Here is a 57,671-nt window from a genome sequence, read left to right as displayed (position 1 = left end):
GGCGCGGTGGCTATCACCGATCGCGAGCGGCTGCTGGCCTTTACCGGCACCGGGGACGATCACCATCTGCCGGGTAAACCCATCTCCTCAGCCTACACGCTGCGCGCCATTGAAACCGGTGAGGTGGTGTACGCCGACGGTAACGAGGTGCCTTATCGCTGTTCGCTGCATCCGCAGTGCAAGCTGGGCTCCACGCTGGTGATTCCGCTGCGCGGCGAGAATCAGCGGGTGATGGGCACCATCAAGCTGTATGAGGCGAAAAACCGTCTGTTCAGCTCCATCAACCGCACGCTGGGGGAGGGGATCGCCCAGCTGCTGTCCGCGCAAATTCTGGCCGGGCAGTATGAACGGCAGAAAGCGCTGCTGACGCAGTCCGAAATTAAGCTGCTGCATGCCCAGGTCAATCCGCATTTCCTGTTCAACGCCCTCAACACGCTCAAAGCGGTGATCCGCCGCGACAGCGATCAGGCCGCGCAGCTGGTGCAGTTTCTGTCGACCTTCTTCCGCAAGAACCTGAAACGGCCGTCTGAGATTGTGACCCTCGCCGATGAGATTGAGCACGTGAATGCCTATCTGCAGATTGAGCAGGCGCGTTTCCAGTCGCGCCTGCAGGTGTCGCTCTCCGTGCCGGATGAGCTGGCGTATCAGCATCTTCCGGCCTTTACCCTGCAGCCGATTGTGGAAAACGCCATTAAGCACGGCACGTCGCAGCTGCTGGGAACGGGGGAGATAACCATTACCGCCAGCCGTTTTAATCACCATCTGGTGCTGGATATTGAAGACAATGCCGGGCTTTACCAGCCTTCCGCCTCCGGCGGTCTGGGGATGAGCCTGGTGGATAAACGCCTGCGCGCCCATTTTGGCGACGACTGTGGCATTACCGTCGCCTGTGAGCCAGACCGATTTACCCGTATTACCGTACGACTGCCGCTGGAGGAAAACGCATGTTAAGAGTGCTGATTGTGGATGACGAGCCGCTGGCACGGGAAAACCTGCGCGTTCTGCTGCAGGAGCAACCGGATATTGAGATTGTGGGGGAGTGCGCGAACGCCATTGAGGCCATCGGCGCGGTGCACAAACTGCGCCCGGACGTGCTGTTCCTCGATATTCAGATGCCCCGCATCAGCGGACTGGAGATGGTCGGCATGCTCGACCCGGAACATCGTCCCTACATCGTGTTTCTGACGGCGTTTGATGAATATGCCGTTAAGGCTTTTGAGGAGCACGCGTTTGACTATCTGCTCAAGCCGATTGAAGAGAAGCGGCTGGAAAAAACGCTCACCCGTTTACGTCAGGAGCGCATCGTACAGGACGTCACGCTGCTGCCGGAAAACCAGCAGCCGCTGAAGTTCATCCCCTGCACCGGGCACAGCCGGATCTATCTTCTTCAGATGGATGATGTGGCCTTTGTCAGCAGCCGCCTGAGCGGGGTGTTTGTCACCAGCGCGGAAGGGAATGAAGGGTTTACCGAGCTGACCCTGCGCACGCTGGAGAGCCGCACGCCGCTGATTCGCTGCCACCGCCAGTATCTGGTGAACATGGCGCACCTGAAGGAGATCCGCCTGGAAGATAACGGCCAGGCCGAGCTGGTGCTGCGTGCCGGGCAAACGGTGCCCGTCAGCCGTCGCTACCTGAAGAGTTTGAAAGAGGCGATTGGGCTGTAAAGCTGGTACACTGCGCGCCATTGCATCATCGACATTCGAAGGCTCTATGCTAAGTAACGATATTCTTCGTAGCCTGCGCTACACCCTGAAAGCGAACAATAACGACATGGTGCGCATTCTTGCGCTGTCCGACATGGAATCCACGTCTGCGAGTTTTGACACGTGGATGACCAAAGAAGACGAAGAGGGATTTGTCCGCTGCCCTGACATCATTCTGTCGGGTTTCCTGAACGGCCTGATTTACGATAAGCGTGGCAAAGATCCGGCCGCGCCAGAGCTGGCGCTTGAGCGTCGCGTGAACAATAACACGGTGCTGAAAAAGCTGCGCATCGCCTTCTCGCTGAAAACGGACGATATCGTGGCGATCATGACTGAGCAAAAATTCCGCGTATCCGTGCCGGAAGTCACCGCCATGATGCGCGCGCCGGATCATAAAAACTACCGCGAGTGCGGCGATCAGTTTCTGCGTAATTTCCTGCGCGGGTTAACTCACCGGGTGCATCACCCGAAGGCGTGATTGCAGAATGGGTGTGGCCTGATGCCCTCACCCCGACCCTCTCCCACAGGGAGAGGGAGAAAACAAAATGCCATAAAAAAGCCGGAGATTATCTCCGGCTTTTTTGTTATTTCACCTGCTGACCCGGCTTCGCGCCTTCGTCAGGGCTTAACAGGAAGATATCTTTCCCGCCAGGGCCTGCGGCCATCACCATCCCCTCAGAGATGCCGAAGCGCATTTTGCGCGGCGCCAGGTTCGCCACCATCACGGTTTGACGGCCGATCAGCACCTGCGGGTCCGGATAGGCAGAACGGATGCCGGAGAAGACGTTGCGCTTCTCGCCGCCCAGATCCAGCGTCAGGCGCAGCAGCTTGTCAGAACCGTCCACGAATTCCGCGTTTTCAATCAGCGCCACGCGCAGGTCGACTTTGGCGAAATCATCGAAGGTAATGGTTTCCTGAATCGGATCGTCCGCCAGCGGGCCGGTGACCGGTGCCGCAGCAGCCTTCACCTCTTCTTTAGACGCTTCCACCAGAGCTTCAACCTGCTTCATCTCGATGCGGTTGTACAGCGCCTTGAAGGTGTTCACCTTGTGGCCGAGCAGCGGCTGCTGGATTGCATCCCAGGTCAGTTCGGTGTTCAGGAACGCTTCAGCACGGGCTGCCAGCTGCGGCAGAACCGGCTTCAGCCAGGTCATCAGCACGCGGAACATGTTCAGACCCATGGTGCAGATCGCCTGCAGGTCGGCGTCACGGCCTTCCTGTTTCGCGACCACCCACGGGGCCTGCTCGTCCACATAGCGGTTGGCAACATCGGCCAGCGCCATGATTTCACGAATCGCTTTACCGAATTCACGGCTTTCCCAGGCTTCACCAACCGCAGCGGCGGCATCGGTGAAGGTTTTATACAGCTCAGGATCGGCCAGTTCGGCAGAAAGCACGCCGTCAAAACGCTTCGCGATAAAGCCCGCGTTACGGGACGCCAGGTTGACGACCTTGTTGACGATGTCCGCGTTCACGCGCTGCACGAAATCTTCCAGGTTCAGGTCGATATCGTCGATGCGGGAAGAGAGCTTCGCGGTGTAGTAGTAGCGCAGGCTGTCCGCGTCGAAGTGGTTCAGCCAGGTGCTGGCCTTGATGAACGTCCCGCGGGACTTGGACATCTTGGCGCCGTTCACCGTTACGTAGCCGTGTACGAACAGGTTGGTTGGCTTGCGGAAGTTGCTGCCTTCCAGCATCGCCGGCCAGAACAGGCTGTGGAAGTAAACGATGTCTTTACCGATGAAGTGGTACAGCTCGGCAGTGGAATCTTTCTTCCAGTATTCGTCGAAGCTTACGGTATCGCCACGCTTGTCGCACAGGTTCTTAAAGGAGCCCATGTAGCCGATTGGCGCGTCCAGCCAGACGTAGAAGTATTTACCCGGTGCGTTCGGGATTTCGAAGCCGAAATACGGCGCATCGCGGGAGATATCCCACTGCTGCAGACCGGATTCGAACCACTCCTGCATCTTGTTCGCCACCTGCTCCTGCAGCGCGCCGCTGCGGGTCCACGCCTGCAGCATTTCGCTGAAGGACGGCAGGTCGAAGAAGAAGTGCTCGGAGTCACGCATCACAGGCGTGGCGCCGGAAACCACGGATTTCGGCTCGATAAGCTCGGTCGGGCTGTAGGTTGCGCCGCACACTTCGCAGTTATCGCCGTACTGATCCGGGGATTTACATTTCGGACAGGTGCCTTTGACGAAACGGTCCGGCAGGAACATGCCTTTTTCCGGATCGTACAGCTGCGAGATGGTGCGGTTTTTAATAAAACCGTTCTCTTTCAGACGGGTGTAGATCAGCTCCGACAGCTCGCGGTTTTCGTCGCTGTGCGTGGAGTGATAGTTGTCATAGCTGATGTCAAAGCCAGCAAAATCGGTCTGATGCTCCTGACTCATTTCGGCAATCATCTGCTCCGGGGAGATCCCCAGCTGCTGCGCTTTCAGCATGATCGGCGTGCCGTGGGCATCGTCCGCACAGATGAAGTTAACCTCGTGGCCGCGCATTCGCTGGTAACGGACCCAGACATCAGCCTGGATATGCTCCAGCATGTGGCCGAGGTGGATTGAGCCGTTGGCGTACGGCAGTGCGCACGTTACCAGAATTTTCTTCGCGACTTGAGTCATAGTAGGCATTACTTCTTTTAACTGTGAAAAGGGTTTTTGATATTACCAAAAGGGGCATTATTAAGTAAGCACAAACCACGGCCTTTCAGGTAAACTTGTTCATCTAAGGTCTTATTCACAAGAACAAAGGAGTCGGGATGAGTTCTCAATCCCAGGCCAAATCACCGGAAGCCTTACGAGCAATGGTCGCCGGGACGCTGGCTAACTTTCAGCATCCAACCCTGAAGCATAATCTCACTACGCTGAAAGCGTTACACCACGTTGCCTGGCTGGATGATACGCTGCACATTGAGCTGCAGATGCCGTTCGTCTGGACCAGCGCCTTTGACGCGCTGAAAGAGCAGACCAGCTCTGAGCTGCTGCGCATGACCGGCGCGAAGGCGATCGACTGGAAGCTGAGCCACAGCATTGCCACGCTGAAACGCGTGAAAAACCAGCCTGGCGTGAACGGCGTGAAAAACATCATTGCCGTCAGCTCGGGTAAGGGCGGGGTGGGGAAATCTTCTACCGCCGTAAACCTGGCGCTGGCACTGGCAGCGGAAGGGGCAAAGGTCGGTATTCTGGATGCCGACATCTACGGTCCGTCTATTCCAAATATGCTGGGCGCGGAAAACCAGCGTCCAACCTCACCGGACGGCACCCACATGGCACCGATCATGGCGCACGGTCTGGCGACCAACTCCATCGGTTACCTGGTGACTGACGATAACGCCATGGTCTGGCGCGGCCCGATGGCCAGCAAAGCGCTGCTGCAGATGCTGCAGGAGACGATGTGGCCGGATCTGGATTATCTGGTTCTGGACATGCCGCCGGGCACCGGTGATATTCAGCTCACGCTGGCGCAAAACATTCCGGTGACGGGAGCCGTTGTGGTGACCACGCCGCAGGATATCGCGCTGATCGACGCCAAAAAAGGCATCGTGATGTTCGAGAAGGTGGAAGTGCCGGTGCTCGGTATCGTCGAGAACATGAGCATGCACATCTGCAGCAACTGCGGTCACCACGAACCTATCTTCGGCACGGGTGGCGCAGAAAAACTGGCCGCGAAGTATCACACCCAACTGCTGGGACAGATGCCGCTTCACATTACCCTGCGCGAAGATCTGGATAGCGGCAAGCCGACGGTGGTCAGCCGTCCGGACAGCGAATTTGCAGAAATGTATCGCCAGCTGGCGGGACGCGTTGCGGCGCAGCTTTACTGGCAGGGCGAAGTCATCCCAGGGGAAATCGCGTTCCGCGCGGTGTAATTCCTCTTCGCTTAGTGCCGGGTGGCGGCTTCGCCTTACCCGGCCTACGAAATACGGTTTTGTAGGTCAGGTAAGCGAAGCGCCACCTGACTTTACCCAAGCCGATAATGCATCAGATAGTATTCTCCCTCCGGAGAATCCCCCGTCGCCTCAATGTGCCAGCCGTGCCGCTGGTAAAACGCGACAGCCCGCGCATTCTTCACCAGACACTTAAGCGAACCCGTACTGGTAAACGTCTTCTGAACCTGTTCCAGGAGCATACGCCCGACCCCATGGCTTTGATACTGCGGGTCGACAAACAGGTTGTGCAGGAAATTATCGTTCGTCCAGACGGAGGCAAAACCCAGGCGATGGCCGTTCTGCGTGGCAACCCAAATCACTTCGTCACGGGTGGCCGCGTCAAAGTCTTCAAGCTGCCAGTCTGAACTGTCCAGCCATGACCAGGCCTCACGCCGGGCGTGGAGGAAGAGCGTGCGCAGGAAAGGGCGATCGCTTTCCTGCCAGGGGCGGATCAGGATGGTATTAGCGGTGATAGAAAATATCTCCGTTATAGGCTTTGTAGATTTTGCCATCCGCATCGCCAATCAGCACGTAGTTCTCGCCCATGTAGGTCCAGTGGGTTCCGGCATCCGGAGCCGGCAGGTTACGCAGCTGGTACTGTTTGATGGTGTACTCCGGCGTTTGATACTGCGCCGGCGCCGTGTCGCCAATCTTGAATTTCGTGAAGTCAGCGATGAACTCTTGTTCTTCATAGGCCTTGATGCCGGATGCCGCTTGTGGTGCTGCATTCGCCGCGCTTGCCAGAGACATCACGACCCCGAGAAGCAGCCATTTACACTTAGCCATTTTTTCTCCAGTTGAACGGTTTTTAAGTTTGATTTTGCCTGCCAACAATACGGCAACCTGCCTATTTTAAATATCAGACTATGGCTTGTTCGAAAAAAAATGTAACAAAAATGAACCTACCTGATAATCGTTTTCCTTTTGGTATACCTCATCGATGACGCGATCTTTACCAGCTTACAGGCCCGACACTTCTTTACAGCGTGATGGCGTATTGCCCGTTAAGATGACCTTCGTTAAAACATGAGGTCACAATGGATAACCGCAAAATCAGTCGACTGCGCCGCTGGGCGCGGGAAGGGATCATACTCGTTCTGCTGACGCTGGCCGTGGTATGGGGTGTTGATCAATACCGAAAACCGACGCTCCCCGCCAGTTTTAGTGCAACGCCGATGACGAGCATCGACGGCAACGTTCACGATATTGCGGCGCTCAGCCAGGATCGTCCGCTGCTGATCTACGTCTGGGCGACCTGGTGCAGCATTTGCCGCTACACGACGCCTGCGGTTAATCAACTGGCAGAAGAGGGCGGGAACGTGGTGAGTATCGCCATGCGTTCTGGTGACAACGCAAAGCTTGAGCGCTGGGTTGATAAGAAACAGCTAAAAATGCCGGTGATTAACGATGCAAACGGTGCTTTGTCGCAGCAGTGGCAGGTGAGCGTCACGCCAACGCTGGTGGTTGTGTCGAAGGGGAACGTGGTCAGTACCACGACGGGCTGGACGAGCTATTGGGGATTAAAATTAAGGATGTGGTGGGCAGGCGTATAAAAATAACCCCTCTCCCGGCGGAAGAGGGGTGTTGTATTACTTAGCCAGAACTTCCTGCGCGGTGCGCTCAACCAGAGACAGCAGGATTTTAATATCTTCCAGCGTCACGGTTGGGTTCAGCAGCGTCAGCTTCAGGCAGGTGACGCCGTTATGCTCGGTCACACCGACGTTCGCACGGCCGGATTCCAGCAGCGCGTCACCAATTTTCTGGTTCAGCAGGGCGATACCCGCTTCATCCGTCTGCACCTGTCCGCGGAAGCGGAACAGAACGCTTGCCAGCTGCGGCTGCATAACCAGCTCCAGCGCAGGCTGCGCTTTCACGTAGGCCGCAACCTGCTGTGCCAGGGTCACGCCGTGATCGATGATCGCCGCGTATTGCTCCTGACCCAGCGCTTCCAGGCTCATCCACAGCTTCAGCGCGTCAAAACGACGGGTGGTCTGCAGAGATTTGGAAACCAGGTTAGGCACGCCGGCCTCTTCGTCGAACTCAGAGTTCAGGTAAGCCGCCTGATAGCGCATCAGCTCATAGTGACGTGCTTCTTTCAGCAGGAACGCGCCGCAGCTGATGGTCTGGAAGAACTGCTTGTGGAAGTCCAGGGTGACGGAATCTACCAGCTCGATGCCGTCCAGGTAGTGACGATACTGCTCAGACATCAGCAGCGCGCCGCCCCAGGCCGCATCAACGTGTACCCAGATGTTCTGCTTCGCCGCCAGCTCTGCAATCGCACGCAGCGGGTCGATAGCACCGGCATCGGTGGTACCTGCCGTCGCGACGATGGCCAGAATCTGCTCGCCGTTCGCATTGCACTGTTCGATTTTCGCCGCCAGATCGGTCAGATCCATGCGGGAGAATTCGTCCGTTTTCACCTGCACCACGGACTGGTAGCCCAGGCCCATCAGCGCCATGTTTTTCTGCACGGAGAAGTGCGCGTTTTCGGAGCACAGCACGCGAATTTTGCGCAGATCGCCAACCAGACCGTCCTGCTGAACGGAATGACCCTGACGCGCGAAAAACGCATCGCGAGCCAGCATCAGGCCCATCAGGTTGCTCTGAGTCCCGCCGCTGGTGAAAACACCTGCGTCGCCGGCCTGATAACCCACGCGGGTACGCAGCCACTCGATCAGTTTGATCTCAATGATGGTTGCGGACGGGCTTTGATCCCAGGAGTCCATACTCTGGTTAGTGGCGTTGATCAGCACTTCCGCCGCCTGGCTTACGACCAGGCTTGGGCAGTGCAGGTGCGCCACACACTGCGGGTGATGAACGGACAGGCTGTCTTTCAGGAAGAACTCGACGGCGCGTTCAATCGCCGCTTCGTTGCCCAGCCCTTTCGGGTTGAAATCCAGCTTAATACGGTCGCGCAGTTCTGCGACCGTTTTGCCCTGGTACATCTCAGGCTGTTTCAGCCACTGCATCACAGCCTGAGTGCTTTGTTCAATCGCCTGCTGGTAAGCTTCAATGCTCTGCGCAGAGGAGAACAAAATTGGGTTTGAATCAGACATCGTAATCAACAACTCCGGTTACGCCGGGCGAACGCCCGCAGCAAGCAGTGCCTGCTCAAATTTATCCAGGAAGATTTTCAGCTCTTCGTCGCTGATCAGCAGAGACGGCAGCAGACGCAGAACGATACCGTTACGGCCACCGCGCTCCAGAATCAGACCGGCTTCGAAGCACTTCTTCTGAATCAGTGCAGACAGCTCGCCGTCGCCAGGGAAGCAGCCCATGTGGTCAGCCGCTTCGTGTGGCTTAACGATCTCAATACCGATCATCATGCCCAGACCGCGAACGTGACCAATCACCGGGTAGCGCTTCGCCATTTCTTTCAGCTGGCCTTTCAGCCATTCGCCCTGTGCAGCCACTTTGCCTGCGATGTTCTGGTCTTTCAGGATTTTCAGCGTCGTCAGACCGGTTGCCATCGCCAGCTGGTTGCCGCGGAAGGTACCGGTGTGGTGACCTGGTGCCCATGCATCGAACTGCTTTTTGATACCGAGCACGGCCAGCGGCAGACCGCCACCGACGGCTTTAGACATCACGATGATGTCTGGCTCAATGCCAGCGTGTTCGAAGGCGAAGAATTTACCGGTACGGGCAAAGCCAGCCTGAACTTCGTCGAGGATCAGCAGAATGCCGTGTTCCTGAGTCACTTTACGGATGCGCTGCAGCCACTCAGCCGGAGCCGGGTTCACGCCGCCTTCGCCCTGAACCGCTTCCAGGATCACCGCAGCAGGCTTACGCACGCCGCTTTCAACGTCGTTGATAAGGTTATCGAAGTAGTACGTCAGCGCTTTCACGCCCGCTTCACCACCGATACCCAGCGGGCAGCGGTATTCGTGTGGGTAAGGCATGAACTGCACTTCTGGCATCATACCGTCAACCGCTTCTTTCGGAGACAGGTTGCCGGTCACGGACAGCGCGCCGTGGGTCATACCGTGGTAACCACCAGAGAAGCTGATGATACCGCTACGACCGGTCACTTTTTTCGCCAGCTTCAGCGCCGCTTCAACGGCGTCAGCACCGGATGGACCGGTGAACTGCAGGCAGTACTCTTTGCCCTGACCAGGCAGCAGAGAGAGCAGGTATTCAGAAAACGCGTCTTTCAGAGGCGTCGTCAGATCCAGAGTATGTAACGGCAAGCCGCTGGTAATGACATTTTGGATGCTTTTCAGCACATCAGGATGGTTATGGCCAAGCGCAAGGGTCCCTGCGCCTGCTAAACAGTCAAGGTATTCTTTATTATCTGCATCGGTGATCCACACGCCTTCTGCTTTAGTGATGGCTAAAGGCAGTTTGCGCGGATAACTCCTGACGTTAGATTCAAACTCGGCCTGACGGGCCAGATAGGTTTCGTTGCTTTTGTGGGCATCTACGGTGTCAATACGGACTTTATCCGTCATCATATCACTCCTACAACCGCCGCTTCGTTATGAGCCACGATTGAATAAAAAGTTAAAAAACAGATGGGGGCCTGAAAAAAACGCCGCCAATATAGAGCCTTTTGCCACGGGGCTCAATGGTTAATTTGTTTACTGTTTTGTGACACGGGGCTGTGGGGAGAAAATATCCCCATTTTTAAAATGAAAATTGCATTTTATGCCAAATAAAAACAGCCTGTTACAGGCTGTTTGTCCGGCGTGTACGGTCGCAGAAAAGAGTGTGACAAAACGTGCCATCGAATGGCAAAAAGGAGGCTGGCTGTCTCTATTCCTGCGTCATGTGCAAAAAGCGGTGCTCATGATGCATGCACAACGGAATCACGCATCAAAAAAGGACTTTCAACGCGCATGGTGTTCTGATGCTCTTCACCGTTAATAATATGCATGGCGCTCAGGCGACCAATTTCATAGTGTGGCAGTTGAACCGTCGTGAGAGGAGGCAGGAACAGCTCCCCAATACCCACCATATTGTCATAGCCGATTACCGCGACATCTTCCGGTATGCGAAGCCCTTGCGCCAGCAGCGTCTGATAGACCATAAACGCGATACGGTCGTTGCCGCAGATAACGGAGTCGAACCGGGGAATGCCATTCTGCATGTGCGCCAGCAATACTGACGGAATGTCACGATAGTGCTCATCGCCGAGCGCCATATAGCTGTGCGCCAGGCTGTGCGGGTCGAGTCCCGCTTCACGGCATGCACGTTCCAGCCCCTGACGACGTCGGGTTGTGGCCAGATGCCCCTCAGGCAAATGCAGGCAGAGAGGGCGTCGATAACCCTCCGCGAGTAACGCCCGTACGGCGGTATACTGCCCCTGTTCATCATCGGGAATATAGCTGGCGACCTTTTCGCCGTCACTTTCGCAGTTGGCCAGCACGCAGGGAAGGGTGAGGAGTTTGGCCGGGAGAGGAACCTGACGTAACCCCATGGTGGTGTAGATAATTCCGTCAGGCCGATGAGAAAGGAGAAGGTCGACAATGGCGTCCGGGTTGTCATCGGTAAACATATTCATCACGAAGCTGTTCCAGCCGTGCATTCTGGCCGTCTCTTCAATCGACAGCGTGATCTCCACCGAGAAAGGCGTCGTCACCGTATCGAGCGCCAGTACGCCTATGGTTTTAGGCGAGGCATGCGCGCCGCGAATTTTCTTGGCGGAAAGATCGGGCACGTAGCTGGTTTGCTCGATAGCCAGCTGAACGCGCGCCAGCGTTTCCGGCTTAAGGCGCTCCGGGCTGTTCAGCGCACGGGAGACCGTCATCAGCGATACGTTAGCCAGCTTTGCGACGTCCTTCAGGGAAGCCATTTTCTTACTCCGTTAATGCTCTGTGTGAAAGGGTATACAACTAAGTCGCTGATGTAAAAGGAAGGCTGATGCACATGCCAGGTCAGGCTTACCTCCGTGATGAATATTTGATCGCGATCTCATTCTCTTGATGTTAACGTTAACTTTCGTGATTAACATCTTAAATCTTCACCAAACAGCATGAGAAAAAATCAATGTTAACGTTACCATTGTGTCATTACTCCAACATGAGAATGTCATGATGAAAACGCATCGCTCTCACAGCTACCCTTTACTGAGCGCATTACTGTTTTTCTTTTTTGTCACCTGGTCATCTTCCGGCTCGCTACTCTCCATCTGGCTTCATCAGGAAGTGGGCTTAAAAGCGGGGGATACCGGCGTTATCTATGCCGTGCTTTCCGTCTCCGCGCTTTTTGCTCAAATCTGCTATGGATTCATTCAGGACAAGCTCGGTCTGCGCAAAAACCTGCTCTGGTTTCTGACCAGCCTGCTCATTCTTTCCGGTCCGGCCTTCCTGCTGTTTGGTTATCTGCTGCAAATTAACGTATTACTCGGCAGTATTTTCGGCGGGGTTTATATCGGGCTGACGTTTAACGGCGGAATAGGTGTTCTGGAGTCCTACACCGAGCGCGTGGCCCGCCAGAGCCAGTTCGAGTTTGGCAAGGCGAGGATGTGGGGATCGCTGGGCTGGGCGGCGGCAACCTTTTTTGCAGGGCTCCTGTTCAACATTAATCCGAAGCTGAACTTCGCGGTGGCGAGCTGCGCCGGGCTGGCGTTTTTTGTGTTGCTGGCGCGCCTCAGGGTCTCTTCCGCTCCGCACGCCATGCAGGAGGCGGTGTCCGGCGGTAAGGTTACGCTGGAGGATGCTTTGCGCCTGCTGACGCTGCCGCGCTTCTGGGCGCTGGTGTTTTTCGTTATCGGCACCTGTATTTATGGCGTTTATGACCAGCAGTTCCCTGTCTATTTCTCCTCACAGTTTCCGACGTTACAGGAAGGGAACGCCATGTACGGCTATCTCAACTCCTTCCAGGTTTTCCTGGAGGCGGCGGGCATGTTTTGCGCCCCGTGGCTGGTGAATCGCCTCGGTGCGAAAAACGGCCTGATTTTCGCCGGAATGGTGATGGCGATGCGTATGGTGGCATCGGGTCTGGTTGAGGGGCCGGTATTGATCTCCATTACCAAGCTATTGCACGCGGTTGAACTGCCCGTTTTGCTGGTCTCCATCTTTAAATACAACAGCCTGCATTTTGATAAGCGGCTCTCTTCCACCCTCTATCTGGTGGGCTTTGCCTGTACAAGCTCGGTGATTGCCTCGGTACTGTCGCCGCTGGCCGGCTACAGCTATGAGAAATACGGCTTTGCCCAGTCCTATCTCATCATGGGGTTGTTAGTTTTCAGCACCACGTTTATCTCCATCTTCCTGTTGCGCTCGGGTAAGTCCTCTTCTGACCCGCTCATGCCGCAACCTTCCACTATCTGATTAAAGAGTAGAGAAATGACGTATTCCATTACAAAAGCAGAACAGGAACTGCAGTCCGGACGCGAAGGGCTTAACCTGCGCTGGTATCCGCGTTACCACCTCGCCGCGCGTGCCGGCTGGATGAACGATCCGAATGGCCTGGTCTGGTTTGGCGGCTGGTATCACGCCTTTTATCAGCATCATCCGTATTCGACCCAGTGGGGGCCGATGCACTGGGGCCATGCGCGCAGCAAAGATTTAGTTCACTGGGAACACCTCCCGGTTGCGCTGGCACCGGAAGGACCAGACGACAAGGACGGCTGTTTTTCTGGCTCAGCGGTGGTGGATGGCGACACGCTGGCGCTGATCTACACCGGCCACAAATTCCACGGCGATCCCGGCGATGAGGCTAATCTCTACCAGGTTCAGTGCCTGGCAACCAGCCGTGACGGCATCCACTTTGTGCGGCACGGGACCGTCATTGACACACCGCCTGGACTGCATCACTTCCGCGATCCGAAAGTATGGCGTGAAGGGGAGTGGTGGTACATGGTCGTTGGCGCGCGAGAGGGTGATACGGGCCAGGTGCGTGCGTACCGGTCTGCCGATCTGCGAGAGTGGCAGGACAGGGGCGTGCTCGCGGTGGCTGAAAAAGAGATGGGTTATATGTGGGAATGTCCGGACTTTTTCACCCTTAATGGTAAACGCGTGCTGATGTTCTCTCCTCAGGGGCTGGCGGCGGACGGATTCAAAAACCGTAATCTTTTCCAGAGCGGGTATCTGGTAGGTGAATGGCAGCCCGGCCAGCCCTTTGTGCGTGAAGGTGAATTTGTAGAGATGGATTACGGGCATGATTTCTATGCGCCGCAAAGCTTCCTGACGCCCGATGGCCGCCGCATTGTTATCGGCTGGCTGGACATGTGGGAATCACCTCTGCCGGAACAGGAGGATGGCTGGGCAGGCATGCTCTCCTTACCTCGCGAGCTGACGCTGAGTGCGGATAATCATCTGCAAATGCGGCCGGCCAGAGAAGTTGAAACCCTGCGCGGGGCGTGGTTCCCCTGGCCGATAACTACGCTTAATAACCAGCAGATGACGCTGGTGGAATACTGCGATGCGATGGAGGTCACTCTGCAATGGGATTGCGCGAACAGCAGCGCGGAGCAATACGGCATTCGTCTCGGCGACGGGCTACGCATCTATGTTGATGTCCAGATGCAGCGCCTGGTGCTGGAGCGTCACTATCCGCAGTATGGCTTGTGCGGTACCCGAAGCGTCGCGCTTAACCTGAACGACATGCTGAACCTGCGCCTGTTCTTTGACTGCTCTTCCGTTGAAGTGTTTGTTAACGAGGGTGAGGCGTGCCTCAGCTGCCGTATTTATCCTGATGCAGACGGCCGCGAGCTGGCGTTGTTTGCCTGGGCGGGGGGAGCGTCGCTTATCCATGGCGGGGCCTGGCAGTTAGAGTAAATTTATATTTAGGCACGAGCTAAAATAAAGCCCCATACAAATGGGGCTACGTAAATCTTATCAGGTGGTAGGGTTGTGCTAAGATCACATTTTTGATAATTGTGCGTTTACAACTCTCTCTTTTTCGACAACCAGCTGCATAATATAGCCACCCTTGTGCCATGAACCCTTATTTGGCTTCCAGCCTTTCGAAAGCAGATATTCAGCAGCATCAGAGATTGGCTTATTCATAATGCGATCCGCTTCACCTGAAAACTGTTTAAAATCGCCGCTTGCTTTGGCAGGCTTGCTCTCACAACGACCCGCAGCATCCTTAACCTGAGTGCAGCCTTCAGGAAGATGCTTATGTGCTGATTGTGCAAGTTGAGCAGCATTCTCCAAAGCCTGTTTTTCAGCAGCAGCGTTAATGGCTGTAGTGCGGTTTTGCTCTGCTATATAACAAGCATCTTTACTAACTCCCTTGCTTTGACAATCCGCCATCCGTTGAGCAGGTGAGGAACACGCAGCAAGAGATAATACAGCCGCTATCATCATTAACTTTTTCATTATTGCCTCAGTAATTACAATTATAAATATAAGTGCCTAACATCAATCCAATCCATATCCCTAATAAAATAAAAGTGAGATATAGAACAGCGGAAATAAAAATGTACTTTGTCATTTTCTTTGCGAGCAGCATTGTATAGAGTTATAGCCAGCTAATTAAAACTCATGTGCGAGTTTTTTTAGCTTACTGGCGGTTCGCTGGCATTTTATTTTAATTCTGTAACATCACCATCCGTAAGATGCGGACGCCGCAACAATTTCATCACCGTTGGATGTACCTGATGTAGAGAGGGTAGCGGCTACATTCTCAGCGAACTTATGACGGTAGCCGATTGCATAACCTTGCGCATCTTTGAAGTTGGCAGCGCCGACGGCAACCGCGTTATCTGTATCAACGTAATGCAAACCAGCAAGAGAAGCAGCGCCAGCGATACCAGCACGATATTCCTTGCGATCCTCATTCTGCTGATTCTCCAGAGAAGAGAACTTAGCGTTATTTTGATTCTCTAACGACGTAATACGTGATTCATGATTCGCTAATTGTGCGCTGTGATTCTGAATCGTCGCTTCTTGTGTTTGCTGGCGTGACTAGACGTTAGCAACAGCAGCTTTATTCGCTGCGGCTACCGTTTGTGCATCTACAGCTAAAGATTGCGCATAAGCGCCCGTATTAAATGCCTGAGTCGCTTTGTCAGAGGCGTCCTGGAGGGCGTGATCTTGTCTATCCTGATCGGCTTTGAAAATGCTTTTATCGACCTTACTTGCAAGCGCTTGTGTATTAGCATCTGCTTTGTTGTTCGCATTGGTGGCGGTGATTTCAGCATGATCAGCAGCGGCTTTAGCCGATGTCGCTATAGTATTAGCAGTAGTAGCTTTTGCATCAGCAGCAAGAGCATTAGTGTTAGCAGTTTGAGCATCAGTTTTAGCACTACCAGCAAGGTTATCAGCGGCGCTAATTGCATTCCATTGATCAGTATTTTCAGTTTTTAAACCTGTGATATCGTTTTGATTCGTAATAACCTTGTTGGCCATTAAATCCAGATCATAACCGGCACCTTGTGTACCAATAATCGTAATGTTGTCTTGATCAGAAGTAACATTAAATGCAGCAGCATTATCTGTATTAGCAAACACAACACCAAATACAACAGCGATAGTTGATTTATTTAAAAATCTCATTTGAAAGCTCTCATCATCAATGCAAAAAATAAAGTTAGGGCGCTATCCTGGCGGGAAGATACAACGTCTTGTTATATCTGAATTAATTCACGATTTACGTTGAAAATTTTGGTTTGATAACTTATTTCGTAACGTGTAGTAACTATCTATGAATGTGTAATTTTGATTATTGATCTGGATCATAAACAGCAGGAATAGCTAAACGAGTCGATTAAGAAGGGTTGGGATAGATAATTATATATTACAACGAGTTAGATATTTGTAATGAATGGAGGAGAAATGAGAAATAAAATATCTATACATTAAATATGTTTAAGTGTTTGGGTGAGAAATCATTAAAAATACAGATAACAGTTTATGTAAATTTATATATTATTGCCGATTATTTATTATCGAATATCCATTCTGCTTCGAATGAAAATGAAATGAGGTCATTTTTGTTCCGGGATATACCAGGAAAAAATATTTATGTTGAAGAGACTAGCGAAAAAGTGTTTAGGGAGATTCATCACGCGATCGCTGCCTTGATAAATCGAAACCTCTTGCGCCTGGCCTGTGGCCCCGGTTACACTAAATTACGACATAGATTTTCAATAAATCATTGTTTTAAAAGTACTTTGACTCGGGGTGCCCTTCTTTGTGAAGGCTGAGAAATACCCGTATTACCTGATCTGGATAATGCCAGCGTAGGGAAGTCAGATGCCTTCCCGGTCATCGCTTCTTCACGCAAGGCAGGAGCGAACCCATGCAGCCTGACCTGCTCGATTTACACGTTTTACACCACTTCCGAACCCGTTCTCCACTGACCCATTGTATGACCAACGATGTTGTACAGACCTTTACGGCCAACGTTTTGCTGGCGCTTGGCGCATCACCGGCGATGGTGATCGAGGCCGAAGAGGCCGAGCAGTTTGCCGCGATAGCCGATGCGCTGCTGGTTAACGTTGGCACGCTGACCGCGCCGCGCGCCCAGTCGATGCGTCGGGCAATAGAAAGCGCGGTGGCGGCAGGCAAACCCTGGACGCTGGACCCGGTTGCCGTTGGCGCGCTCGCGTTCCGTACCCGTTTTTGCCATCAAATTCTTGCCCTGAAACCGGCGGCCATTCGCGGCAATGCCTCAGAAATCCTTGCTCTTGCCGGAATGAGCGCAGGCGGGCGCGGCGTCGATACGACCGATACCGCCGCCAGCGCGGTGCCCGCTGCTCAGGCGCTGGCCCGCCAGACCAATGCCGTTGTGGTCGTCACCGGTGAGGTGGATTACATCACTGACGGACAACGCACCCGAACGGTAACCGGTGGTGACCCGCTTATGACGCGCGTGGTGGGCACCGGGTGCGCTCTCTCCGCCGTCGTCGCGGCGAGCTGCTCGCTGCCGGGCGACCGTCTGGATAATATCGCTGCTGCCTGCGGATGGATGAAGCGGGCTGGAACGGTGGCCGTTGCGCAGTCGCGTGGCCCGGGCAGTTTTGCCAGCGCGTTCCTCGACGCGCTCTACACGCTGGAGGAGCAAGCATGAAGCGGATTAATGCCCTGACCATTGCCGGCACCGATCCCAGCGGCGGCGCGGGCATCCAGGCTGACCTGAAAACCTTCTCGGCCCTTGGCGCGTACGGCTGCTCGGTCATTACCGCGCTGGTGGCGCAAAACACGCGCGGTGTACAGTCGGTCTACCGTATTGAGCCGGATTTTGTTGCCGCACAGTTGGATTCGGTATTCAGCGACGTGCGCATTGATACCACTAAAATCGGCATGCTGGCCGAGACGGACATTGTTGAAGCGGTGGCCGAGCGGCTTAAGCGTTATGCGGTGCAAAACGTGGTGCTGGATACCGTCATGCTGGCAAAAAGCGGCGACCCGCTGCTCTCTGCCTCTGCCGTGGAAACCCTGCGTAAAAAGCTGCTGCCGCAGGTGGCGCTTATCACCCCCAATCTGCCGGAAGCCGCCGCGCTGTTAGGCACATCGCACGCGCAAACGGAACGTGAGATGAAAGCGCAGGGGAACGCGCTGCTGGCAATGGGCTGCGGTGCGGTGCTGATGAAGGGCGGGCATCTGGATGACGCGGAAAGCCCGGACTGGCTTTTCACCCGCGACGGCGAAGTGCGCTTTACCGCGCCGCGCGTGCAGACCAAAAATACCCACGGCACGGGCTGTACGCTTTCGGCCGCGCTGGCGGCGCTGCGTCCACGGCATGACGGCTGGGCCGATACGGTGCGCGAAGCGAAAACCTGGCTCTCGGCGGCGCTGGCGAAAGCCGATACTCTGGAAGTGGGTCACGGTATTGGGCCGGTTCATCATTTTCATGCATGGTGGTAACCCAGTATACTTGCAGGAAACACCACGCCTGAGAAAACAGAGATGGAACAAGCGCATACCCGGTTAATCGCTCAACTGAATGAACGGATCGCCGCGCCCGATAACACGCCGCTGTACCTGAAATTTGCCGAAACGGTAAAAAACGCGGTGCGCAGCGGCATGCTGGAGCACGGGAATATTTTGCCCGGCGAGCGCGATCTGAGCCAGTTAACCGGGGTGTCGCGCATTACCGTGCGAAAAGCGATGCAGGCGCTGGAGGAAGAGGGCGTGGTGACGCGTTCCCGTGGCTATGGCACGCAAATCAACAACATCTTTGAATATTCGCTTAAAGAGGCGCGCGGCTTTTCCCAGCAGGTGGTGCTTCGCGGTCAAAAGCCCAATACGTTATGGGTCAATAAGCGGGTGGTGAAGTGCCCTGAAGAGGTGGCGGACCACCTGTCGATCTCCCCGGACAGCGAGGTCTTTTTGCTCAAGCGCATTCGCTATGTGGATGACGATGCGGTGTCCATTGAAGAGTCCTGGGTCCCGGTCGGGTTAATTCCCGACCCGGATGCGATTGGCATTTCGCTCTACGACTACTTCCGCAGCCAGAATATCTTCCCGCAGCGCACCCGCTCAAGGGTGAGCGCCCGCATGCCGGACAGCGAGTTTCAGGCGCACATTAAGATGGACGAAAAAATACCGGTGCTGGTGATCAAGCAGGTCGCGCTTGACCAGCAGCACCGGCCGATTGAGTACAGCATCAGCTACTGTCGCAGCGATCTATACGTCTTTGTGTGCGAGGAGTAATTCGTCGCGAGTCGGGGCGCAATCTCCGCCTCGGTGGCTGACTACCCAGGACGCCACGGCATTCCCCAGCAGAACGGCGTCTGCCAGTGACCATCCCGCCGCCAGCCCGGCAAGCGTGCCGCCCGCGTGGCTGTCGCCAGCGCCAATGGTGTCCACAACCGTCGCCGGGAACGCCGGAACAACGCCCGAGGTCTTACCGTCATACCACGCGGCGCCGTCTTTATCATGCCGCACAATCAGCGCGGCACCGAAACGCAGCGGCCACTCCGCACCCAGATCTTCAGCCGTGACACCCAGTCGCTCGGCTGCGATCTCCGCTTCCTGACGATTAAGCGACACAATCGGCCTGCAGGCCATAATTCGCGTCATCAGCGCGTCAGGAATATCCGCGATGCGGGGACCGAAATCGATAAAGGCCGTCACGTCCGGCAACCTCTCCAGCCAGCCTGTCAGCAGCTCGCCGCTGGGCGATGCCAACTGATAGCCGGACAAATAGACCAGGCTGTTCGACGGGATATTAAGCACATCAAGCCAGCGCTGCTGCCACTGGTTCTCCACGCCGCTAAAGGACATAAAGGTGCGCTCGCCGTCTGGCTCCACCAGCGCGAGGCACCAGCCGTTATCGCCGTTTTCGGCCTCAATGGCGCTGTGCAGATCCTGCTTCGCCATGGCGTTGCGAATGATGTCCGCCCACACGCCGTGGCCGACGGGCAGGGCGTTTTGCGCCGTAATGCCGAGCCGTTTCAGGGCGATGGCAATGTTCAGCGCGCAGCCGCCGATATTCACCCCCTGCTGTTTGAGCTCGATATCGCACCCGCGCCAGGGCAGGGCGTAGGCGTCGGCGATGACGTCAATCACCGCTGCGCCCAGCACCGTCACCGGGCGCGTGGCGTGCAGATTGTCGAGACGTTGGGCAAATGCATTCATACGCCCTCCCTTTGCTCCCTGAAGTGCAGCAGTTTCTCGCAATAGTGGCCGAAATCGAGCCGGTTGACGGCGTCGAGTTCGGCTTTGAGCGCCGGGTCAATCGCCTGCACGCCGTGGAGCGCGCCGCAGATGGCTGTCGCCATTGCGCCAATGGTGTCGGTATCGCCGCCCAGATTGGCGCATAAAATGGCGCAGCGGTTCGGGTCGGTTCCCGCCAGTTCGACCATCGCAATGGCTGCCGGAACGGACTCAATGGTGCTGGTTCCGGCCCCCACGAGCTGGTACACCTGCTCGCTGGCAGACTCAATCCCGTTGGCTTCCCGCACGGTCTTAAGGGCCAGCTCAATACGCGCCGCCAGCGACGCGCTGAAGGTGGTGGTTTTCGCCTCCTGCGCATAGCGGGCAATACCCGGCAGGGCATCGACGATGTTCTGCCAGCTTTCGCCGTCGACGGCGCGCGAAATAGCCCAGGCAATCACCACCGCGCCGGCAATGGCGAGATCGGATTTATGGGTCGGGCTGGAGGCCTGCGCCACCTGCTCAACAAAGTGTTCCAGACGCGTGGCCGGAAGCAGGCAGCCCAGCGGGGAGGCGCGCATCGCCGCCCCGTTGGTCACGCCGTTGTTTTCCAGTTCGCTGACCGGCTTCCCGTCGCGAATCGCGTTAAGCGCAATTTTGGAGGTCGGGCCGAGCACGTTCTTATTGAACGCGTCGAAGTCGAGCGCCCATTTCAGGATATGCTTGCCGATAACGTCCGGGTTAATCTCCCCGTCGCACTCGACGATCGCGTCCGCCAGGCACAGCGCCATTGAGGTATCGTCGGTGAACTCTGCCTGTTTGAAATAGCAGGCCGCATTATTCTCTGCCGGGCCGGGTAAAAAGCGGTCGATCCAGCCAAAGTGGGCCTTGACGCGCTTTCTCGGCCACAGCTCCGACGGCATGCCCATCGCATCCCCTAACGCCTGCCCGTAAAGGGCCCCGAGAACACGTTCTTGTTTCATTTAACTTCCCCTTGTGTCAGCGCGGCATCGCCATCAACCACCTCAATTGCGGTGATCTCTTTATCCGATTCGCGGAAAAACAGCATAAACAGCACGGCAATCACGGCAATCATGATTGCACCAAACGCCCACATTCCGGCCCAGTTGAAGGTCGGCCCATTCACCGGCTCTTTGTATGCGAACATTTTTTCCATCATCACGCCGCCCAGGCGATAACCCAGCAGGCTACCAAAGCCCTGGCAGCACAGCGTAATCAGGCCCTGCGCGGCGGTGCGCATGTGCACCGGCGCTTTTTTATCCACGTAGATATACGCGGTAACGTAGTAGAAGTCGTAGCTCACGCCGTGCAGCAGAATGCCGAGGAACAGCAGGGCGTAGGTAAAGTACTGTTCTGCACCGCCGTAAACGAAGAATCCGTAGCGGATAGCGGCCGTGATCAGACCCAGCAGTAAGACCTTCTTAATACCAAAGCGTTTGGTAAAGAACGGCAGCGCCAGCATAAAGAAGATTTCGGAGAACTGGCCGAGCGTCATCCAGCCGGTGGCGTTTTTCATCCCCACTTCGGTGAGATAGCCGTTAGCGAAGATGTAGTAGAAGGCCAGCGGCATGGCGAACAGGAACGAGCAGAAGAAGAACACCAGGAAGTTTTTGTCGCGCAGCAGGATCAGCGCGTCCAGCCCCAGCATCACCTTGAAGTCCAGCTTGCCGGTGCTCTTCGGCGGGGTGTTCGGCAGGAACAGGGCAAACACGCCGAGCAGGGCTGAGCTGGCTGCGGTCATCAGCAGCGGAATATTGGTATCGGAAATATCGCTATAGCCCAGCATCTGCGGCAGGAATCCGCACGCCAGCCCGGAGGCGATCCAGCCGATGGTGCCCATCACGCGGATACGCGGGAAATCGGCCTCGACGTCATCCACGTTGGCGAAGGCAATGCTGTTGGTCAGCGCGATGGTCGGCATATAGGTCAGGGAGTAAACCAGCAGCAGCGGGAAGAAGGTGCTGAACTGGGTTTGCTGTGCGGCGAAGTACATCAGAATGGCGCCGGCGAACATCAGTACCGCCAGCACTTTCTGTGCGGCGAAGAAGCGGTCCGTCAGCGAGCCGACCAGAATCGGTGAGAGGATAGCGGCAATAGCGGTACAGGCGTAAGACCAGCCAATTTCCCCGGCGGTAAAACCGCTTTTGCTCAGCCACAGCCACAGCGGCACAAACCACGCGCCCCAGATAAACCATTCAACAAACATCATGAATGACAGTTGGACTTTCGTTTTCATTTTTTAATCCTGCATGTCAGAGAGGGTACGCCTTTAACATACCATTTAATAATACCTTTTAAATACCTTTGCGGCGATTGTTTGATCAATGTAACAGTTTTGTTGTACACGAATCGAGCCAGCAGATTGTGCTGAAAAAAAATGCAAAGGGTGGAAAATCTGTTAAGTCGGTACCAGGCTTAGTCTGCCCATAAAAGATGGGACTGGATAAACACACACCGACACGACGTCGGACTTACGGGAGTATCACATGACTGATATTGCGCAGTTGCTTGGCAAAGACGCCGACAGCCTTTTACAGCATCGTTGTATGACCATTCCAGCCGACCAGCTGTATCTGCCTGGTCATGACTACGTTGATCGCGTGATGATCGATAACAACCGTCCGCCTGCGGTCCTGCGAAATATGCAGACGCTCTACAACACCGGACGGCTCGGCGGCACCGGGTATCTCTCCATTCTGCCGGTAGACCAGGGCGTTGAGCACTCGGCGGGCGCCTCTTTCGCGGCGAATCCGCTCTACTTCGATCCGAAGAACATTGTTGAGCTGGCGATTGAAGCGGGCTGTAACTGTGTAGCCTCCACCTACGGCGTGCTGGCTTCGGTTTCGCGTCGCTATGCCCACCGCATTCCGTTCCTTGTGAAGCTCAACCACAACGAAACTCTGAGCTACCCTACCGAATATGACCAGACCCTCTACGCCAGCGTCGAGCAGGCGTTCAATATGGGGGCGGTGGCGGTAGGGGCGACCATCTATTTCGGTTCTGAGCAGTCTCGTCGTCAGATTGAAGAGATCTCCGCGGCGTTTGAACGCGCGCACGAGCTGGGCATGGTCACCGTACTGTGGGCGTATCTGCGCAACAATGCGTTCAAGAAAGACGGCGTGGATTACCACGTGTCGGCCGACCTGACCGGGCAGGCGAACCACCTGGCGGCGACCATCGGCGCGGATATTGTGAAGCAGAAAATGGCCGAGAATAACGGCGGCTATAAAGCGGTGAACTTTGGCTATACCGATGACCGCGTTTACAGCAAGCTGACCAGCGATAACCCGATCGACCTGGTGCGCTACCAGCTGGCGAACTGCTACATGGGCCGTGCGGGGCTGATTAACTCCGGCGGGGCGGCGGGCGGTGATACCGACCTGTCAGATGCGGTGCGTACGGCGGTTATCAACAAACGCGCGGGCGGCATGGGGCTGATCCTTGGCCGTAAGGCGTTTAAGAAATCGATGGCCGACGGCGTGAAGCTGATCAATGCGGTTCAGGACGTCTATCTGGACAGTAAAGTTACGATTGCCTGACGCCTCCATCTCCCTCTCCCTGTGGGAGAGGGTTGGGGTGAGGGCATCACCGCGCATCGTGTGAAACATCAGCGCAAAAGCACACAGTCCGGCGGCAGCCGACACTGCAGCGCGCCGGGCAACACCTCAATGCGGAACTGTGTTCCGCTCAGCGGCTCTCCATCGAGGTTAAACGTCATCCCGTGCGGTGCATTGACCTCAAACCATGCGGATTTCCCGTCAATGATATTTGGACTCTCTTCCGGCTGCGTCAGCGTGGTAAACAGCGCGGGCAGCAGGCCATCACCCGTGAAAATCCGCAGCTGTAGCTGACCGTCATTGATCAGCGCCTCCGGGCAGAGTTGCTGCCCGCCGCCTGCCTGGCGGCCATTGCCAATGCCAATCACCAGCGCGTCACCCTGCCACTGAAAATCCTCACCCCGAATTTCGCAGCGGTCAGGCTTGAGGGTGTCCATGCGCATCAGGCCGTGGATGAGATACGACACGCCGCCCAGCGCCGCCTTCAGCTTTTCCGGCGTTTCGCTGGTGATGCGTGTGCCAAACCCGCCGGTCGCCATATTGATAAAGCAGGTTTTATCATTCACCTGCGCAATATCCACAGCGGTGGCCTTGCCGAGGATCGCCAGCTGGAGCGCCTTCTCTAACTCCTCGGGGATCCCAGCGCTGGTGGCAAAATCATTGGCGGTGCCGAGCGGTAAAATACCCATCACCGGGCGGTTTGCCGGGGGCAGGTCGATCAGCGCTGACGCGATCTCATTGATGGTGCCATCGCCGCCGCCGGAAATGATGGTGTTGACGCCAAGCCCGAGGGCTTCATTGATATAGCGTGCCGCGTCGCCTTTTTCCCATGTTACCCTTACGTGGATGCGCGCGCCGTCGTCACGCAAACCCTGAATTGCCTGACGCAGCAGATCGTTGCCCGCACTTTTGCCATTGAGAATCAATAAACTGTCTTGATAGGTTGCCATCCGCGCTGCTCCCTTTTTTAGCGTTAGTAAGAGTGTATAGCAGAGAGGAAAAAAGCGGGTAAGAACAGGATGAAAGGAAAAAAATAAGGCTGCGGAAAGGGGATTTATCCCCCTTCGTGGCGTTTACCTTTTATACGCTGGTCCCTCAATTGACGCTTGCTGTCAACGTTTGAGCCCTGCCATTTGCCTGTTCTCAATTTTCAACTGTTTACGCCACACCCGATTATGTAGCGTTAGCGCAATTGAACGGTAAAAGACTGACGTATTCATCCACACGATATTCAGGCCGAAAAATCCCAGTCCTAATAGTGAGGTTATTTGCGGTGTGTAATTCTCTACAGAGCCGAATAAAAGTGAAATCCATGTCCAGATAAAATACACGATGCTCATCAAGCCGGTCAGTGTAATGACAGAAATATGCAGTTTATATCCCGTTAAGGAACCTCTGGCCGTTAAAAACATCGTGCTCATTACAATCATGCAATACACCACTGCTGCAAGGAATACTCCCATCATTACCTTAAATTCAGGTAAGCCGAGCAGGCGAAAGAGCAACATCCAGACAGAAACTTGTAGCATAGCGTAGCAAAAAATAGTGAGTAAGGTACTTATCGCTAAGGGAATACCTGTCATATGTACACCCACAGGAACACCGAACTGACCTTTTAAGCGATTTTTCAATGATTCAAGCCGTTGGCAATCGTCAGTCGCCATTTCACCTGTTATCACAGCACTTAATGCAAGGCTCTTTTTGATGTAATTTATCATGTCCGGGTCAATAACTTCCTGTAAACGAAAAAGACTGAATCAAACCAAAAACGTATTTACCAGATTGTGTAATATTCTGAGGATTACGGATTGTACCCGAGACAGCACTGCCAACAAATGCTGAGGAGTTTGAAATAGCATTCAACAGCTCTCGCTGTAAGAGCAGCTGCAGCGCTTCCGAGGGGTAACGTTTAGGGTAAACGCCAGCTTTCATCGCTGCTTTAACCCCTGAATTAGAGATCCCGGGATTTCGGATACGAATGATTTCCTCAGTTAACCGCGTGCGGTCTGCCCGGCTCATTTTTTGTAATAACGAGAGTAAACTTTCAGACGTTGAGCGATTAAGTAGGCGGTAGGTTAATACAGCGCTTTTTAGACCCGCAGCAGCCCCGGCAAGTGAAATCGCATCAAGAGCAGTATTGGTTGCGGTATACCACTCCTGGGAATCCATCCACGCAACATAGTCATTATGATTCATGGCAATAAGTGACAAGCGGCCAAGCCCGTTTGCACACTGAATTCCTGTTGCTACACCACCAGCAACAATCACAGCGGCAACAGCGCCGGAAGAACCTGCGGTGAGAGGAATGGCCATACCTGCACCTGCAGCAAGTACGACAGTGAGAATGGCAGCTCCGCAAGAAATCGCCGTAGAACCTATTTCAGTCGCTAATGAAGGTGACTGAATCGTCGTCGTCGTTGCCTGGAGAGGATTACTTGATGAGGCGTTTACTTTAGTGATGACGACATGACTCACCGAGCTTTCGTTTGGCGTCGCAATCCGTCTTGAGGGTCTCACTAACCACTGACGCGCACCGTCTGAGTAGATGATCCCAACCTGGCTAAAGTTACGGCTACAGTCCAGCTGATTGGCAAGGGCGGTGAAATCAATATCGCCCCCGGAGGCTAGACCCAGACTGCGGGCGAGTTCGTAATCCGGAATATCCTTTGAAATCTGACCAGGAAACGTCATGTTGTCTCTCCGTCCATGTGAAATCGTATAACGCTGAGAAATAAAGAGTAAAGGGCATGTAATGGAGGGGAGTTAGGAATGATCCGAATAACACGCCATCCTGCCAGAACCAATGAAAATTGTGATGGATATCTTATACCCGCCCGATTTTCGTAAAAGATATTCCAGCAGACGCTGCTGCGAATCAACACCCTTCATTTGGTGGGGCGGGGCAATTTCATTCTGACTAAGTGGACTGAATTGTACAAAAAATAAGCCCGCGTAAGGGAGATTACGCAGGCTAAGGAGGTGGTTCCTGGTACAGCTAGCATTTATGGGTTATGTTTTTCAGCGGAGGGATAATACCCGTATTGAACGAAGCGGTATGTGATCCGATTCTAAGAATTATCCCAGCGCGAAAAAATTTCCCTGATTGACTATTTGCCGTGTGGGTTTCGGGTGCTTTCACCGTTGAAGTTACGCATCAGCAGGGCGAACTTCAGCTCCACCTCTTCCGGAACCGGCAGCCAGACGGTATGGCCGTCACCCGGTGCCACCTCAATTATTTCACCTTTACCGTTTTCCAGATGTTCCAGCGTGAAGTTCATGTTGCCCTGCGGGGTCATCAGCTCCAGGCTGTCGCCTTTGGTAAACTTGTTTTTTACCGCGACGGCCGCCAGCGCGCCTTTGCGCTCGCCGGTGAAGTCACCGACAAACTGCTGGCGCTCGGAAACGGAGTAGCCGTGCTCGTAGTTCTGGTAGTCGTCGTGGGTATGACGGCGCAGGAAGCCTTCGGTATAGCCGCGGTGCGCCAGGCCTTCCAGAGTTTCCAGCAGGCTGGTATCGAACGGTTTACCGGCGGCCGCATCGTCGATGGCTTTGCGGTACACCTGCGCGGTACGCGCGCAGTAGTAATAGGATTTGGTGCGGCCTTCAATCTTCAGGGAGTGCACGCCCATCTGTGTCAGGCGCTCGACGTGGGCGATGGCGCGCAGATCTTTCGAGTTCATGATGTAGGTGCCGTGCTCGTCTTCAAAGGCGGTCATGTACTCGCCCGGACGTTTGGCTTCTTCAATCATAAACACGCTGTCGGTTGGCGCGCCGATGCCCAGCGTTGGCTCGACGTTAGTCACCGGGATCGGCTCGTGCTTGTGAACGATGTTGCCGATGTCATCTTCTTTGCCTTCCTGGACGTTGTATTCCCAGCGGCAGGCGTTGGTGCAGGTGCCCTGGTTCGGGTCGCGCTTGTTGATATACCCGGAGAGCAGGCAGCGGCCAGAGTAGGCCATGCACAGCGCGCCGTGAACGAAGATTTCGATTTCCATATCCGGCACCTGGGTGCGGATCTCTTCGATCTCTTCAAGGGACAATTCGCGAGACAGAATGACGCGGGTCAGCCCCATCTGCTTCCAGAACTTGACCGTCGCCCAGTTGACGGCGTTAGCCTGTACGGAGAGGTGAATATCCATCTCCGGGAAGTTCTCCCGAACCAGCATGATTAAACCCGGGTCCGACATGATCAGCGCGTCCGGCCCCATATCCACCACCGGCTTCAGGTCACGGATGAACGTTTTCAGCTTGGCGTTGTGCGGCGCGATGTTGACCACCACGTAGAATTTCTTGCCCAGGGCATGCGCTTCGTTGATGCCAAGCTGCAGGTTCTCGTGGTTGAATTCGTTGTTACGCACGCGCAGCGAGTAGCGCGGCTGGCCCGCGTAAACGGCGTCGGCACCATAGGCGAAAGCGTAACGCATATTTTGCAGCGTTCCCGCCGGGGAAAGGAGTTCCGGTTTAAACATGTTTGTTCTCGTTCTGATGACAGGTCAGATCCGCGGCACCTGGTGCAGCGGTAAGGGGAGATCCCCCACTTTAAGGGCGGGCATTGTAGCGCTGCGGGGCAGGGAGGTAAAGCGCCGGGTCGCGTCACCGCTATCCCGGCGCGCGTCGTGCCGTCAGGTGTTGTCTTTTACCGTCTGAGTAGACCCGTTGGTTTTGACCGAGGCGATGCCCTTATCACGCGACTGTTCCGTTGCATAAAGCTGGCTGCTGCCAATGACCTGATGATTGCCCGCCTTGAGATTGAAATGGAACTTACCGTTAGAGGCCGTTTTCTTCTCATAGCGCTCGTCCAGGGGGCTGTTCGTGCGTACGGAGGCAATGCCGTTTTCGGCGGCACTTTTGCTGGTGTAAAGCTCGCTGGTCAGAACGATCTCTCCGTTTCCAGCCTTCAGCACAAACCTGAACTGACCATCACTGCTTTTACTTAATTCGAACCAACCAGACATAGGAACTCCTTGATCGAAAGTAAAATGAGAGGCACCAGTTATCAGTAAGCGAACCGGTAAAAAGAGTATGGTTGATTCCTGAATTGATTCCAGAAAAGAAAAACCCGCCTTAGGGCGGGTTTCAGCGTCGAAAGGTCACGCAATCCTGCACGCATCCGCTTCCCAGCGATACCCCACGCCATACACCGCGCGGATAAAAGACTGCTCGGCGTCCAGCGCCTCCAGCTTACGGCGCAGGTTTTTGATATGGCTGTCGATGGTGCGGTCGGTCACCACGCGATAATCGTCATACAGGTGGTTCAGCAGCTGTTCGCGGGAGAAGACTTTGCCCGGCTCGTGGGAGAGGGTTTTCAGCAGGCGGAACTCCGCAGGCGTCAGGTCCAGCAGCTTGCTGCGCCAGCTCGCCTGGAAGCGGCTTTCGTCGACAATCAGCGGGCTTTCGGCGTCCAGCACCTGAAGCTCGCGCTGCGGCCTGCAGCGGCGCAGAATGGTTTTTACGCGGGCGACCACCTCGCGCGGACTGTAGGGCTTGCAGATGTAGTCGTCCGCGCCGATTTCGAGCCCCAGCAGGCGGTCAATCTCTTCAATTTTTGCAGTGACCATGACGATCGGTACGTCGGAGAAGCGGCGAATTTCCCGGCACAGGGTCAGTCCGTCAACGCCCGGCAGCATTAAATCCAGCAGGATCAGGTCCGGCGGGGTCTGGCGCACGTAAGGCAGCACCTGGTCGCCGTGGCTTATCAGTGACGGGGCATAGCTGGCTGCGCGTAAATAGTCGATCAGCAGCTGTCCCAGCTTGGGTTCGTCTTCGACGATCAAAATGCGCGGCGTGTTTTCGTCAATCGGTAACTCGGTCATACTTCTCTCGATAAATCCCGTTCCAGAGGTAACTCTACTGTAATGCTAACCCCGCCAAAAGGCGAATGGGCGGCGCGGATCGTGCCATTATGCGCCTCGACGATGTTAACGCAAATCGCCAGCCCCAGACCGGATCCGCCGCTGGCGCGATTGCGGGAGCCTTCGGTACGGTAAAAACGTTCAAACAGTTTTTCCAGCTGCGCGTCCTGCACGCCGGGTGCGGAATCCGCGAAGGTAAGGGCAAAGCGCCCGTTTTCCTGCCTGCCGGAGATATGCAGCCCGCCGCCGCTGTCGGTGTAGCGCAGGCTGTTTTCCAGCAGGTTGTTGAACAGCTGCATCAGCCGATCTTTGTCGCCAAACACCACCGCGCTGTCCGGCAGGGAGAGGTCGATTTTCAGGTTGCGGCTGGCAAAGCGTTCGCGGAAGGCGCCGCTCGCCACCTCCAGCACGTTAATGACGTCTACGGGCGCCTTCTGGTAGGCCAGTGCGCCTTCGTCGGACATGGAGAGCTGGTGGAGATCGTCCACCAGCTTGGTGAGCGTGCCCACCTCTGCCTGCAGAGAGGCCACCGATTCGGGCGTAAACTGGCGCACACCGTCCTGAATGGCCTCCAGCTCGCCGCGCAGCACCGCCAGCGGCGTACGCAGCTCGTGTGAAATATCGGCCATAAAGTCGCGGCGCATCTGCTGGTTTTTCTCAAGCGTGCTGGCGAGCTGGTTAAAGTCCTGCGCCAGCTTGCCCAGTTCGTCCTGGCTGCGGGTATCGACGCGGGTGGTGAAATCCCCGGCGGCCAGCTTGTGCGTGCCTTCCACCAGGCGTTTCACCGGGGCGAGCAGACCGCGCGCCAGCGGGAAGGTGGCGAGCGCGGCGAGCAGCGTGGAGAGGGCGACAATCAGCCAGCTTGTCCGACGCTGCTGGCGGTCAAAGTTGATGTCGGTGTTGCGCGTCAGGCGCTCCACCGGGGAGGCGATCACCCAGCCAACGGTGGCGTTATTCACTTTAATCGCCCGCCGGGTACCGTCCGGCGGTATCGGCGCGCGCGGCCCAACCAGGGGGCGCATATCCTGGTCGATTACCCAGAACTGGGTGCGCCAGCCGTGCGGCGGCATGCCCGGGCCCGGACGATCGTCGCCGGTATCGTGCTCCAGCGAGCGCAGGATCTGGAAAATAAAGCGGTCGTTATTGCGCAGAAAACGCCAGTTGCCGTGCTGGGCGTACTGTTCGCTCAGCGCATCGCTTAAGCCCTGCAAACGCTGCTCATTGCCATGCTTGATGTAATCAATAAAACCGCGCTCGAAGCTGACCCGCACCGCCCAGTGCATGGTGATCAGCAGGACGATACAGGTGGCAAATATCGCCACAAAGAGCTTGCCGGTAATGCCCGGACGCCAGAATTTCATGAGCCACTCCTTTTGCCGCGCCTGATGACGACGTTCTTGCTGGTATCATCCGGCACGCGGGCGAAGATGAAAGCGGGCAGGGCGATGATGACCGCCATGCTGAGGTAGGTATACAAAAAGACCTGATGCGCCACCGGCGTGTCGACGCTGAGGTGGTGCTGGCCGTACATGCCGAGCAGTAACCCCGCGATAGTCACGCCCACGCTCATGGAGAGCTGCATGATCATCGACAGCAGGCTGTTGCCGCTGCTCGCCAGATCGTCCGGCAGATCCTTCAGCGTCAGTGTATTCATCGACGAGAAGCGCATGGAGTTGACGATCCCCTGGCAGAACAGCACCAGCGGCAGGACGTAGTACCAGCCCATCAGCGCCACGGACATAAACAGCAGGCTGACCAGCGCCAGCCCCAGCGTGGCGGTTACCAGCACGTGACGGTAGCCAAAGCGGTTCACCACCTGTACCACGATGCGCTTCATTCCCATGCTGCCGAGCACCATCGGGATCATCATCAGGCCAGCGTGGAACGGCGAAAATCCCATCCCGATTTGCAGGAAAACGGGCGTCATAAACGGCAGCATGCCGCTGCCGACGCGCCCGGCGAAGCTGCCGAACAGGCCAAGGCGATAGGTAGGGTTTTTAAACAAGTTCAGGCTGAACAGCGCTTTATCGTTACCTCTGGCATGCCACAGGTACCAGAGTATAGCGGTAACGCCGAGCGCGATCAGGAGCCCGAGCGTCAGGGGCGAAATGCCCAGACCTTTTTGCCCGTCCAGCGCCAGGGTAAGCGTGGCCATGCCCGCCGCCAGCAGGATAAAGCCAAAGAAATCAAAGCGCCGGGTCTGCATTTTGTAGTTCGGCATCAGCGCCAGGGTGGCCATCGCGCCGATGATGCCTACCGGGAGGTTGATTAAGAAGATCCAGTGCCAGGAGGCGTACTCCACCAGCATACCGCCCAGCGCCGGGCCCAGCAGCGGCCCCACCTGGCCGGGCAGGGTGACAAAGGTCATCGCCGCCATGTACTGCTCGCGCGGCACAATCTTCATCACCGTTAGCCGCCCGACGGGCACCATCATCGCCCCGCCGATGCCCTGCAGCACGCGCGCCATCACCAGCTGGTCGAGGGTATTGGCCTGGGCGCAAAACAGCGAACCGGTGGTAAACAGCACGATGGCGGTAAAGAAGATATTCCGCACGCCGACCTTATCGGCCAGCCAGCCACTGGCGGGCAGCATCACGGCAACCGTCAGCACGTAGGAGACAATCACCATGTGCATATGCAGCGGGCTCTCCCCCAGGCTTTTCGCCATGGAGGGGAGGGCGGTGTTGACGATGGTCGTATCCAGCGACTGCATAAAAAAGCCGAAGGCGACTATCCATAACTGCCAGCGAACGTTAGCGGGGAGATCGGTCATCTACTCAGTCACCGTGGTTCTGTTTTTACGCGAAAAGCGCAGCCGCAGACGGTCGAAGAACAGATAGACCACCGGCGTGGTGTACAGCGTCAGCAGCTGGCTCATCACCAGGCCACCGACGATGGTGATCCCCAGCGGCTGGCGCAGCTCCGAGCCGTCGCCGCCCGAGATCACCAGCGGCAGCGCGCCAAACAGCGCCGCCAGGGTGGTCATCATAATCGGACGAAAGCGCAGCAGGCAGGCCTGGAAGATCGCCTCTTCCGGCGAGAGGTTGCCGTTGCGCTGGGCATCCAGCGCGAAGTCCACCATCATGATGGCGTTTTTCTTCACGATGCCAATTAATAGCATAATCCCGATGAGTGCGATAAGGCTGAACGGCGCGCCGAACAGCTCCAGCGCCAGCAGTGCTCCCACCCCCGCCGACGGCAGCGTCGAGAGGATGGTCAGCGGGTGCACGTAGCTCTCATACAGCACGCCCAGCACAATATAGACCGTGGCGATGGCGGCCAGAATCAAAATCACCTGCGAGTTCATCGTCTCCTGGAACACCTGCGCGGTCCCGGCAAAGCTGCCGCGCACGGTGGACGGCACGCCAAGCTGGGTCATCGCGCGGTTGATCGCGTCGCTGGCCTCCGAAAGTGATGAGCCAACTGGCAGGTTAAACGAGATGGTCGACGCCGCCGACAGCCCCTGATGGTTCACCGACAGCGGCGCGTTGGCAGGCTGCCAGCTGGCGAAATAGGAGAGCGGAATCGCCTTGCCGTCGTTGTTAATCACAAACATCTTGTCCAGGGCGCTGATGTCCTGGGTATAGCGAGGGTCAACTTCCATCACCACCTTGTACTGGTTCATCGGCTGGTAGATGGTGGAGATCTCGCGCTGGCCGAAGGCGTTGTTCAGCAGGCTGTTGGCGGCTTCAACGTTGATGCCCAGCCGCGACATGGTTTCACGGTCGTAGGTCAGGGCCATCTCGGCGCCGTTGTCCTGCTGATCGGAGTTGACGTCCGCCAGCTCCGGCAGGGCGGCCAGCGCCTTGCGGATCTTCGGCTCCCACTCGCGCAGGGCGGCTAAATCGTCCGAGAGCAACGTGTACTGATAGCTGGCGTTCGCCTGTCGCCCGCCGACGCGGATATCCTGAACGGCCATCAAAAACAGGTTTGCCCCCGGCTCTTTGGCGAGCTTCACCCGCAGGCGGTCAATCACCTGCTGGGCGGTTTCGTTACGCTCGCCGCGCGGTTTCAGGGTAATAAACATCATCCCGCTGTTAACGCGTGACCCGCCGGTAAAGCCGGTCACGTTATCCACGGCTTTGTCTTCACGAATGATCTTCATAAAGTCCTGCAGCTTGCCGCGCATGGCCTGGAACGAAATGCTCTGGTCCGCCTGAATTCCGCCCATCAGCACGCCGGTGTCCTGCTCCGGGAAGAAGGTTTTCGGGATGGTGATGTACATCCAGACGTTGAGCACGATGGTGCCAATCAGCACCAGGCCAACCAGTCGGGTATGGTTCAGCACCCACTTCAGCGATTTGCCATAGCCCTCCTGCATCGCCATCAGGAAACGGCCAAAGCCTTTGCGGCGCGGCTGCGAGTGCGGTTTGCTGCGCTTGAGCATCCAGCCGCACATCATTGGCGTCAGCGTTAAGGAGATAACCAGCGAAATGCCGATGGCGACGGAGAGGGTGACGGCAAACTCGCGCAGCAGCCGGCCCGGCAGACCGCCCATCAGCAGCAGCGGCAGGAATACCGCCACCAGCGACAGACTCATGGAGAGCACCGTAAAGCCCACCTCGCGCGTGCCCTGCAGGGCAGCCTGCAGCGGCTTCACGCCCGCTTCCAGATGGCGGGAAATGTTCTCCAGCACCACGATGGCGTCATCCACCACGAAGCCCGTCGCAATCGTCAGGGCCATCAGCGACAGGTTGTTAAGGCTAAAGCCGCACAGGTACATGGCGGCAAAGGTACCGATCAGCGATACCGGCACGGCCACCGCCGGGATCAGCGTCGCGCGGCCGGATCGCAGGAACAGGAAGACCACCAGGATCACCAGCGCGACGGAGATCACCAGTGTTTGTTCCACCTCTTCCAGCGAGGCGCGAATGGTCGGGGAGCGATCCTGGGCAATTTGCAGATCGATTGCTGCCGGGATGGTCTGCTGCAGGTCCGGAAGACGGGCGCGAATGCTGTTCACCGTTTCAATAATATTGGCTTCCGGGAGCTTGCGGATCATCAGCAAAATCGCCGGTTTGGCGTTGGTCATCCCGGCGTTGCGCACGTCCTGCACCGAGTCGGTGACGCTGGCCACGTCGCTTAAGCGCACTGCCGCGCCGTTGTTATAGTGAATAATGAGCGGCTGGTATTCCGCGGCGGTTTTCAGCTCGTCGTTAGTGTGGATCTGCCAGCGGTGGCTGTTGTCCTCAATCGCCCCCTGCGGTTTACGCACGTTGGCGTTGCTGATGGCGGAGCGCACGTCGTCCAGCGACACGCCCTGGTTGAATAACGCCTGCGGGTTTAACCCTACGCGCACGGCGGGCAGGGAGCTCCCGCCGACGCTCACGTCACCGACGCCGTTAATTTGTGAGATTGTCTGCGCCAGCTGGGTAGACGCAAAGTCATACAGCTGCCCCTGCGAGTACGTATCCGAGGTCAGCGTCAGGATCATGATCGGCGCGTCGGACGGGTTGGCCTTGCGGTAGGTTGGGCGGCTCGGCATCCCGCTCGGCAGCAGGCTTTGTGCGGCGTTGATGGCCGCCTGCACGTCGCGCGCCGCACCGTTGATATCCCGGTCGAAGCTGAACTCCAGAATAATGCGCGTGCTGCCCAGCGAGCTGCTGGAGGTCATCTCGTTGATCCCCGCAATCCGCCCGAGCGAGCGCTCCAGCGGCGTGGCAACGGACGAGGCCATGGTTTCCGGCGAGGCACCCGGCAGCGAGGCGCTGACCATGATCACCGGGAAATCCACCTGCGGCAGGGGCGCCACCGGCAGCAGCCGGAAGCCCAGCACGCCGCAGAGGGTAATGGCGAGCGAGATTAAGATCGTCGCCACCGGGCGATAAATGAAGAGGGCGAAAAACTTCACTTATGCCTCCTCTTCACGTTTCGGGAAGCGGCTTTTGGTCCACAGCGCCAGGCGGTCAAACAGCAGGTAGATCACCGGCGTGGTGAACAGCGTCAGCACCTGGCTCACCAGCAGACCGCCGACCATGCCGATACCCAGCGGACGACGCAGCTCCGCGCCGACGCCGGTGCTCAGCATCAGCGGCAGCGCACCCAGCAGGGCGGCCAGCGTGGTCATCAGGATCGGACGAAAACGCAGCAGGCAGGCCTGGAAAATCGCATCGCGCGGCGACATGCCCTGCTCGCGCTCGGCGGCCAGGGCAAAGTCGATCATCATGATGGCGTTTTTCTTCACGATCCCGATAAGCAGGATAATGCCGATGATGGCAATTACGTCCAGCTCGCTGCCCGCCAGCATTAATGCCAGCAGCGCCCCCACGCCCGCCGTCGGCAGGGTAGAGAGGATGGTGATCGGGTGGATAAAGCTTTCGTACAGCACGCCGAGCACGATGTACATCGCCACAACCGCCGCGACGATCAGCCAGATGGTGTTGCCCAGCGCGGCCTGGAACGCCAGGGTGCTGCCCTGGAACTGGGTCTGAATGTCGGACGGGAAGCTGAGCTCTTTTTCAGCCGCCTGAATGGCCTCCACCGCTTCGCCGAGAGAGTAATTGTCCGGCACGTTGAAGGAGATGGTGGTGGACGGGAACTGATCCAGATGGTTGATCGACAGCGGGGTATAGCGCTCTTCCACCGTGGCGATAGCGCTCAGCGGCACAATGCCGCCGTCTTTGCTGGTCAGGCGCACCGAGTCCAGCCCCGCCAGGCCGGGCGTGTTCTCCGTATTGTGCTCCAGCACCACGCGGTACTGGTTGGCCTGGGTGTAGATGGTGGAGATCAGGCGCTGACCGAAGGCGTTGTACAGGGCGTTGTCCACGTCTGCCATGGTAATACCGAGGCGGCTGGCGGTATCGCGGTTGACGTTCACGTACGCCGCCAGCCCTTTGTCCTGCCAGTCGCTGCTGACGTCGGAGAGCTGTGGCTGGGTGTTAAGCTTGTTCACCAGCTGCGGTACCCAGGTGCTGAGGGCATCCAGCGTGGTGGCCTGCAGCGTGAACTGGTACTGCGTGCGGCTGACCTGGGTATCGATGGTCAAATCCTGAATCGGCTGCAGGTACAGCTCAACGCCCGGCACGCGGGCCACGGCGCTTTGCAGCCGCGCAATGACGGCGTTGACGCGATCGTCGCGCTCATCCAGCGGCTTAAGGTTGATCTGCAGACGCGCGCTGTTGAGAGATGGGTTGGTGCCGTCGACGCCGACGTAGGAGGTCAGGCTCTCGACCGCCGGATCTTTCATAACAATCTCAGACACCTGCTGCTGGCGCTGCGCCATATTGGCGAAGGAGACCGACTGCGGGGCCTGAAGCGTGCCCTGAATAATGCCGTTGTCCTGGATCGGGAAGAAGCCTTTCGGGATAAAAATCCACAGCATCACGCTGAGCGCCAGCGTGCCGAGCGCCACGCCGAGCGTCGCCCACGGATGGTTAAGGACTTTCGCCAGCACGCGACCGTAGGCGGCAATAATCCGCTCGAACATGCGCTCGGAGGCGCGCGAGAAGCGGTTTTGCTTGCGCAGGGACTCGTGGCTCAGCATGCGGGCGCACATCATCGGCGTCAGGGTCAGCGACACCACGGCGGAGATCAAAATGGCGACCGCCAGCGTCACGGCAAATTCGCGGAACAGCCGCCCGACGATATCGCCCATAAACAGCAGCGGGATCAGCACCGCAATCAGCGAGAAGGTCAGCGAGATAATGGTAAAGCCGATTTCGCCCGCGCCTTTCAGCGCGGCGGCCAGCGGTTTTTCGCCTTTCTCGATATAGCGCGAGATGTTCTCGATGACGACGATGGCGTCGTCAACCACGAACCCGGTGGCGATGGTGAGCGCCATCAGCGTCAGGTTGTTTATCGAAAAATCGAGGAACACCATCACCGCAAAGGTGCCGACCAGCGAGAGCGGTACGGCGACGGCGGGAATAATGGTTGCCGGAACGTTGCGCAGGAACAGATAAATGATCATCACCACCAGTGCAATCGCCAGCATCAGCTCAAACTGGGTGTCGGTGACCGACGCACGAATGTTGGTGGTGCGGTCGGAAAGCACCTTCACGCTGACCGATTTCGGCAGGCTTTCGATCAGCTGCGGCAGCATGGTGCGGATGCTATCGGCGGTTTCGATAATGTTCGCCCCCGGCTGGCGCTGCACGTTCATCACGATCGCCTGCTGTTTGTTGGCCCAGGCGCCGAGCCAGCTGTTTTCTGCACCTTGTTCTACAGTGGCGATGTCGCCCAGACGAACCGGCGCACCGTTCTGGTAGGCGATAATCAGCTGACGATATTCGTCGGCGGACTGCATCTGGTCGTTCGCCGAAAGCGTCACGGCGCGGGTTGGGCCGTCCAGCGAGCCCTTCGCCGAGTTGACGTTGGCATTGCTGATGGCGCTGCGGATGGTTTCGCTGGTGAGCCCCAGCGCGGCGATGGCCTGTGCGTTCAGCTTGACGCGCACTGCCGGGCGCTGGCCGCCCGCCAGGGTGACGAGGCCGACGCCGGAGACCTGTGAAATCTTCTGCGCCACGCGCGTTTCGACCATATCTTCGACCTGGGTCATCGGCATGGCGGAGGAGGTGACGGCAAGCGTCATGATCGGCGGATCCGCCGGGTTCACCTTGCTGTAGACCGGCGGGTTAGGCAGGTCCGACGGCAGCAGGTTGGTGGCGGCGTTGATGGCGGCCTGTACCTCCTGCTCAGCGACGTCCAGCGACAGCGTCAGCTGGAACTGCAGCGTCACGACGGACGCCCCGCCTGAACTCTGGGAGGACATCTGTTTTAGCCCCGACATTTGGCCGAACTGGCGCTCCAGCGGGGCGGTAATGGCGGACGTCACCACGTCCGGGCTGGCGCCTGGATACAGCGTCACCACCTGAATGGTGGGGTAATCAACTTCCGGCAGCGCCGACACGGGCAGGAAGCGATAGCCGATAATCCCGGCGAGCAGGATCGCCACCATCAGCAGCGTGGTGGCGACTGGACGGAGGATGAACAGGCGTGACGGCCCACCTGTAGAGCCTGGGGGCATAACCTGCATCAGGATTTCTCTCCCTGTTTCGCAGGTTCAACCACTTCCACTTTGGCCCCTTCGGTCAGACGGTCAATGCCGTCGGTAACCACGCGGTCGCCTGCGGAAAGGCCAGCGCTGATAACCACCGTCTGGCTGTCCTGAATACCGGTTTTCACCAGGTGTTTGCTGACCTTATTGTCGCTGTTAAGCACCCAGACGAAGTTGCCTTCGTTACCCATCTGCAGCGCAGCGGTGGGGATCACCACCGCGTTTTCTTCGGTGGCGACCAGCATTCGCGCGTTGACAAACTGGTTCGGGAAGAGGGCATCGTCCTGGTTATTAAAGCGCGCCTTCAGCTTGATGGTGCCGGTGGTGGTGTCGATCTGGTTATCCAGACTGAGCAGAGAGCCTTCGCTCAGCTTCTGCTTGTTGGTGCGGTCCCAGGCTTCCACCACCAGGCCTTTACCGGCTTTTTGCGCCTGCACCACCGTCGCAATGTCGCTTTCCGGCAGGGTAAAGACTAAATCAATCGGGTGGGTCTGGGTGATCACCACGATGCCCGTGGTGTCGCCGCTGGAGATTTGGTTGCCGATATCAACCTGCTTCAGGCCAACGCGGCCGTCAATCGGCGCGGTGATGCGGCTCCAGTCCAGCTGCAGCTGGGCGCTGGCCACGGCGGCTTCGTCCGCTTTGATAGTGCCCTGCGTTTCACGGACCAGCGACTGCTGGGTATCCAGCTCCTGACGGGACACCAGATTCGTTTTCACCAGTTGTTGGTAGCGGGCTAAATCGCGCCGGGCGTTGGCGAGGGTCGCGTTGTCTTTCGCGAGCTGTCCCTGCGCCTGGGCGAGGGCAACCTTAAACTGGCTCGGGTCGATTTCCGCCAGCAGGTCACCAGCCTTAACCTGCTGACCTTCCTGGAAGTGGATCGCGATGAGCTGGCCGTCGACGCGGCTGCGCACCGTGGCGGTGTTGGCGGCGGTAATGGTCCCGAGACCTGTGAGATAGCGAGGAACGGCTTTATTCACCGCCGTCGCCGCCTGAACCGGCGCCAGGGCGCCGCCGCGCATTCCATGACGCCCTCCGCCCGTAGGGCGCTGAGCCTGGCTGGTGGCACCGGCAGGTGCGGCGGAGTTCGCGGATTGGCTGTGCCAGTACCAGGCGGCGGCAAGGGCCACCACAATGATGCCAGCGGCGATTGCCCAGCGGGATTTGTTACTGCCTTTCATCGTTATACGTTCTCATCCTGAAGACTTCGGGGAATGATACTAGTTTAGTCAGCTAACACAGCGGAAAAATGGAGGAAATATGGAAGACTGTCAGGAATGGTCTGAATGGAGGTAAACGCAAAACGGCAACATCCGTTGCCGTTTTGGGTGTTTTCTCCCTCTCCCTGTGGGAGAGGGCCGGGGTGAGGGCACCAGACCGCACCGCAACAACACTAGCTAAACATCACCTGCGCCCAGCGCGCCAGCCCTGCGGTAACGGAGCCAAAGTCATCTCCACCCGCAATCGGAATACCCGGCAGCTGTTCCGCCAGCGCTTTTTTAATCAGCGGCGAACGGGCGCTACCCCCGGTCAGGTAGATAACGTCCGGCTTCTCTTTGCCGTTCTCCAGCGCCAGCTGCACCTGTTCCAGAATACGCTGCAGCGGCTGCGCGAGCGCCGCCTCCAGCCCGTCCTGCGAAATGGCGGTGGCCAGTTCGTCGCTGATAAACGGCAGGGAGACCGCATGTTCAGCGCGATCGGACAGGGCGATTTTGCTCTCTTCCGCGGTACGCACCACGCGGTAGCTCAGACGCTGGCGCCACACTTTATAGAGCAGGGCGACTTTTTCACCGTCCTGCGCATCACGCACCAGATCGTTCAGGAAGCGGCCGTTGGCGGTGCTGTAAAAATCACTTTGCGCAGGCACATCGTTGATGGCAATCGCGTTCCACCACGGCAGGATCGGCAGGGCGATGCCTTTTTCCGTTTGGCCGCCCATGCCGAGCAGCGGCATCAGGCTCTTAAATGCCAGCGCGATATCAAGATCGTTACCGCCTACGCGGCAGCCGCTGTGCCCGAGCAGGCTGTTTTCACGATCGCGACGGTTATGCCACTGCGGGCCCATCAGCAGCAGCGAGCAGTCCGTCGTGCCCCCGCCGATGTCCACGACTAATACGCGCGTCTCTTCCGTCAGCGTGGCTTCAAAGTCCAGCCCCGCGGCAACGGGCTCATACTGAAACACCACGTCGCGGAAGCCTGCGCGGTGCGCCGCACGCTCAAGGATCCCCTGTGCCTGCTGGTTGGCCTCGTCGCCGCCCAGCCCCTGGAAGTTGATCGGACGGCCAATCACCGCCTGGGTAATCGCATCGGAGACCTGCGTCTGCGCCTGATGACGAATATGCAGCATCATCGCGCACACCAGGTCTTCGAACAGCGCGACCTGCTGCGGCTTCAGGCCGCTTGCGCCGAGGAAGGATTTTGGTGACTTAACGAAGTAGACCTCTTCCGGGTCTTCAATGTAATGCCCGAGCGAAGAGAGACCGAACTGCACGCTGGACGGCGTAACGTCGATGTCTTCCTCGCGGTTAAAGCTGACCGCCCGGCGCAGCAGCGCCTGGGTCTCCGCCGCCGTGGCCGGAACCTGATGGTGACGAAACAGCCATTCGCTCACCGCTTCACGCGTCGGTGCGCAGAGCATAGACGGCAGCAGCGTGCTCTCTTTTTCCATTTTCAGGAGCCGTGGCTGCCCGTTTTGCATAATCGCAACCGAGCAGTTTGCCGTACCGTAGTCAAATCCAATAAACACGATGAATCCCCATGCCGGTGAGAAGGGGCGAGACTTTAACGAAATGTCTGCATGGCGACAACAGGAATATGAAAGCAAGGCAATACAGTGTCTTTCCGTTTATGCTGATAACACTAAAAAAGGAGTAACGATGTATACCCTCACCTGGCTTCCCCCTTATGACTGGCAGTGGATGTTTGGCTTTCTTGGCGCGCGTGCGGTAACGGGCATTGAAACCGTCACGCACGACTACTACGAGCGCAGTTTTGCCTGCGAAGGGCATCAGGGGATATTTCGCGTGACGCCGGATATCGCAACACACACGCTGACCGTGACCCTCAGCCCGGGGTTAATTCCGGTTGCGCAGACGTGCCTTGAACGCATCGAACGCCTGTTCGATCTTGCCTGCAATCCGCAGCACATCACGGATACGCTGGGCGATCTCGGTGCTGCCCGGCCAGGCTTACGTTTGCCGGGAGCGATGGATGCGTACGAGCAGGGCGTCCGGGCGATTCTCGGACAGCTGGTGAGCGTGGCGATGGCGGCGAAGCTGGCGTCGCGCGTGGTGGCGTTATGCGGCGAACCCGTGGCGGATTGCCCGGGCTATCTCTGCTTCCCCACGCCGCAGGCGCTGGCGGCAGCGGAACCGCTGGCGCTGAAAGCGTTAGGTATGCCGGTAAAGCGCGCGGAGTCGCTGATTCATCTGGCGCAGTCGGTCATCGACGGGACGTTTCCGCTTTTCCCACCCGCGAACATAGAGGAAGGGATGAAGGCGCTACAGCAGCGGCCGGGGATAGGGCGCTGGACGGCAAATTATCTGGCCCTGCGCGGCTGGCAGGCGAAAGATGTCTTTCTGCCAGATGATTATCTGATTAAGCAACGGTTTGCCGGGATGACGCCCGCGCAAATTCGTCGTTATGCCGAGCGCTGGCAGCCGTGGCGCTCTTACGCGCTGCTGCACATCTGGTACACCGACGGCTGGTCGCCGTCAGTTGATGGCGAAATAGCTGGTGTTGAGCAGTAGATCCAGCGGCTGCGGCTCGGCGATGGTGTCACCAAAGATAAAATCAATGCCGATGCCGGAGAGCGTATCCATCATTATGGGCTGGTTGCAGGGGCCCGCGATGGTTTTCATTCCCAGACGCTGGGCGTGGCCCTGCACAATGGTCACCATCATCTCATCCATCAGATTGCCATACACGTTGCTTACCACCTCAGCGTCCAGCATCAGATAGTCGGCCATATTCGCGGTCAGGTGGGTAAAGACGTTCATGTCGCGTCCCACCTGGCTGAAGATCACGCGGCAGCCCGCCTGGCGAAGCTTTTGCAGACTCCGTTGCAGGTTCTTATCCGGGCTGCACACCACATCGGCAGAGATAACCAGATGTAGCAGACGGCCCGGCATGGGGCTTTTATCCAGCAGGTCTAGAAGCTCATCGACCAGCGTCACGCTGGCTAAACCGGCCTCAGAAAGCGGCAGTGCCACACCCATGCCTTTACTGGCGATCTGGGCGGCATAGGTGCGGAAAAACTCGCTAAAAATACGTCTGTCGAGGGCGTGCAAAAGCTCAGGTTCCGCCAGGCCCGAGCGGAAAGCATGCTCTTCCTGGACTTCGCCCTGACTGGTCCACAGGCGTAACGACAGCAGCCAGAAATTACTGCTTTCCGGGATGCGCGGGGAGGCGACGCTGCGGGCAATTATCATCAGGTGATTGTCTTTAATCATGTGCCACTGTTCATCAAGCGACATCATGCTGCGCGTGTGGTGATCCCGCTCCTGCTGGGGTTCGTAAACCGTCACCATGCCGCGCCCGCTGTTTTTTGAGGCATAACAGGCAATATCCGCCTGCGACATGATCTCCGACGCCTGATGGTTATTTTCATCAATCAGCGTGATGCCGGCGCTGGCGCCGATCCGGTGCAGGCGGCCTTCCCACATAAAGTGATAGTCATTGATCGTGTGGATCAGGCGACCGGCAATATAGCGCGCGCTTTCAATATTGCAGTCCGGTAACAGTAAGCCGAACTCGTCCCCGCCCAGACGCGCCAGCACGTCGCTGGAGCGGAGCATGGTCAACATCAGGGAAGAGAGTTCCCGCAGCAGGGCATCGCCCGCCGCGTGGCCTGCCGTATCGTTGACGGCTTTGAAGCGATCGAGATCGATAAAGACCAGGGCATGACGCTGGCGCGTTTCGCGAACGGTCTGCAGGAGGCGTTTGAGATGATTTTCGAAGCTGACCCGGTTTGCCAGATGGGTCAGGGCATCGTGGGAGGCGCTATAGCTGAGCTGGCGCAGCATTTTGCGCGACTCGGTCACGTCCTGAATCACGATAACCGAGCCAATATTCTGCCCATCCAGCGTGCTGAGCGGCGTAATGCTGTAATGAATATCGAAATTTCCACCGGTACGGCAGTTCAGCACCACGTCCTGATCGATATCGGAACGGGACATATCGCCGCTGTGAATATTCTCCATCAGCGGCCCTTTTTCACCAAAGGTGATGTGCAACACCTTCAGGATCGGCTGGCCGATAGCCTCGGTCTGCAGCCAGCCGCTCATTTTCTCTGCCACCGGGTTCATAAAGGTGACGTTCATGTTGATATCGGTACACAGTACCGCTTCACCGATGGAATCGAGGGTGATGTGCAGACGCTCTTTTTCCTGGAAGAGGGCTTCGTTGAGCTGCTTAACCTCGGTCATGTCCATGTTGATGCCGAGCAGCCTTTCGACCTCACCCTGCTTATTAAGCACCCGGTTCGCCAGGGAGCGAATATGGCGCACGCCTTCCTTCACGCGGATGCGAAATTCCAGCTTAAACGGCAGACGGGAAATCAGAGAGTCCCGCAGCACCTTCTCTGCGTGGGCGCGATCTTCCGGCAGCATCGTGTCATGCCAGAGCTGCCAGGTGGGCTTGATGTGCGGCGGGATTTCATACAGCTCAAACATCCGCTTGTCCCAGCTGATAATGTCTGGCTCCAGATCCCACTCCCAGATGCCGATGCCGCCCGCTTCGTTAGCCAGCGTAATGCGCTCCATCAGGCGCTTATTGACCCATTCGGTCTGCTTCAGGTCGTTAATGTCTTCAATCTGGGCGATAAAATAGAGCGGCGAGCCGTCGGCATGACGCACGACGGAGACGGCCAGCAGCGCCCAGACCACTTCCCCGTCGCGGGTGTAATAGCGCTTCTCGAGGGTATAGGTATTGATGTCGCCGTTGACCAGCTGTTCAAGCTGTTCCAGGTCGGTGTGCAGATCTTCCGGCCATGTGAGCTGCTGGAAGGTCAGCGACTGGAGCTCAGTCTGGCTGTAGCCGAGGAAATTGCACAGCGCCTTGTTAGCCTGAAGCCATTTGCCCTCAATGCTGACCAGCGCCATACCGATGGCCGAATACTCCATCGCATTGCGGAAGCGTTCCTCGCTTTCGGTGATGTGTTTGCGCTCGGCGCGGAAGGCGTACATCACCATGGTCATCACGTTAGCGGGCAGGAGCAGCATCAGGAACGGCAGCCAGGGGGCGTTCAGCATCGGCCCGGCGTGCTGGGTGGTCAGCGCCAGAGGGTTACGGGCAATCATCAGCGACACAACCATCACGGTGACCAGAAACACCATAAACGCTTCCATCCGTGGCAGGCGCACGGCGCTCCACATCAGCAGAACAATCACGCAGGTGAAAGGCCACGGCAGCCAGGTGATGGCTGCCCAACTGAGGGCTAACGTTACGGCCAGCGTGGTCAGCGTTTCCAGCAGCAATCTCGGGTCACGGTGGCGCAGCAGATAATGGGGTTTAAACAGCAGGCCCAGCGGCACCAGCGCCAGCGCGCCAATGGCTTCTGACAACACCCAGACGAAGAAATTGCGCAGGGGTTCAGGGCCGGGTGCCAGCAGAGACACCAGAATACCGCCCACCAGCGGCGGAACCAGCGCGCTGCCGATGGCCACGCGGATCCAGTCGTTCAGATTCTGCAGCGGGTTGTACCACGGGAGCCATTTGCGCAGAAACAGCGCGCCGATAGCGGCCTCAATGACGTTGATAGAAGGGTAGATGAAGCTGACCGACCCCCATGAAAACAGCATCCACGAGGCCAGAACATTGCCGAACGAACAGGCCAGGGCGATTCCCGGCCACATTTTTCCCGCATGGCGGTAAAACGCCACCATCATAATGGCGGTGGGGAACCAGAGCGGGGCCAGCAGGGTACCGAAGCGGGTGAGCTCCAGCGAAAATAAGGTAAAGATAAAGGTGACCAGGCCCAGACAGACAAGTCGTATTAGAGGATGTGGGGTGGTAACCAAAACCCGCTGGTATTGTTTATTCATTACCGCTTTATCCAGAGACGCCATGCCGTCAGGGAAGATGTCCGAACGCGTGAATTTGATAATTTGGTTTATGCTAGTACAAACAATTTACAATTCATATGGTGACCGCTCAGAATTTGACACCATAGACTTATTAAATACTTACTCCGTTAAAAAAAACGGTTAAACGCTGAAAAAACGTTCATTTAAATTTCACTCAGGGAATAAAACGTCACTTTTCGGCCAGTCTCGCAGAACCTGTGCATTCGACTGGTATCACGCCCGCGAAATCCCTATAATTGCCGCGTTTGACGCTCCGGCGTCGTCCTTCCTTAACATCCAGGTTAATCAGGTCGCTAAATTTATGACTGATAAGTCTCATCAGTGCGTCATTATAGGCATCGCCGGCGCATCGGCTTCAGGTAAAAGTCTAATTGCCAGTACGCTTTATCGCGAACTGCGTGAACAAGTAGGTGATGAGCATATCGGCGTCATTCCCGAAGACAGCTATTACAAAGATCAATCCCATCTGTCGATGGAAGAACGCGTCAAAACCAACTATGACCACCCCAATGCGATGGATCACAGCCTGCTGTTCCAGCATTTAGAAGCGCTTAAGAGCGGCCAGGCGATTGAGCTGCCCGTTTACAGCTACGTAGAACACACCCGCACTCAGGAAACCATCCGCATCGAGCCGAAAAAGGTCATTATCCTTGAAGGCATCCTGCTGCTGACCGACGCCCGCCTGCGTGAATCCATGAACTTCTCGATTTTCGTTGATACCCCGCTGGATATCTGCCTGATGCGCCGCATCAAGCGCGACGTGAATGAACGTGGGCGTTCGATGGACTCCGTTATGGCGCAATACCAGAAAACGGTCCGCCCGATGTTCCTGCAGTTTATTGAGCCATCCAAACAATACGCCGATATCATCGTGCCGCGCGGGGGTAAAAACCGCATTGCTATTGATATCTTAAAAGCGAAAATCAGCCAGTTTTTTGAATAAGCCGCGTGAATTGTGTACCGTTCAGAGATAACCTGGTTTTACCCTGAGCGCTTACCGCTTCAGGGTACGATGCATGAAAGGAGAAAGTGCCATGCGTCTTTGTGATCGCGATATAGAAGCCTGGCTGGATGAAGGCCGTTTGTCTATTACCCCACGTCCACCTGTTGAGCGTATCAATGGCGTGACCGTTGATGTACGGTTAGGTAATAAATTCCGCACCTTTAGCGGCCATACCGCACCGTTCATTGACCTTAGCGGGCCGAAGGACGAAGTCAGCGCCGCGCTCGATCGCGTGATGAGTGACGAAATCGTTATCGACGAGGGCGAAGCCTTTTATCTGCACCCAGGTGAACTGGCCCTGGCGGTGACGTTTGAATCCGTCACCCTGCCTCCTGACCTGGTCGGCTGGCTTGATGGCCGTTCTTCGCTGGCACGACTGGGACTGATGGTCCACGTGACCGCGCACCGTATCGATCCAGGCTGGTCGGGGCGTATCGTACTGGAGTTCTTCAACGCCGGTAAATTGCCGCTGGCGCTGCGCCCGGGGATGATGATCGGCGCGTTGAGCTTTGAACCGCTGTCAGGCCCGGCAGATCGTCCTTATAACCGTCGGCAGGACGCAAAATATCGCGACCAGCAGGGCGCGGTTGCCAGCCGTATTGATAAAGACTGATCGTTAGCCCATTGAGGATGCCATGAGAAGAGTTCTGACAACGCTGATGATTTTGCTGGTGGTGCTGGTGGCCGGCCTTTCGGCGTTGGTTCTGCTGGTTAACCCCAACGATTTCCGCGCTTACATGGTGCGGCAGGTCGAGGCACGCAGTGGTTATCAACTGAAGCTTGACGGGCCGCTGCGCTGGCACGTCTGGCCGCAGCTCAGCATTCTCTCTGGCCGCATGTCGCTTACGGCTCCGGGGGCGTCCCAGCCGCTGGTGTCCGCAGACAACATGCGCCTTGATGTGGCGCTGTTCCCGCTCATTTCCCATCAGCTGCAGGTTAAACAGGTGATGCTGAAAGGCGCGGTGATTCAGCTCACCCCGCAATCGGAAGCCGTGCGCGATGCAAATGCGCCGGTTGCGCCGCGCGAAAATACCCTGCCTGATGAGCCGTCTGATACAGGCTGGTCCTTTGATATCGGTAAGCTGAAAGTGGCCGATAGCGTGTTGGTTTTCCAGCATGAGCACCAGGAGCAGGTGACCGTTCGCAACATTAACCTGCAGATGGAACAGGATGCGCACCATCTTGCGTCGGTGGCGTTTAGCGGGCGCGTGAATCGCGATCAGCGCGATTTGATCCTCTCGCTGAATGCCAGCGTCAATGCCTCAGACTATCCGCACCAGCTCACCGCCGACATTCAGCAGTTGGACTGGCAGCTGACGGGGGCCGATCTTCCCACCCAGGGGATCACCGGGCAGGGAACGCTGCAGGCCGTCTGGCGCGAAGAACAAAAGCAGCTGGAGCTGGATAATCTCAACCTGCAGGCAAATGACAGTAGCCTGAAGGGGCAGGCGAGCGTTACGCTCGAAGAGAAGCCGAAGTGGGTGCTGAATCTGCAGTTTGACAAGCTCAATCTGGAAAACCTGCTGCCGCCGCTGCCAGCCAGCGCCACCGACAGCGATGCCACGCAGACGGGGCAAAGCCAGGCACCGGTATCGCGTCCGGTTATCTCGTCTAATCTTGATCAACCTGACTATAACGCCCTGCGCGGATTCACGGCGGATATTCTGCTGAAAGCCAATAGCCTGCGCTGGCGCGGTATTGATTTTACCGACGTGAGCAGCCAGATGTTTAACCATAACGGTTTGCTGGTGATCTCCGAACTGAGCGGTAAGATGGGCGCAGGGAACCTCTCGCTGCCCGGCACGCTGGATGTCCGTAAAGACGTTGCCAGCGCCGAATTCCAGCCGCGTCTCGACAACGTTGAGATAGGCACCATCCTGAAAGCGTTTAACTACCCGATATCCCTGACGGGGCAGTTGACGCTAGCGGGTGACTTCTCAGGCACGAAAATTGATGCCGATGCTTTCCGCCGCGAGTGGCAGGGGCAGGCGCATCTTGATCTGAAAAACTCCCGTATGGAAGGGCTGAACTTCCAGCAGCTGGTGCAGCAGGCGGTTGAACGCAGCAGCGATGTGAAAGCGCAGGATAACTATGACAGCGCCACGCGCCTCGACAGCTTCACCGCGGACCTGACGCTGGACAACGGACAACTTTCTCTCGACGGAATGCAGGGCACCTCTTCACTGTTATCAATGACGGGTGACGGTAAGCTGGATCTGGTGAAAGAGACGGCGGACACGCGCTTTAACGTGCGGGTACTTTCCGGCTGGCAGGGTGAGAGCAAGCTCATCGACTTCCTGAAAGAGACGCCGGTTCCGCTGACCGTATATGGTAAATGGCAGGCTCTGAATTACAGCCTGCAGGTGGATCAGATCCTGCGTAAGCATCTGCAGGATGAAGCGAAACGTCGGCTTAGCGGCTGGGCGGACCGTAATAAAGATTCACAGGACGGCAAGGATGTGAAAAAGCTGCTGGATAAGCTGTGATGCCTGTTGCGCCGGGGGGCGGCTTCGCCTTACCCGGCCTACAAAAAACGAACATCGTAGGCCGGGTAAGCGGAGCGCCACCCGGCTTTTTTATACCTCAAAATCCAGTTCTTCCTCATCCCGCAGCGGAATGAGCTGAACCTTCTGCACGCGATGGTTTTCAATCTGCAGGGTTTTCAGCAGATAGTCGCCCACCTGAACCTCTTCCCCCGGCTGCGGGATACGCTGCAAATACTCCATCAGCAGACCGGCAATGGTGTGATATTCCCGCTTTTCGTCCAGCGGCAGCGGGACATATTGCACCAGATCTTCCAGCGGCATATGTCCGTTAGCCGTCCACGAACCGTCTGCGTTTTTCTGAATGTCGTGGCGGGCGTCAATCTCATCCACCTCGTTAGGCAAATTACCGGCGATGGTTTCCATTACGTCGCTGAGCGTGACCAGCCCTTCCACCGAACCAAATTCATCCACCACAAAGGCAAAGTGCGTGCGCGCGTTACGGAATTGCTCAAGGGCGGAGAGCAGCGGTAGCCCCTCCGGGAAGACCAGCGGCTGGCGTACCAGCACGCGCAGATTGAGCGGCTCGCCGTGCAGCTGCTGCTGGAGCAGGTCAATAACGTGCACCACGCCCAGCAGCTCCTCTTCCTCTTCACCGCCGGTCACCACCACGCGGGTGTGCTGGTTTTTATCCAGCAGGGCGCGAATGTGCTCTTCGGGTGCCGTCAGGTCGATATGTTCAATGTCATGTCGTGAGGTCATGATGCTGCTGACCGTCCGCTGGTTCAGATTGAGCACCCGCTCGATCATCCGCCGTTCCTGCGGATCAAAGATCAGCCCGTCGCTGTGGTCGGCCAGCATGGCGGAGGATTCGGCGTCCAGCTCCGCATCCTCTTTCTTACCGCTTAACAGGCGCATAACCGTGTCGGCCGTACGCTGACGCAGGGTCTGATTCGCGGACAGGAAGCGGCGGCGGTTAAATATCGCCAGCTGGTTAAGCGCTTCAATCATGACGGAGAACCCGATGGCGGCATACAGGTAGCCTTTCGGAATATGGAAGCCAAAACCGTCGGCCACCAGGCTAAAGCCAATCATCAGCAGGAAGCTCAGACAGAGAATGACGATTGTCGGGTGACTGTTCACAAACCGTGTGAGCGCCTTGCTGGCCATCACCATCAGGGTGATGGCGATAATCACCGCGGCCATCATCACCGCAAGGTGGTCCACCATCCCGACGGCGGTGATCACCGAGTCCAGGGAGAAGACCGCATCCAGCACCACGATCTGCGCTACCACCGGCCAGAATTTCGCCCCGCGGCGCTGGGTTGGGTTCTCGCTGTCTTTGCCTTCCAGTCGCTCGTTGAGTTCTACCGTGGCTTTGAACAGCAGGAACAACCCGCCGAAGAGCATGATGAGATCGCGGGCGCTAAAACTCAGACCGTGAATGGAGAACAGTGGCTGAGTGAGAGTGACCAGCCAGGAGATAGAGGCCAGCAGCAGTAACCGCATCACCATCGCCAGCAGCAGACCCGTCACGCGCGCGCGGTCGCGCTGGGAAGGGGGCAGTTTTTCAGCGAGGATGGCGATAAAGACCAGATTATCAATCCCGAGCACTAACTCGATGACGACCAGCGTAACCAGCCCGGCCCAGATTGAGGGATCGGCAATCCATTCCATAGTAATAGTAATACCTTCTGTTATATGACGAATGTCACACTTCGATCATGGATAAAGCTGGGGGAAATTGCAATGCCGGGCTGAGATTTCTCTTAATACGAGGGGTAAAAAAAGAGAGCATTCTCAACAGGGTGTAAATAAGCGAAATACGTATATTTAATTACAAAGAAAGCATTTTAGGATATATCGCAGATAATGGTTTTTAGTCTCTTTTTGTCAATATAAAGAAATTCCTAAAAGGTCAAAAATTTGCTCTTAATATTAATCTTAAAAACTGATATTAGGACAGTTGTCTCCTTGCCTGCTATTAGGTTAGCTGCAACAATTCTCCCAGCATCAAATGTTAAATCTCGGTGTTGCTATTAATGTTCGGTCTTCAGGGATGGTTATTCATTATCCGTCTGGTTTCTCAAGCGGCTGATATATTTCCAGAAGACCTTGCTCAAGAGGGTGTCTATCCATAACACATTGTTTAGTCAGTGGATTGGTAACTGAAAGCCAAGGGCGGTAGCGTGCCTGAAAGCGTGTGAATCAGCCCCGATTATTCTGTCAATAGCCAATGGATGAATAAGCTTTTTTTAGGACTGATGCCAGTTATATTTCTATTTGATTAACTGCATGCTGAAACCCAATACGACTCGAGCTTATTTAAATTGCACAGGGTAATTACTCTGCCAAAGTGATAAATAATCAATGATGAAATCCAAAATGAAATTGATGCCATTATTGGTGTCTGTGACCTTGATGAGTGGTTGCACGGTCTTTCCCGGCAGCAATATGTCAACAATGGGTAAGGATGTGATCAAGCAACAGGATGCCGATTTTGATCTCGACAAAATGGTGAATGTTTATCCACTTACGCCTCGTCTGGTCGAACAATTACGTCCACGTCCGAATGTTGCCCAGCCGAATATGTCGCTGGACCAGGAAATTGCGTCCTACCAGTACCGCGTGGGGCCGGGTGACGTGATCAACGTGACCGTCTGGGACCACCCGGAACTGACCACGCCAGCGGGCCAGTACCGCAGCTCAAGCGACACCGGTAACTGGGTGCAGTCAGATGGCACCATGTTCTATCCCTACATTGGTAAAGTCCATGTTGCAGGGAAAACGCTTGCCGAGATCCGTAGTGATATTACCGGCCGCTTAGCGCAGTACATCGCCGATCCGCAGGTGGACGTTAATATCGCCGCATTCCGCTCGCAAAAAGCCTATATCTCAGGCCAGGTGAACAAATCCGGCCAGCAGGCCATCACCAACGTTCCTCTGACCGTACTGGATGCCATTAACGCCGCGGGCGGGTTAACCGACGGCGCCGACTGGCGCAACGTGGTGCTCACCCACAATGGGAAGGAGCAGCGCATCTCGCTGCAGGCGCTGATGCAAAACGGCGATCTGACCCAGAACCGTCTGCTCTATCCGGGCGACATTCTCTACGTGCCACGCAATGACGATCTGAAAGTCTTCGTGATGGGTGAAGTGAAGAAACAGAGCACCCTCAAAATGGACTTCAGCGGTATGACCCTGACCGAAGCGCTGGGCAATGCTGAAGGTATCGATCTGACGACCTCTAACGCGACCGGTATCTTCGTGATCCGTCCGCTTAAAGGTGAGGGCAGTGCGAAAGGCAAGATTGCCAACATCTACCAGCTGGATATGTCCGATGCGACCTCTCTGGTGATGGCGACGGAGTTCCGTCTTCAGCCATACGATGTGGTGTACGTCACCACCGCGCCGGTTGCCCGCTGGAACCGTCTGATCAACCAGTTGCTGCCAACCATCAGTGGCGTTCGCTACATGACGGATACGGCGCGCGACATTCATACCTGGTAATCCGCGATGTTTAACAAAATTCTGGTGGTATGCGTGGGGAACATTTGCCGTTCCCCCACGGCTGAACGGTTGTTGAAACACTACCAGCCCGAACTGACCGTTGATTCGGCAGGGCTGGGTGCACTAGTCGGTAAAGGTGCCGATGAGCGCGCTACGAGCGTGGCGCGGGATCATCACCTCTCTCTCGATGGCCACGTGGCCCGCCAGGTCACTGGCCGCATGTGCCGGGAGTATGACCTGATCCTGACGATGGAAAAACGCCATATTCATGCGCTGTGCGATATCGCTCCGGAGATGCGCGGCAAGGTGATGCTGTTTGGTCACTGGGACAATGAACGTGAAATCCCCGATCCGTATCGCAAAAGCCATGAGGCCTTTGAGGCGGTTTACACCTTACTTGACCAGTCTGCCCAACAGTGGGCGCAGGCACTGAAAGTTCAGCAGGGATAACAATGACAGAAAAAACAAGACCTTCTGCCGCCCCGATTTCGGGCAGTGATGAAATTGATATTGGGCGCCTGGTCGGCACTGTTGTAGAGGCAAAGTGGTGGGTGCTTGGCATTACCGCCGTATTTGCCGCGGCGGCCGTCGTCTACACGCTGTTCGCCACCCCTATCTACAGCGCCGACGCGCTGGTGCAGATCGAGCAGAATACCGGCAACTCGCTGGTGCAGGACATCGGTTCCGCGCTGGCGAACAAGCCGCCGGCATCCGACGCCGAAATTCAGCTCATCCAGTCACGTCTGGTGCTGGGTAAAACGGTTCACGACCTCGGGCTCGATATCTCCGTCACCAAAAATACCTTCCCGGTCTTTGGTGCCGGCTGGGATCGTCTGATGGGGCGAAGCAACGACACGGTGAAAGTGACTGACTTCGTGCTGCCGAAAGGGGCTGCCGATCAGACGTTTACCCTGACGGTGCTTGGTCCGAAACAGTACCAGCTAACCAGCGACGCGGGCTTTAGCGCGCGCGGTGAAGTGGGGCAGATGCTGACCAAAGACGGCGTCAGCATGATGGTCAGCGCGATTAACGCCCAGGAGGGCGGTGAATTTACCGTCACCAAATTCTCCACGCTGGGGATGATCAACAATCTGCAAAACAACCTGACCGTCACCGAAAACGGTAAGGACACCGGCGTGCTGAGCATGACCTTTACCGGTGAAGATAAGGATCAAATCCGCGACATTCTGAACAGCATTACCCGCAACTATCTTGAGCAGAACGTTGAGCGTAAATCGGCGGAAGCGGCGAAAAGCCTGGCCTTCCTCGCGAAACAGCTCCCGGAAGTACGCAGCCGTCTGGATGATGCCGAGAACAAGCTGAACGCCTACCGTCAGGATAAAGACTCCGTTGACCTGCCGCTGGAGGCGAAATCGGTCCTCGATTCGATGGTTAACATTGATGCGCAGCTCAACGAGCTGACCTTCAAAGAGGCGGAGATTTCCAAGCTTTATACCAAACGTCACCCGGCCTACCGCACGCTGCTGGAGAAACGCCGTACGCTGGAAGAAGAGAAGGCGAAGCTCAATGACCGCGTGACCGCGATGCCGAAAACGCAGCAGGAGATCGTGCGTCTGACCCGCGACGTGGAGTCCGGACAGCAGGTTTACATGCAGCTGCTGAACAAGCAGCAGGAGCTGAAAATCACCGAAGCCAGTACCGTGGGTGACGTGCGCATCGTCGACCCGGCTATTACCCAGCCTGGCGTACTGAAGCCGAAGAAAGCGCTGATCATTCTCGGCAGCATTATTCTCGGCCTGATGCTCTCCATCGTGGGCGTGCTGTTGCGTTCGCTGTTCAACCGCGGTATCGAAAGCCCGCAGGTGCTGGAAGAGAGCGGTATCAACGTCTATGCCAGCATTCCGCTGTCTGAATGGCAAAAATCCCGTGACAGCGTGAAAACCATCAAGGGCGTTAAGCGTTACAAACAGAGCCAGCTGCTGGCGGTGGGTAACCCGACCGACCTCGCTATCGAAGCGATCCGTAGCCTGCGTACCAGTCTGCACTTCGCCATGATGCAGGCCAAAAACAACGTCCTGATGTTAACCGGCGTTAGCCCGTCAATCGGTAAAACCTTCGTCTGCGCCAACCTGGCGGCGGTGGTCAGCCAGACCAACAAGCGCGTGCTGCTGATCGACTGTGATATGCGCAAGGGCTATACCCACGAACTGCTGGGCACCAACAACGTTAACGGTCTGTCGGAAATCCTGCTCGGCAAAGGCGACATTAGCCAGAGCGCGAAACCAACAACGGTGCCGAAATTTGACCTGATCCCACGCGGTCAGGTGCCGCCTAACCCGTCCGAGCTGCTGATGAGCGAACGCTTCACCGAGCTGGTGGAGTGGGCGAGCAAAAACTACGACCTGGTGCTGATCGATACGCCGCCAATTCTGGCCGTGACCGACGCGGCCGTTGTTGGCCGCCATGCGGGTACCACGCTGATGGTAGCGCGTTACGCGGTGAACACCCTGAAAGAGGTGGAAACCAGCCTGAGCCGCTTCGAGCAGAACGGCATTGAGGTGAAAGGGGTGATCCTGAACTCCATCTTCCGCCGCGCGACCGGGTACCAGGATTACGGGTATTACGAGTACGAATATAAGTCTGACAGTAAATAAAAAAACACACCCCACACCCCTCACCCTAACCCTCTCCCCAAAGGGGAGAGGGGACTGTTCGGTGCTGGATTTGGGGGACGAACGTAATGATAACCACTGGCTGCCTTTCACCCTCTCCCCTTTGGGGAGAGGGCCGGGGTGAGGGGAAAAAATGACCACACAACGCCCTTTAGTTTCAATCTATATGCCGACATGGAATCGTCAGCAGCTGGCGATCCGCGCTATCAAGTCGGTGTTACGTCAGGATTACGATAACTGGGAGCTGATCATCGTTGATGACTGCTCTTCCTCGTATGAACAGCTGCAAAAGTTTGTGACTGACCTCAACGACCCGCGGGTGGTCTATACGCATAACGCCATTAACTCCGGCGCATGTGCGGTGCGTAATCAGGCGATTATGCAGGCCAAAGGGCAGTATCTGACCGGTATCGACGACGATGACGAATGGACGCCGAACCGCCTGTCTATCTTCCTGTCGCATAAAGAACAGCTGGTTACGCACGCTTTCCTGTATGCCAACGACTATGTCTGCCAGGGCGAAGTTTATTCGCAGCCCGCCAGTCTGCCGCTGTATCCGAAATCACCTTATTCTCGCCGCCTGTTCTACAAGCGCAACATTATTGGTAACCAGGTCTTCACCTGGGCGTGGCGTTTCAAAGAGTGCCTGTTCGATACCGAACTCAAGGCCGCGCAGGATTACGATATCTTCCTGCGCATGGTGGTGGAATACGGTGAACCGTGGAAAGTGGAAGAGGCCACGCAGATCCTGCACATCAACCACGGGGAGATGCAAATCACCTCCTCGCCGAAAAAGTTCTCCGGCTACTTCCATTTTTACCGCAAGCACAAGGACAAGTTTGACCGTGCCAGCCGTAAATATCAGCTCTTTACCCTCTATCAGATCCGCAATAAGCGCATGAACTGGCGCACGCTGCTGACGCTGCTTTCCGTGCGTAACGGCAAGCGCCTGGCTGACGGGCTTCGGGGGAAATAATGTTTCTGGAAGATTGCCGCGCTAACAGTTGGAGCCTGCGTCCGTGCTGCATGGTTCTGGCGTACCGCATCGCGCACTTTTGCTCGGTGTGGCGTAAAAAAAACGTCCTGAACAACATCTGGGCGGCACCCGTGCTGGTGCTGTATCGCATCATCACCGAATGCTTTTTTGGCTATGAAATCCAGGCCGCTGCCACCATTGGCCGCCGCTTTACCATCCACCACGGCTATGCGGTGGTGATCAACAAGTTCGTGGTCGCCGGGGATGATTTCACCATTCGTCATGCGGTCACCATTGGCAACCGTGGGCCTGACAGCCTGGCCTGCCCGGTCATCGGCAATAACGTCGAGCTGGGGGCGAACGTGGTGATCATCGGTGACATCACGATTGGTAATAACGTCACGATTGGTGCTGGCAGCGTGGTGCTGGACAGCATTCCGGATAACGCGCTGGTGGTGGGAGAAAAAGCCCGCGTGAAGGTGATTAAATGAACATTCTGCAATTTAACGTACGCCTCGCAGAAGGCGGAGCGGCAGGCGTGGCCCTGGATCTGCACCAGCGCGCGCTGCAAAAAGGACTTCAGTCGCGTTTTATTTATGGCTACGGCAAAGGCGGCAAGAAAAGCGTCAGCCACGATAACTTCCCGCAGGTGCACAAGCACACGCCGCGTCTGACCTCGATTGCCAACATCGCGCTGTTCCGCCTGTTTAACCGCGATCTGTTTGGCAACCTGAACAATCTTTACCGCACGGTGACCCGCACCACGGGCCCGGTTGTGCTGCATTTTCACGTGCTGCACAGCTACTGGCTGAATCTGGAAGAGGTGGTGGCGTTTTGTCAGAAGGTGCAGGCCCACAAGCCCGACACCCGCTTTGTCTGGACGCTGCACGATCACTGGAGCGTAACCGGGCGCTGCGCGTTTACCGACGGTTGCGAAGGCTGGAAAGATAACTGCCAGAAGTGCCCGACGTTAAGCAACTATCCGCCGGTGAAGGTGGATCGCGCGCATCAGCTGGTGGCCGGAAAGCGTCAGCTGTTCCGCGACATGCTCTCGCTCGGCTGTACGTTTATCTCTCCAAGCCAGCACGTGGCCGATGCCTTCAACAGCCTGTACGGGGCAGGGCGCTGTCAGATTATCAACAACGGCATCGACGTGGCGACGGAAGCCATTCTTGCGGAGCTGACCCCGGTGGCGGAAACCGCAGGCAAACCGAAAATCGCTATCGTAGCGCATGACCTGCGCTACGACGGTAAAACCAACCAGCAGCTGGTGCGCGACATGATGGCGCTGGGGGACAAGATAGAGCTTCATACCTTCGGCAAGTTTTCACCGTTCGAAGGGGCCAACGTGGTGAACCACGGGTTTGAGACCGACAAGCGCAAGCTGATGAGCGCGCTGAATGAAATGGACGCGCTGGTGTTCAGCTCCCGCGTGG

General features: G+C 56.6%; 47 protein-coding genes and 1 riboswitch (2 of these 48 cut by a window edge). Of the genes, 21 read left to right on the top strand and 26 right to left on the bottom strand.

The genetic code is table 11. The features are described from left to right. The 3 genes in view from AC0TOY_RS05315 to AC0TOY_RS05305 are tightly spaced (at most 46 nt apart) and all read left to right on the top strand, a layout consistent with a single transcriptional unit that may run on beyond the window. Nucleotides 1-951, top strand: partial view of a sensor histidine kinase gene (locus tag AC0TOY_RS05315; RefSeq protein WP_208763083.1) — the 3' portion only. 735 nt of this gene lie to the left of the window's left edge; 951 of the gene's 1,686 nt are visible here — the last part of the coding sequence; the start codon falls outside the window, past its left edge; the stop codon is at nt 949-951. Then, entirely contained in the window at nt 945-1,664 is a 720-nt protein-coding gene (btsR, locus tag AC0TOY_RS05310) for a two-component system response regulator BtsR (protein ID WP_061714769.1), read from the top strand. The genes AC0TOY_RS05315 and btsR overlap by 7 nt, the downstream gene beginning before the upstream one ends. Nucleotides 1,665-1,710: 46 nt before the next feature. Further along, the gene (locus tag AC0TOY_RS05305; protein WP_008500891.1) at nt 1,711-2,181 is read left to right on the top strand and encodes a YehS family protein; all 471 of its coding nucleotides are present in this window, start codon (nt 1,711-1,713) and stop codon (nt 2,179-2,181) included. 106 nt (nt 2,182-2,287) lie between these two features. Here the strand turns inward: AC0TOY_RS05305 and metG are convergent, their stop codons facing one another. Continuing rightward, entirely contained in the window at nt 2,288-4,321 is a 2,034-nt protein-coding gene (gene metG / locus AC0TOY_RS05300; protein ID WP_032663202.1) for a methionine--tRNA ligase, read from the bottom strand. A 137-nt stretch (nt 4,322-4,458) separates the two neighbouring features. Here metG and apbC point away from each other — a divergent pair, with 137 nt between their 5' ends. Continuing rightward, the gene (gene apbC / locus AC0TOY_RS05295) at nt 4,459-5,568 is read left to right on the top strand and encodes an iron-sulfur cluster carrier protein ApbC (RefSeq protein ID WP_045908656.1); all 1,110 of its coding nucleotides are present in this window, start codon (nt 4,459-4,461) and stop codon (nt 5,566-5,568) included. 92 nt (nt 5,569-5,660) lie between these two features. Here the strand turns inward: apbC and AC0TOY_RS05290 are convergent, their stop codons facing one another. Both AC0TOY_RS05290 and AC0TOY_RS05285 read right to left on the bottom strand, forming a co-directional pair. Continuing rightward, nucleotides 5,661-6,140: a GNAT family N-acetyltransferase gene (locus AC0TOY_RS05290; protein ID WP_473721579.1), complete on the bottom strand. Its 480-nt coding sequence runs from the start codon at nt 6,138-6,140 to the stop codon at nt 5,661-5,663. After that, nucleotides 6,091-6,414 carry an RcnB family protein gene (locus AC0TOY_RS05285; RefSeq protein ID WP_048992494.1) on the bottom strand — a complete coding sequence of 108 codons (324 nt, stop codon included), beginning with the start codon at nt 6,412-6,414 and terminating at the stop codon, nt 6,091-6,093. The genes AC0TOY_RS05290 and AC0TOY_RS05285 overlap by 50 nt, the downstream gene beginning before the upstream one ends. Nucleotides 6,415-6,665: 251 nt before the next feature. On the opposite strand from AC0TOY_RS05285, the gene AC0TOY_RS05280 reads away from it, so the two are divergent. Beyond that, nucleotides 6,666-7,181, top strand: coding sequence for a protein disulfide oxidoreductase (locus tag AC0TOY_RS05280; protein ID WP_157189458.1), 516 nt, complete (start codon nt 6,666-6,668; stop codon nt 7,179-7,181). A gap of 36 nt (nt 7,182-7,217) precedes the next feature. On the opposite strand, the gene AC0TOY_RS05275 is transcribed toward AC0TOY_RS05280, so the two are convergent. The 3 genes from AC0TOY_RS05275 to AC0TOY_RS05265 all read right to left on the bottom strand — a co-directional run bounded on the left by AC0TOY_RS05275 (nt 7,218) and on the right by AC0TOY_RS05265 (nt 11,419). Then, nucleotides 7,218-8,684 (bottom strand): pyridoxal phosphate-dependent decarboxylase family protein, encoded by a 1,467-nt coding sequence (locus tag AC0TOY_RS05275; RefSeq protein ID WP_024908138.1) that lies wholly within the window; start codon nt 8,682-8,684, stop codon nt 7,218-7,220. 18 nt (nt 8,685-8,702) lie between these two features. Beyond that, complete coding sequence (locus AC0TOY_RS05270) at nt 8,703-10,079, bottom strand: diaminobutyrate--2-oxoglutarate transaminase (RefSeq protein WP_014884533.1); 1,377 nt, start codon at nt 10,077-10,079, stop codon at nt 8,703-8,705. A gap of 332 nt (nt 10,080-10,411) precedes the next feature. Next, nucleotides 10,412-11,419 carry a LacI family DNA-binding transcriptional regulator gene (locus AC0TOY_RS05265; RefSeq protein WP_148769712.1) on the bottom strand — a complete coding sequence of 336 codons (1,008 nt, stop codon included), beginning with the start codon at nt 11,417-11,419 and terminating at the stop codon, nt 10,412-10,414. Between the two features lie 238 nt (nt 11,420-11,657). Between AC0TOY_RS05265 and AC0TOY_RS05260 the strand changes: the two genes are divergently transcribed. Together AC0TOY_RS05260 and AC0TOY_RS05255 are read left to right on the top strand one after the other, a co-directional pair. Beyond that, on the top strand, nt 11,658-12,899 hold the full coding sequence (locus AC0TOY_RS05260; protein WP_473721578.1) for an oligosaccharide MFS transporter: 1,242 nt from the start codon (nt 11,658-11,660) through the stop codon (nt 12,897-12,899). Nucleotides 12,900-12,914: 15 nt separating this feature from the next. Then, entirely contained in the window at nt 12,915-14,348 is a 1,434-nt protein-coding gene (locus AC0TOY_RS05255) for a glycoside hydrolase family 32 protein (RefSeq protein WP_473721577.1), read from the top strand. Nucleotides 14,349-14,432: 84 nt separating this feature from the next. On the opposite strand, the gene AC0TOY_RS05250 is transcribed toward AC0TOY_RS05255, so the two are convergent. From AC0TOY_RS05250 to AC0TOY_RS05240, 3 genes are all read right to left on the bottom strand, one after another. Further along, complete coding sequence (locus AC0TOY_RS05250; protein ID WP_473721576.1) at nt 14,433-14,894, bottom strand: hypothetical protein; 462 nt, start codon at nt 14,892-14,894, stop codon at nt 14,433-14,435. A 225-nt stretch (nt 14,895-15,119) separates the two neighbouring features. Then, nucleotides 15,120-15,299 carry a YadA C-terminal domain-containing protein gene (locus tag AC0TOY_RS05245; RefSeq protein WP_420921610.1) on the bottom strand — a complete coding sequence of 60 codons (180 nt, stop codon included), beginning with the start codon at nt 15,297-15,299 and terminating at the stop codon, nt 15,120-15,122. Between the two features lie 183 nt (nt 15,300-15,482). Beyond that, the gene (locus tag AC0TOY_RS05240; protein WP_473721575.1) at nt 15,483-16,073 is read right to left on the bottom strand and encodes a hypothetical protein; all 591 of its coding nucleotides are present in this window, start codon (nt 16,071-16,073) and stop codon (nt 15,483-15,485) included. Between the two features lie 613 nt (nt 16,074-16,686). Next, nucleotides 16,687-16,783, top strand: a riboswitch (TPP riboswitch). A gap of 35 nt (nt 16,784-16,818) precedes the next feature. Here AC0TOY_RS05240 and thiM point away from each other — a divergent pair. From thiM to AC0TOY_RS05225, 3 genes are read left to right on the top strand one after another with little or no spacing between them, the layout of a single operon-like run. Next, on the top strand, nt 16,819-17,589 hold the full coding sequence (gene thiM / locus AC0TOY_RS05235) for a hydroxyethylthiazole kinase (RefSeq protein WP_157189453.1): 771 nt from the start codon (nt 16,819-16,821) through the stop codon (nt 17,587-17,589). Beyond that, nucleotides 17,586-18,386: a bifunctional hydroxymethylpyrimidine kinase/phosphomethylpyrimidine kinase gene (thiD, locus tag AC0TOY_RS05230; protein ID WP_473721574.1), complete on the top strand. Its 801-nt coding sequence runs from the start codon at nt 17,586-17,588 to the stop codon at nt 18,384-18,386. Before thiM ends, thiD begins: the two co-directional genes overlap by 4 nt. A 42-nt stretch (nt 18,387-18,428) precedes the next feature. Continuing rightward, nucleotides 18,429-19,175: a GntR family transcriptional regulator gene (locus AC0TOY_RS05225; protein WP_048992474.1), complete on the top strand. Its 747-nt coding sequence runs from the start codon at nt 18,429-18,431 to the stop codon at nt 19,173-19,175. Here AC0TOY_RS05225 and AC0TOY_RS05220 read toward each other — a convergent pair. From AC0TOY_RS05220 to AC0TOY_RS05210, 3 genes are read right to left on the bottom strand one after another with little or no spacing between them, the layout of a single operon-like run. Further along, a complete protein-coding gene (locus AC0TOY_RS05220) occupies nt 19,149-20,102 on the bottom strand; it encodes a PfkB family carbohydrate kinase (protein ID WP_473721573.1) in 954 nt (317 codons plus the stop codon). The two genes, AC0TOY_RS05225 and AC0TOY_RS05220, sit on opposite strands and share 27 nt — an antisense overlap. Beyond that, a complete protein-coding gene (locus AC0TOY_RS05215) occupies nt 20,099-21,103 on the bottom strand; it encodes an ADP-ribosylglycohydrolase family protein (RefSeq protein WP_090419583.1) in 1,005 nt (334 codons plus the stop codon). Before AC0TOY_RS05215 ends, AC0TOY_RS05220 begins: the two co-directional genes overlap by 4 nt. Further along, nucleotides 21,100-22,377 (bottom strand): nucleoside permease, encoded by a 1,278-nt coding sequence (locus AC0TOY_RS05210; RefSeq protein WP_473721572.1) that lies wholly within the window; start codon nt 22,375-22,377, stop codon nt 21,100-21,102. Before AC0TOY_RS05210 ends, AC0TOY_RS05215 begins: the two co-directional genes overlap by 4 nt. A 250-nt stretch (nt 22,378-22,627) precedes the next feature. On the opposite strand from AC0TOY_RS05210, the gene fbaB reads away from it, so the two are divergent. Further along, a complete protein-coding gene (fbaB, locus tag AC0TOY_RS05205; protein WP_023312424.1) occupies nt 22,628-23,680 on the top strand; it encodes a class I fructose-bisphosphate aldolase in 1,053 nt (350 codons plus the stop codon). 68 nt (nt 23,681-23,748) lie between these two features. Here fbaB and yegS read toward each other — a convergent pair whose 3' ends face one another. From yegS to yegD, 12 genes are all read right to left on the bottom strand, one after another. Further along, nucleotides 23,749-24,648, bottom strand: coding sequence for a lipid kinase YegS (yegS, locus tag AC0TOY_RS05200; protein ID WP_032646512.1), 900 nt, complete (start codon nt 24,646-24,648; stop codon nt 23,749-23,751). A gap of 162 nt (nt 24,649-24,810) precedes the next feature. Then, nucleotides 24,811-25,416: a hypothetical protein gene (locus tag AC0TOY_RS05195; protein WP_148769703.1), complete on the bottom strand. Its 606-nt coding sequence runs from the start codon at nt 25,414-25,416 to the stop codon at nt 24,811-24,813. 7 nt (nt 25,417-25,423) lie between these two features. Beyond that, entirely contained in the window at nt 25,424-26,389 is a 966-nt protein-coding gene (locus tag AC0TOY_RS05190) for a hypothetical protein (protein WP_024908122.1), read from the bottom strand. Nucleotides 26,390-26,805: 416 nt separating this feature from the next. Then, a complete protein-coding gene (gene trhP, locus AC0TOY_RS05185; RefSeq protein ID WP_473721571.1) occupies nt 26,806-28,167 on the bottom strand; it encodes a prephenate-dependent tRNA uridine(34) hydroxylase TrhP in 1,362 nt (453 codons plus the stop codon). A gap of 153 nt (nt 28,168-28,320) precedes the next feature. Further along, nucleotides 28,321-28,653: a YegP family protein gene (locus tag AC0TOY_RS05180; protein ID WP_090419592.1), complete on the bottom strand. Its 333-nt coding sequence runs from the start codon at nt 28,651-28,653 to the stop codon at nt 28,321-28,323. 135 nt (nt 28,654-28,788) lie between these two features. Beyond that, nucleotides 28,789-29,511 (bottom strand): envelope stress response regulator BaeR, encoded by a 723-nt coding sequence (gene baeR, locus AC0TOY_RS05175; RefSeq protein ID WP_032642850.1) that lies wholly within the window; start codon nt 29,509-29,511, stop codon nt 28,789-28,791. Further along, nucleotides 29,508-30,911 carry an envelope stress sensor histidine kinase BaeS gene (baeS, locus tag AC0TOY_RS05170; protein WP_126535014.1) on the bottom strand — a complete coding sequence of 468 codons (1,404 nt, stop codon included), beginning with the start codon at nt 30,909-30,911 and terminating at the stop codon, nt 29,508-29,510. The genes baeR and baeS overlap by 4 nt, the downstream gene beginning before the upstream one ends. Beyond that, nucleotides 30,908-32,323: an MFS transporter gene (mdtD, locus tag AC0TOY_RS05165; protein ID WP_148769702.1), complete on the bottom strand. Its 1,416-nt coding sequence runs from the start codon at nt 32,321-32,323 to the stop codon at nt 30,908-30,910. The genes baeS and mdtD overlap by 4 nt, the downstream gene beginning before the upstream one ends. Then, nucleotides 32,324-35,401 (bottom strand): multidrug efflux RND transporter permease subunit MdtC, encoded by a 3,078-nt coding sequence (gene mdtC / locus AC0TOY_RS05160; protein ID WP_090419599.1) that lies wholly within the window; start codon nt 35,399-35,401, stop codon nt 32,324-32,326. Continuing rightward, on the bottom strand, nt 35,402-38,524 hold the full coding sequence (locus AC0TOY_RS05155; RefSeq protein ID WP_473721570.1) for an MdtB/MuxB family multidrug efflux RND transporter permease subunit: 3,123 nt from the start codon (nt 38,522-38,524) through the stop codon (nt 35,402-35,404). Then, the gene (locus AC0TOY_RS05150) at nt 38,524-39,726 is read right to left on the bottom strand and encodes an MdtA/MuxA family multidrug efflux RND transporter periplasmic adaptor subunit (protein ID WP_473721569.1); all 1,203 of its coding nucleotides are present in this window, start codon (nt 39,724-39,726) and stop codon (nt 38,524-38,526) included. The genes AC0TOY_RS05155 and AC0TOY_RS05150 overlap by 1 nt, the downstream gene beginning before the upstream one ends. A 212-nt stretch (nt 39,727-39,938) precedes the next feature. After that, nucleotides 39,939-41,291 carry a molecular chaperone gene (yegD, locus tag AC0TOY_RS05145; protein WP_032646489.1) on the bottom strand — a complete coding sequence of 451 codons (1,353 nt, stop codon included), beginning with the start codon at nt 41,289-41,291 and terminating at the stop codon, nt 39,939-39,941. 130 nt (nt 41,292-41,421) lie between these two features. Here yegD and alkA point away from each other — a divergent pair, with 130 nt between their 5' ends. Then, nucleotides 41,422-42,294 (top strand): DNA-3-methyladenine glycosylase 2, encoded by an 873-nt coding sequence (gene alkA / locus AC0TOY_RS05140; RefSeq protein ID WP_473721568.1) that lies wholly within the window; start codon nt 41,422-41,424, stop codon nt 42,292-42,294. On the opposite strand, the gene AC0TOY_RS05135 is transcribed toward alkA, so the two are convergent. After that, complete coding sequence (locus AC0TOY_RS05135; RefSeq protein ID WP_048992960.1) at nt 42,259-45,588, bottom strand: diguanylate cyclase; 3,330 nt, start codon at nt 45,586-45,588, stop codon at nt 42,259-42,261. The two genes, alkA and AC0TOY_RS05135, sit on opposite strands and share 36 nt — an antisense overlap. A 343-nt stretch (nt 45,589-45,931) precedes the next feature. Here AC0TOY_RS05135 and udk point away from each other — a divergent pair, with 343 nt between their 5' ends. The 3 genes from udk (at nt 45,932) to asmA (ending at nt 49,119) form a co-directional block, all read left to right on the top strand. Then, nucleotides 45,932-46,573: a uridine kinase gene (gene udk / locus AC0TOY_RS05130; protein ID WP_008500855.1), complete on the top strand. Its 642-nt coding sequence runs from the start codon at nt 45,932-45,934 to the stop codon at nt 46,571-46,573. 91 nt (nt 46,574-46,664) lie between these two features. Beyond that, nucleotides 46,665-47,246, top strand: a complete 582-nt coding sequence (gene dcd, locus AC0TOY_RS05125; protein ID WP_023312408.1) for a dCTP deaminase — start codon at nt 46,665-46,667, stop codon at nt 47,244-47,246. A gap of 22 nt (nt 47,247-47,268) precedes the next feature. Further along, nucleotides 47,269-49,119: an outer membrane assembly protein AsmA gene (gene asmA / locus AC0TOY_RS05120; protein WP_407821351.1), complete on the top strand. Its 1,851-nt coding sequence runs from the start codon at nt 47,269-47,271 to the stop codon at nt 49,117-49,119. Nucleotides 49,120-49,209: 90 nt separating this feature from the next. Here asmA and AC0TOY_RS05115 read toward each other — a convergent pair whose 3' ends face one another. Next, nucleotides 49,210-50,793 carry a TerC family protein gene (locus AC0TOY_RS05115; protein WP_048992952.1) on the bottom strand — a complete coding sequence of 528 codons (1,584 nt, stop codon included), beginning with the start codon at nt 50,791-50,793 and terminating at the stop codon, nt 49,210-49,212. A 693-nt stretch (nt 50,794-51,486) separates the two neighbouring features. Between AC0TOY_RS05115 and AC0TOY_RS05110 the strand changes: the two genes are divergently transcribed. The 6 genes from AC0TOY_RS05110 to wcaC all read left to right on the top strand — a co-directional run. Beyond that, nucleotides 51,487-52,626: a polysaccharide export protein gene (locus tag AC0TOY_RS05110; RefSeq protein ID WP_014170829.1), complete on the top strand. Its 1,140-nt coding sequence runs from the start codon at nt 51,487-51,489 to the stop codon at nt 52,624-52,626. A gap of 6 nt (nt 52,627-52,632) precedes the next feature. Next, entirely contained in the window at nt 52,633-53,076 is a 444-nt protein-coding gene (gene wzb, locus AC0TOY_RS05105; protein WP_023312405.1) for a low molecular weight protein-tyrosine-phosphatase Wzb, read from the top strand. Between the two features lie 2 nt (nt 53,077-53,078). Next, the gene (gene wzc / locus AC0TOY_RS05100; protein ID WP_473721567.1) at nt 53,079-55,241 is read left to right on the top strand and encodes a tyrosine-protein kinase Wzc; all 2,163 of its coding nucleotides are present in this window, start codon (nt 53,079-53,081) and stop codon (nt 55,239-55,241) included. 151 nt (nt 55,242-55,392) lie between these two features. After that, the gene (gene wcaA, locus AC0TOY_RS05095; RefSeq protein ID WP_023312403.1) at nt 55,393-56,235 is read left to right on the top strand and encodes a colanic acid biosynthesis glycosyltransferase WcaA; all 843 of its coding nucleotides are present in this window, start codon (nt 55,393-55,395) and stop codon (nt 56,233-56,235) included. Further along, complete coding sequence (wcaB, locus tag AC0TOY_RS05090; protein ID WP_023312402.1) at nt 56,235-56,726, top strand: colanic acid biosynthesis acetyltransferase WcaB; 492 nt, start codon at nt 56,235-56,237, stop codon at nt 56,724-56,726. Before wcaA ends, wcaB begins: the two co-directional genes overlap by 1 nt. Next, nucleotides 56,723-57,671 carry the 5' portion of a colanic acid biosynthesis glycosyltransferase WcaC gene (gene wcaC / locus AC0TOY_RS05085; RefSeq protein WP_048992951.1) on the top strand. It continues 269 nt past the right edge of the window, so 949 of the gene's 1,218 nt are visible here — the first part of the coding sequence; the start codon lies at nt 56,723-56,725; its stop codon lies off the right edge, out of view. The genes wcaB and wcaC overlap by 4 nt, the downstream gene beginning before the upstream one ends.

Source organism: Enterobacter sp. PL_is379 (genome assembly GCF_055817355.1).
Note: the sequence above shows the minus strand (reverse complement) of the source record. Positions and strands in the feature narration are given on the sequence as shown.

Excerpts from the sequence above, each read along its gene's own strand:
- dcd (WP_023312408.1), top strand. The coding sequence starts at position 46,665 with ATGCGTCTTTGTGATCGCGATATAGAAGCCTGGCTGGATGAAGGCCGT.
- wzb (WP_023312405.1), top strand. The coding sequence starts at position 52,633 with ATGTTTAACAAAATTCTGGTGGTATGCGTGGGGAACATTTGCCGTTCC.
- AC0TOY_RS05215 (WP_090419583.1), bottom strand. The coding sequence starts at position 21,103 with ATGAAACAAGAACGTGTTCTCGGGGCCCTTTACGGGCAGGCGTTAGGG.
- mdtD (WP_148769702.1), bottom strand. The coding sequence starts at position 32,323 with ATGACCGATCTCCCCGCTAACGTTCGCTGGCAGTTATGGATAGTCGCC.
- baeS (WP_126535014.1), bottom strand. The coding sequence starts at position 30,911 with ATGAAATTCTGGCGTCCGGGCATTACCGGCAAGCTCTTTGTGGCGATA.
- AC0TOY_RS05305 (WP_008500891.1), top strand. The coding sequence starts at position 1,711 with ATGCTAAGTAACGATATTCTTCGTAGCCTGCGCTACACCCTGAAAGCG.
- thiD (WP_473721574.1), top strand. The coding sequence starts at position 17,586 with ATGAAGCGGATTAATGCCCTGACCATTGCCGGCACCGATCCCAGCGGC.
- AC0TOY_RS05190 (WP_024908122.1), bottom strand. The coding sequence starts at position 26,389 with ATGACGTTTCCTGGTCAGATTTCAAAGGATATTCCGGATTACGAACTC.
- trhP (WP_473721571.1), bottom strand. The coding sequence starts at position 28,167 with ATGTTTAAACCGGAACTCCTTTCCCCGGCGGGAACGCTGCAAAATATG.
- AC0TOY_RS05285 (WP_048992494.1), bottom strand. The coding sequence starts at position 6,414 with ATGGCTAAGTGTAAATGGCTGCTTCTCGGGGTCGTGATGTCTCTGGCA.
- wzc (WP_473721567.1), top strand. The coding sequence starts at position 53,079 with ATGACAGAAAAAACAAGACCTTCTGCCGCCCCGATTTCGGGCAGTGAT.
- yegS (WP_032646512.1), bottom strand. The coding sequence starts at position 24,648 with ATGGCAACCTATCAAGACAGTTTATTGATTCTCAATGGCAAAAGTGCG.
- AC0TOY_RS05210 (WP_473721572.1), bottom strand. The coding sequence starts at position 22,377 with ATGAAAACGAAAGTCCAACTGTCATTCATGATGTTTGTTGAATGGTTT.
- AC0TOY_RS05240 (WP_473721575.1), bottom strand. The coding sequence starts at position 16,073 with ATGAGATTTTTAAATAAATCAACTATCGCTGTTGTATTTGGTGTTGTG.
- wcaB (WP_023312402.1), top strand. The coding sequence starts at position 56,235 with ATGTTTCTGGAAGATTGCCGCGCTAACAGTTGGAGCCTGCGTCCGTGC.
- asmA (WP_407821351.1), top strand. The coding sequence starts at position 47,269 with ATGAGAAGAGTTCTGACAACGCTGATGATTTTGCTGGTGGTGCTGGTG.
- AC0TOY_RS05220 (WP_473721573.1), bottom strand. The coding sequence starts at position 20,102 with ATGAATGCATTTGCCCAACGTCTCGACAATCTGCACGCCACGCGCCCG.
- AC0TOY_RS05115 (WP_048992952.1), bottom strand. The coding sequence starts at position 50,793 with ATGGAATGGATTGCCGATCCCTCAATCTGGGCCGGGCTGGTTACGCTG.
- AC0TOY_RS05255 (WP_473721577.1), top strand. The coding sequence starts at position 12,915 with ATGACGTATTCCATTACAAAAGCAGAACAGGAACTGCAGTCCGGACGC.
- AC0TOY_RS05265 (WP_148769712.1), bottom strand. The coding sequence starts at position 11,419 with ATGGCTTCCCTGAAGGACGTCGCAAAGCTGGCTAACGTATCGCTGATG.
- thiM (WP_157189453.1), top strand. The coding sequence starts at position 16,819 with ATGCAGCCTGACCTGCTCGATTTACACGTTTTACACCACTTCCGAACC.
- wcaA (WP_023312403.1), top strand. The coding sequence starts at position 55,393 with ATGACCACACAACGCCCTTTAGTTTCAATCTATATGCCGACATGGAAT.
- alkA (WP_473721568.1), top strand. The coding sequence starts at position 41,422 with ATGTATACCCTCACCTGGCTTCCCCCTTATGACTGGCAGTGGATGTTT.
- apbC (WP_045908656.1), top strand. The coding sequence starts at position 4,459 with ATGAGTTCTCAATCCCAGGCCAAATCACCGGAAGCCTTACGAGCAATG.
- udk (WP_008500855.1), top strand. The coding sequence starts at position 45,932 with ATGACTGATAAGTCTCATCAGTGCGTCATTATAGGCATCGCCGGCGCA.
- AC0TOY_RS05275 (WP_024908138.1), bottom strand. The coding sequence starts at position 8,684 with ATGTCTGATTCAAACCCAATTTTGTTCTCCTCTGCGCAGAGCATTGAA.
- AC0TOY_RS05135 (WP_048992960.1), bottom strand. The coding sequence starts at position 45,588 with ATGAATAAACAATACCAGCGGGTTTTGGTTACCACCCCACATCCTCTA.
- baeR (WP_032642850.1), bottom strand. The coding sequence starts at position 29,511 with ATGACCGAGTTACCGATTGACGAAAACACGCCGCGCATTTTGATCGTC.
- AC0TOY_RS05110 (WP_014170829.1), top strand. The coding sequence starts at position 51,487 with ATGATGAAATCCAAAATGAAATTGATGCCATTATTGGTGTCTGTGACC.
- metG (WP_032663202.1), bottom strand. The coding sequence starts at position 4,321 with ATGACTCAAGTCGCGAAGAAAATTCTGGTAACGTGCGCACTGCCGTAC.
- AC0TOY_RS05250 (WP_473721576.1), bottom strand. The coding sequence starts at position 14,894 with ATGAAAAAGTTAATGATGATAGCGGCTGTATTATCTCTTGCTGCGTGT.
- AC0TOY_RS05150 (WP_473721569.1), bottom strand. The coding sequence starts at position 39,726 with ATGAAAGGCAGTAACAAATCCCGCTGGGCAATCGCCGCTGGCATCATT.
- AC0TOY_RS05290 (WP_473721579.1), bottom strand. The coding sequence starts at position 6,140 with ATGGCAAAATCTACAAAGCCTATAACGGAGATATTTTCTATCACCGCT.
- btsR (WP_061714769.1), top strand. The coding sequence starts at position 945 with ATGTTAAGAGTGCTGATTGTGGATGACGAGCCGCTGGCACGGGAAAAC.
- AC0TOY_RS05195 (WP_148769703.1), bottom strand. The coding sequence starts at position 25,416 with ATGATAAATTACATCAAAAAGAGCCTTGCATTAAGTGCTGTGATAACA.
- AC0TOY_RS05225 (WP_048992474.1), top strand. The coding sequence starts at position 18,429 with ATGGAACAAGCGCATACCCGGTTAATCGCTCAACTGAATGAACGGATC.
- AC0TOY_RS05260 (WP_473721578.1), top strand. The coding sequence starts at position 11,658 with ATGATGAAAACGCATCGCTCTCACAGCTACCCTTTACTGAGCGCATTA.
- AC0TOY_RS05155 (WP_473721570.1), bottom strand. The coding sequence starts at position 38,524 with ATGCAGGTTATGCCCCCAGGCTCTACAGGTGGGCCGTCACGCCTGTTC.
- AC0TOY_RS05270 (WP_014884533.1), bottom strand. The coding sequence starts at position 10,079 with ATGATGACGGATAAAGTCCGTATTGACACCGTAGATGCCCACAAAAGC.
- fbaB (WP_023312424.1), top strand. The coding sequence starts at position 22,628 with ATGACTGATATTGCGCAGTTGCTTGGCAAAGACGCCGACAGCCTTTTA.
- AC0TOY_RS05280 (WP_157189458.1), top strand. The coding sequence starts at position 6,666 with ATGGATAACCGCAAAATCAGTCGACTGCGCCGCTGGGCGCGGGAAGGG.
- AC0TOY_RS05180 (WP_090419592.1), bottom strand. The coding sequence starts at position 28,653 with ATGTCTGGTTGGTTCGAATTAAGTAAAAGCAGTGATGGTCAGTTCAGG.